The organism is Pseudomonas sp. BF-B-30, assembly GCF_019956305.1.
Taxonomy (GTDB): domain Bacteria; phylum Pseudomonadota; class Gammaproteobacteria; order Pseudomonadales; family Pseudomonadaceae; genus Aquipseudomonas; species Aquipseudomonas jessenii.
In genome coordinates this window covers 1-57120 of sequence record NZ_JAHBDG010000012.1, presented here as the reverse complement: position 1 = coordinate 57120, position 57120 = coordinate 1, and the positions used below count along the sequence as shown (strand labels likewise).

The following is a 57120-nucleotide window of genomic DNA, read 5'->3' as shown; positions in this document are numbered from 1 at the left end:
ATGTTTCGAGTGTAGACGGCTACAGGGCGGAGGGGGGAAGCAGGGGGATTTAATCTGTACAAAGCAAAACCCCCGGCCTGGGCCGGGGGTTCTGTGATCACTCGTCGAGGAAGGAGCGCAGATGCTCGCTTCTCGTCGGGTGGCGCAGCTTGCGCAGCGCCTTGGCTTCGATCTGACGAATCCGCTCACGGGTCACGTCGAACTGCTTACCAACCTCCTCAAGGGTGTGGTCGGTATTCATGTCGATACCGAAACGCATGCGCAATACCTTGGCTTCACGGGCAGTGAGGCCGGACAGTACTTCGCGAGTCGCTTCTTTAAGGCTCTCAACGGTTGCAACATCGATTGGCGACTGCATGGTCGAGTCTTCGATGAAGTCACCCAGATGGGAGTCTTCGTCATCACCGATCGGGGTTTCCATGGAGATCGGCTCTTTAGCGATCTTCAATACCTTGCGGATCTTGTCCTCAGGCATTTCCATGCGTTCGCCCAGCTCTTCCGGGGTCGGTTCGCGACCCATTTCCTGCAACATCTGGCGGGAAATGCGGTTGAGCTTGTTGATCGTCTCGATCATGTGCACCGGAATACGGATGGTGCGGGCCTGGTCGGCGATCGAGCGAGTGATCGCCTGACGGATCCACCAGGTGGCATAAGTCGAGAATTTGTAGCCGCGACGGTATTCGAACTTGTCTACCGCTTTCATCAAGCCGATGTTGCCTTCCTGGATCAGATCGAGGAATTGCAGGCCACGGTTGGTGTACTTCTTGGCGATGGAGATCACCAGACGCAAGTTGGCTTCAACCATCTCTTTCTTCGCGCGGCGGGCCTTGGCCTCACCGATCGACATGCGACGGTTGATGTCCTTGATCTCGGCGATTGTCAAACCGGTTTCGGTTTCCAGCGCGGTCAGCTTCTGCTGGCAACGGATGATGTCCGGCTGCAGACGACCAATGGCTTCAGCGTATTTGCCTTTGCCTTTGGCCAGGGCATCACTCCAGCTTTCGTCGACTTCGTTGCCCGGGAACTGGCGCAGGAAGTCGGCACGCGGCATGCGCGCATCACGAACGCAGAGCTGCATGATTGCGCGCTCTTGCTGACGCAGGCGATCCAGGGCACTGCGAACACGCTCGACCAGGCCTTCGAATTGCTTCGGCACCAGTTTGATCGGCATGAACAGCTCGGCCAGGGCCAACAGCTCGGCAATCGCTGCCTTGTTGTTGCGACCGTGCTTTTTCAGCGCCTTGCGGGTGATTTCCATCTGATCGGCCACGGCGCCAAAACGCTGTGCAGCGATGATCGGATCCGGACCGCTTTCGGCTTCTTCCTCGTCATCGGAGGCTTCACCCTCTTCGTCGTCGGAATCGTCATCCGCCTTGACGGCTTTCGCGTCAATCGGCGGCGGCACTTCTGCCGCAGGCGGCGCAATGCCGTCGTCCGGGTCGATATAACCGCTCAGAACGTCGGACAGGCGACCACCTTCGGTGGTGACGCGGGTGTACTCGGAGAGAATATGATCAACCGTGCCAGGGAAGTGCGCGATTGCGCTCATCACCTCACGGATGCCCTCTTCAATACGCTTGGCGATTTCGATTTCGCCTTCACGCGTGAGGAGCTCCACCGTACCCATTTCGCGCATGTACATGCGCACCGGGTCGGTAGTGCGACCAATGTCGGTCTCGACCGCAGCCAACGCTGCAGCGGCCTCTTCGGCTGCGGCTTCGTCGGTATCGGCGTCGGCCAGCATAAGGGAATCCTTATCTGGCGCAACCTCGAATACGTTGATCCCCATGTCATTGATCATGCGGATGATGTCTTCCACCTGTTCCGGATCTGAAATATCCTCCGGCAGGTGGTCGTTGACCTCCGCGTAAGTCAGGTAGCCCTGCTCACGACCAAGTGTGATCAACTCTTTGATACGAGACTGCTGTTGCGCTTTTCCGGACATAACACCCTATCCACTGAAGGTCTTGGCGGGCAAAAAACAAGCCGAGGATTATACCTGAGCTATGACCTCACGCGCCAGTTGAGGTCGGGTTTGATGCGGAAACATTGCGACTCAAGAGGTCGCGCAGTTGATTTTTCTCTTCGCTGGTCAATTCGCTTTGACGCGCTTTTCGCAGAAGTTGTTCCAGGTTTCGCTCGCGTTGGCGGGCTGACAAGCTAGTAATGGTGTCGAAAAACTGTTGTTCAAGGTTATCTCCATCAATCAGCCATTCCTTTTCCGCCAAGGCCTTGAGCAAGCGGCCTTGTTCTGTGCCGTGCCAACGCGCAATCAGTTGAATTGAGTTTAGCTTGGGATTCTTCTGTACAGCTTCGAGCAGCGCCACCAGCAATTGCGTGTTGGTGTGATCCTCGGCGGCGAAGTGCCCGGCATCCTCGACTTTTTCGGCCAGTTGCGGGTGATGCAGCAACGTGCGCAAGGCGGCGAGGGTTGGCGGTTCTACGGCGGCGGGCACCCGTGGCGCGCGGGGTTGATCACGATCACCGCCCCGTTTGCCATTCTTGTCCCACGGTTTCTTGTCCCATTTCTTGCCTCCTGCACCGGGTTTCTTCGGCGTCCATTCCTGCTGTGGCACATACATTTCCTGTGCCTGCGGCTGATGATAGTCGCTGTAATCGGGCATCGCGTCGTAATCGATGCCCGGGTCGTAGGCCGGCGGTGCTTCTTGCGGGGCGCTTTGTGCCAGCTGACTCACCGCTTCACCGCTCAGGCCGGTGATTTCGCTCAGGCGCTGACGCATCAGGGTGCGCAGGTTGGCCCCCGGGACTTTGTCGATCAACGGCGCGGCGAGGGTGGCCATATGGGCCTTGCCCTCAAGCGAGCGCGGGTCGGCTTCTTCCGTCAGTTGCTGGAAGAAGTAATCGGCCAGTGGCTGCGCGTGCTGGTTGATCCGTGCGCGAAAGGCGTCGGTGCCTTCGGAGCGGACCAGAGTGTCCGGGTCCTCGCCTTCGGGCAGGAACAAAAAGCGTGCGCGACGACCGTCCTGCAGGCTCGAAAGTGTCGCCTCCAGCGCCCGCCATGCCGCATTGCGGCCGGCCTGGTCGCCGTCGAAGCAGAACAGCACGCTGGGCACGACGCGAAACAGCCGCTTGAGGTGTTCCTCGCTGGTGGCGGTGCCCAGGGTCGCGACGGCATTGCGCAGGCCTTGCTGGGCCAGGGCAATGACGTCCATGTAGCCCTCGACGACGATGATCTCGTCGAGGTTGCGGTTGGTCTTGCGCGCTTCATACAGGCCGTAGAGTTCCTGGCCTTTATGGAAAACCGGGGTTTCCGGGGAGTTCAGGTATTTCGGCTTGTCGTCGCCCAATACCCGGCCGCCGAAGGCGATGACGCGCCCGCGACTGTCGCGGATCGGAAACATCACGCGGTCGCGGAAGCGGTCGTAGCGTTTACCGCTTTCGGCGTTTTCGATCAGCAGGCCGGCATCGATCATGGCTTTTTGTTGCAGGGTATCGCTGCTCAAATGCTTGAACAGGTTGTCCCAGCCAGGCGGAGCAAAGCCCAGGCCGAAGTCCCGGGCGATTTCGCCGGTCAGCCCGCGACCTTTCAGGTATTCCACGGCAGCCTTGCGCGATGGGTGGCTTTTGAGGGCCTGGCGATAAAAGTCGGCAGCGGCGCTCAGTAGCGGATACAGCGGCGAATCGGTCGGCTGTCGCGGTTTGTGCGGCCGGCCGCTTTCTTCGCGGGGGATTTCCATGCCGGCGGCTTTGGCCAGTTCTTCGACAGCCTGGACGAAATCCAGGTTGTCGTGGTCCATGATGAAGCCGAGGGCGTTGCCGCCGGCGCCGCAGCCGAAGCAGTAATAGAACTGCTTGTCGGGGCTGACGCTGAACGACGGAGTCTTTTCCTTGTGGAATGGGCAGCAGGCAGTGTGATTTTTGCCGGCCTTTTTCAATTGCAGGCGCGAGCTGACCACATCGACGATGTCGGTGCGGTTCAGAAGGTCGTCAATGAAGCTCTGGGGAATTAGCCCGGCCATGGCGTTCTCGTCATCTGCGCTGAAAAGGAACCCGAAACGTACGGCGACCGAACGCGGTCATTGTTTGAGGCGCGCAAAGTGTGCGGCTCGACCAGTGTCGTCTGCGTAATCGCTGTCGGGAAGTGTATCTGCCGAAAATCCACTGACGTTAATGCCAATCAGTATTCGACTGTTTGAATGTGTTGCGCTGAATCCGCTGTGGCCAATCATAGGCCCCGGATAGCTCATCATCTGGCACGCAAGCAGGTGCCTTGGGCTGATCGTCGTGAGAGGAATCAGTGGGTGTGCTCGTCAGTAGCCTTGAAAGGCTCGTCAGAAAAGACGTGCACCGCTGGCAAAAGAGCCAGGTCTGACGCGGTGAAGCAGATTTGTCTCGGTCGCGTCTGCGGCTTTGACATTGAAGCATCAAGCGTTTTACGCAAATGCCATAAGCCCGGCTGAGGGCCGGGCTTGGCAGAAGCTTGCTACGATCGTCTGTGTATTAGTACAGACGAACGGCGCGGCGCTGTTCGCGCTGAACTTTCTTGGCGTGACGCTTAACAGCGGCTGCTGCTTTGCGCTTACGCTCAGAAGTTGGCTTCTCGTAAAATTCGCGGCTACGAACTTCAGCCAGTACACCGGCTTTTTCGCAGGAGCGCTTGAAACGACGCAGAGCTACGTCGAAGGGTTCGTTCTCTTTTACTTTGACGGCTGGCATCCAGAGCTACCTTCATTCATTACCGGGGTCAACATCCTCGCGGCAAAAGAGCACTTGAAGACGTCGGTTTTTAAGGGTTGCGGATGTTAACCCCTCATCGCTCGGAATGCAAAGCCTCTGATCGAAAACCGCTGGTCGGGGCATCACGCGACGACTATTATGCGCGCCTTCGAATTCAGCCTAAACAAGGCGCAAACCCATGCTAGTACTGGGATTAGAAACCTCCTGCGACGAAACTGGTGTCGCATTATATGACAGTGAACGCGGCCTGCTGGCCGACGCGTTGTTCAGTCAGATCGACCTGCACCGCGCCTATGGTGGCGTGGTGCCGGAGCTGGCTTCACGCGATCACGTCAAACGCATGCTGCCCTTGATTCGTCAGGTGTTGGCCGAGGCCGACTGCGTGCCGACCGAGATCGATGCGATCGCCTACACCGCGGGTCCTGGCCTGGTGGGTGCCTTGCTGGTAGGGGCTTCCTGTGCTCAGGCGCTGGCCTTTGCCTGGGGCATTCCGGCCCTGGGCGTGCATCACATGGAAGGCCATTTGCTGGCGCCGATGCTGGAGTCGCAACCGCCGGAATTTCCGTTCGTCGCTTTGTTGGTGTCGGGTGGTCACACGCAACTGGTTCAGGTCGACGGAATCGGTCAGTACACGCTTCTGGGCGAGACCCTGGATGACGCCGCCGGCGAGGCCTTCGACAAGACGGCCAAGATGATGGGGCTCAATTATCCGGGCGGACCGGAGATCGCTCGCCTTGCAGAACAAGGCGTTGCAGGGCGTTTCGTCTTCCCGCGGCCGATGTGCGACCGTCCGGGCCTGGATTTCAGCTTCAGTGGCCTGAAAACCTTTGCGCTGAACACCTGGCAACAGTGCGTCAACGCCGGGGACGACGGAGAGCAAGCCCGTTGCGACATCGCGCTGGCATTCCAGCAGGCCGTGGTGGAGACTTTGACCATCAAGTGCAAGCGTGCCCTGAAGGCCGCTGGCATGAAGCGCCTGGTGATTGCAGGGGGCGTCAGTGCCAACAAGGCGTTGCGCACTTCCCTGGAGAAAATGCTCGGCGACATGAAGGGCGATGTGTTTTATGCCCGTGCGCAGTTCTGCACCGATAACGGCGCGATGATTGCCTTTGCCGGCTGCCAGCGCTTGCAGGCCGGTCAGCAGGAAAGCCTGGCGATCAGCGTGCAGGCGCGTTGGCCGATGGAGCAGTTGACCGCATTGTGATGAGCGGTGCTCATGTCCGGCGGCTAGAAATGCCGTTCGCGCCCGGCAAACAGGTCGCGTAGATTGCCGCGATGACGCCAGACGATCAGCCCGGTGAGCGTGCTCATGGGCAGCAGGGCGGCCGGTTCTTGCCAGGCCAGCAACGGCAAGGTCAGCGGTGTGGCGATGAGGGCGGCCAGGGAGCTGGTGCGGGTCAGGTAGAACGTCAAGAGCCAGGTGCAGACCGCCAGAAGGGCAGCGGGCGGGTACAGTCCCAGCAACATGCCGGCAGCGGTGGCGACGCCCTTGCCGCCGCGAAAGCGAAAGTACAACGGAAACAGATGGCCGATGACGGCATAGACGCCAATCCAGGCCTGTTCCTGCTGCGAAAGACCCGCAAGACGCGCAATCAGTACCGGCAGCAGGCCTTTGCAAAGGTCCCCGAGCAAGGTCAGGATGGCGAGCTTCTTGCCGGCCAGGCGCAACATGTTGGTGGCACCGGCATTGCCCGAGCCACTCATTCGCGGATCGGGGTTACCGGTCATGCGGCTGAGCAAAATGGCAAAGGACAGAGAGCCGAGCAGGTAGGCGAGGATCGCCAATAACCAAAACATGCTAACTATTCCGGGCGAGGAAGCCCTGATTCTAACGGCGCATTGCGCCCTTGTCGTGTAGCGGAGAGAAGTGCTTGGACAGAGTGTTTATCGAGGGCCTGGAAGTCGACACGGTGATTGGTGCCTACGACTGGGAGCGAGGCATCCGACAGTGCTTGCGTCTTGACCTGAGCTTCGCCTGGGATAATCGCCCGGCCGCAGCCGGTGATGACCTGACCCTGGCGCTCGACTACGCCAGTGTTTCCTCACGCATCCAGGCGTTTGCCGAGCAGGCGCAATTCCAGTTGGTGGAAACCTTTGCCGAGCGCCTGGTTGAAGTGCTGATGAGCGAATTCAAGATCACCTGGATGCGCCTTAAGCTGACCAAGCCCGGGGCCGTCCCGGCTGCCACCGGCGGTGTTGGCGTGGAGATCGAGCGCGGATGTCGCTGACTCAGGTGTACCTCGGGCTCGGTAGCAATATCGAGCGTGAAACCCATTTGCGGGCGGGGCTCGATGCTCTGGCGGCATTCCTTGTCGATATCCGCTGTTCGGCGGTGTTCGAAAGCCAGCCGGTGGGCATCAAGAGCGGGCCGTTCTTCAATTTCGTGGTGTCGGCGTATACCGATCTGCCGCTGATGGAACTTGATCGTCGATTGAAGTTCATTGAGGCGGATAACGGTCGTTACGCACCGGATCGCCGAGGTTTGCCGCTGGATATCGACGTATTGTTGTTCGGTGACCTGGTGGGCAATTTCGATGGCTTGATCTTGCCGCGGGCAGAAATTCTGAAAAATGCGTTCGTTCTGTGGCCGTTGTCGTTGATAGCGCCGGATCGCGTGCACCCGGGCGCAGGCAAGAGTTTTGCGACTTTGTGGGCTGAAGCGCAGATTGATCAGGTGTTGGCGCCAGTAGCGTTCGAATGGCACGGTGAACAGCTGACACCTTCAGATTTGTTGTGACCTTACTGACGCCTTCGCGAGCAAGCCCGCACCCACAGGTACGATGCAATTTCTGTGGGAGCGGGCTTGCTCGCGAAGCTTTTCAGACAGACGTCGCCTCTTTGTAAGCCTTCAACGCCTTGAGCCGCTCGCGCTTGATCTCCTCCCCCAGCTCCGGCCCCTTGAAACCTTTCTCCAGCAACGGCTGAACCGCCACGCTACGAGCCGCAGTTGCGGCGCCGCGCAAATAATCCGCCTGTGGGTAACTTCTTTCTTCCAGCCCTTTGCGCCCACGCGCGTCCATCTCGCATGCGGCGATGAACTCCTCAAACCGCTGTGGCCGACGGTAAATGTCGAAGCTTTGCAACAATTCCAGCAATGTCGATGGCTTCAGCTCAAGGGCGCGATGCCCATGGGTGTGGTACTCGCCCACCAGCAGCGCCAGTTCCTGGCAGTCCTTCGGCACCTTGAAGCGTTCATTGACCGCCTTGATCAGCTTCAGGCCCTTGAACTCGTGGGCAATGTGTCGCGGCCATTCATCCTCTGGCGTCAGTCCCTTGCCCAGGTCGTGCAGCAGGCACGCCCAGCGCACGGTGAGTGGCTGTTTGTGTAGTGCGGCTTGCTGCAACACGCTCAGGGTATGTGCACCTGTATCGATTTCCGGGTGATGGGCGGGTGGTTGCGGTACGCCAAACAGCGCGTCGACCTCGGGCATCAGAACCTTGAGTGCGCCGCATGCGCGCAGAACCTCAACAAATACCTGTGGCTGATCTTCCATCAGGGCGCGGGAAATTTCCTTCCAGCTGCGCTCAGGGGTCAGTGCTTCAAGTTCACCTGACTCGCTGAGTTGGTGCATCAGCGCCAGGGTTTCCGGGGCAACGGTAAAACCCAGCGTCGCGTAGCGCGCCGCGAAGCGGGCAACACGCAGGACCCGGAGTGGATCTTCGGCAAATGCCGGGGAAACATGGCGAAGCAGGCGCGCTTCAAGATCACGCTGGCCGTGGTACGGGTCGGTCAGGTTCTGCTGATCGTCCTCGGCCATGGCATTGATGGTCAGGTCGCGGCGGATCAGGTCTTCTTCGAGGGTGACTTCAGGGCTGGCGTGAAAAGTGAACCCGCCGTAACCGCGTCCGCTTTTGCGCTCGGTGCGGGCGAGGGCGTATTCCTCGCCGCTTTTGGGATGAAGGAACACCGGGAAGTCCGCGCCCACCGGGCGAAAGCCCTTGGCGAGCATTTCTTCGGTGGTAGCGCCGACCACAACCCAGTCGATATCGGTAACCGGTTTGCCCAGCAGGCGATCACGTACCGCACCGCCGACTTTATAAATACGCATAAAAAACCTCCGTTAGCTCGACAGGATAACCGTTGCATCGAGCTTTCGGAGGCACAAACCGGATCAAAGATGGATGACGGCCAGGTCCAGGCGGCCGTAATCACCTTCGCTGTGCTCGCTTCTGGGCGGCACATGGTGGGTTTTCATGACCTGATCGCCTTGCAGGGTTTCCAGGTGAATGTCGAAGCCCCAGAGGCGGTGCAGGTGTTTGAGCACTTCTTCGGTCGAGTCCCCCAGCGGTTTGCGGTCGTGCTGCTGGTGGCGCAGGGTCAGGGAGCGGTCACCGCGACGGTCGATGCTGTAGATCTGCACGTTTGGCTCGCGATTGCCCAGGTTGTACTGTGCCGCGAGGGTTTCCCGGATGATGCGGTAGCCACCTTCGTCGTGAATGGCGGGCACCAGCAGGTCGTCCTTCTGGTCGTCATCGAGAATGCTGAACAGCTTCAGGTCGCGGATCACCTTGGGCGACAAGTACTGCAGGATGAAGCTCTCATCCTTGAAACTGCTCATGGCGAACTTGATGGCTGCCAGCCAGTCGGTACCGGCAATGTCAGGGAACCAGCGGCGATCTTCTTCCGTAGGCTCTTCGCACATGCGGCGGATGTCGCGGTACATGGCAAACCCCAGGGCGTAAGGGTTGATGCCACTGTAGTAGGGGCTATCGAAGCCAGGCTGGAACACCACGCTGGTGTGGGACGTCAGGAACTCCATCATGAAGCCGTCGGTGACCAGGCCTTCGTCATACAGGTCGTTCATCAGTGTGTAGTGCCAGAACGTGGCCCAACCCTCGTTCATGACCTGGGTCTGACGCTGTGGATAAAAATACTGGGCGATCTTGCGCACGATACGCACGATTTCCCGCTGCCATGGCTCCAGCAGCGGTGCATGTTTTTCGATGAAGTACAGGATGTTTTCCTGGGGTTCGGCGGGGAAGCGTGCGTTGTCCTTGTCGCTGTACTTGTCCGCGCCCTTGGGAATGGTGCGCCACAGATCGTTGATCTGTTTCTGTAAATGTTCTTCCCGGTCCTTTTGCCGGCGACGTTCTTCTTCCGCGGAGATCGGATAAGGGCGTTTGTAACGGTCGACACCATAGTTCATCAGCGCATGGCAGGAGTCGAGCAGATCCTCGACCGCGTCGATACCGTGGCGTTCTTCGCACTGCATGATGTACTGCTTGGCAAACACCAGGTAATCGATGATCGAACTGGCGTCGGTCCAGGTGCGGAACAGGTAATTGCCTTTGAAAAAGCTGTTGTGCCCGTAGCAGGCATGGGCCACCACCAGCGCCTGCATGCAGATGGTGTTTTCCTCCATCAGGTAGGCGATGCATGGGTCGGAGTTGATCACGATCTCGTACGCCAGCCCCATCTGGCCGCGGGTGTAGGACTTTTCGGTGCTGAGGAAGTGCTTGCCATAGGACCAGTGGTGATAACCCAGCGGCATACCGACCGAGGCGTAGGCGTCCATCATCTGTTCGGCGGTGATCACTTCGATCTGGTTGGGATACGTATCGAGTGCGTAACCGGCCGCAATACGACTGATTTCGCGGTCGTAGGCCTGGATCAGCTCGAACGTCCATTCGGAGCCGGTGGAAATGGGTTGGCGTTTCTGCTCTTTGGCGGTCATGTCACTAACCTGCGCTGGAAGAGTTCACGGAAGACCGGATAGATATCCCCGGCCGAGACCAGTTGTTGCTGGGCAAATGTATCGGAAAAGGCTTCGGCGATGCGCTCGTACTCGAACCACAGGGCCTGGTGTTCGCGCGGGGTGATCTCAACGTAAGTGTAGTACTGCACGAATGGCATGATCTGGTTGATCAGGATGTCGCGGCAGATCGGAGAGTCGTCGTTCCAGTTGTCACCGTCTGAGGCCTGGGCTGCGTAGATGTTCCACTCGTTGCTCGGATAACGCTCGGCCATGATCTCCTGCATCAGTTTCAAGGCGCTGGAGACGATGGTGCCGCCGGTTTCCCGGGAGTAGAAAAACTCCTCTTCATCCACTTCGCGGGCGCTGGTGTGGTGGCGGATGAACACGACGTCGATCTTGTCGTAGTTACGTTTGAGAAACAGGTACAGCAGGATGAAGAAGCGCTTGGCGATGTCCTTGGTCGCCTGGGTCATCGAGCCGGACACGTCCATCAGGCAGAACATCACGGCCTTGGAACTGGGGTTGGGCTGTTTGATGAGCAGGTTGTACTTGAGGTCGAAGGTGTCGAGAAACGGTATACGGTGAATGCGCGCGCTGAGTTTTTCGATTTCTGCTTCGATTTCCTGGATATCGCCGAAGTTGTCCGGTTCTTCTTGCTTGAGTCGCAGAAGTTCTTCCTTGGCTTCACGCAGTTTTGCGCGGCTGCTGCCGGACAGGGCGATTCGCCGGGCGTGGGCTGAGCGCAGGGTGCGGATGATGTTGATCCGCGACGGGTTGCCCTCGTTGCTGATCCCGGCGCGCACGGTCTTGAAGGTGTCGGTGCCGGTCAGGTTGCGTTTGACCAGGTTGGGCAGTTCGAGGTCCTCGAACATGAACTCGAGGAACTCTTCCTGGGTAATCTGGAAGACGAATTCGTCCATCCCCTCGCCGGAATTGCCCGCCTTGCCGGGGCCTCGGCCGCCACCGCCTCCCGGTGGCCGGGCGATATGTTCGCCGCTGGTGAATTCCTTGTTGCCCGGGTGCACGACCGTCTGCTTGCCACCGCGACCGTGATGAAGCACCGGCTCGTCGATGTCGCGACCGGGAATGCTGATTTGTTCGCCGTGTTCCATATCGGTAATGGAGCGCCGGCTGACCGCCTCTTCGACAGCCTTCTTGATGTGATCACGGTAGCGCCGCAGAAAACGCTGGCGGTTCACCGTGCTCTTGTTCTTGCCATTGAGACGTCGGTCGATCACATAGCTCATGACTGCTCCTTAGAAGCTGTCCTGAAAGGGGCGAGCGGTTATGCAGCATCGGACCGGTGCCAAGGGATGTTCACGCTCCCCCAAGCGCTTTTGGATGCTGCCTGTACCTCGCTACCGACTTTCGAACACCTTCCAGAGGTCTGTGTAACAGAAAACGCGTACACAGGCCTCTGGCTGACGACAACCGGTCTGACCGGCAGCGGGTTACTGTGATTTTCTGACCCGCAGGTACCACTCGGACAGCAGTCGTACCTGTTTGTCGGTGTAGCCCCGCTCGACCATCCGTGTGACGAAGTCGTTGTGTTTCTGTTGGTCCTCTTTGCTGGCCTTGGCATTGAAGCTGATGACCGGCAGCAGGTCCTCGGTGTTGGAGAACATTTTCTTCTCGATGACCACCCGCAGTTTTTCGTAGCTGAGCCAGGTCGGGTTCTTGCCGTTGTTGTTGGCCCGGGCGCGCAGTACGAAGTTGACGATTTCGTTGCGGAAATCCTTCGGATTGCTGATGCCGGCCGGTTTTTCGATTTTCTCCAGTTCTTCGTTCAACGCTACGCGGTTGAGGATCTCGCCGGTTTCCGGGTCGCGGTATTCCTGGTCCTGGATCCAGAAGTCGGCGTACAGCACATAACGATCGAAGATGTTCTGGCCGTACTCGCTGTAGGACTCGAGGTAGGCGGTCTGGATCTCCTTGCCGATGAATTCGATGTAACGCGGTGCCAGGTACTCCTTGAGGAAGCGCAGATAGCGTTCGCGGGTCTCGGCCTGGAACTGTTCCTGCTCGATCTGTTGTTCCAGCACGTAGAGCAGGTGCACCGGGTTGGCGGCAATTTCGTGCGGGTCGAAGTTGAACACCTTCGACAGGATCTTGAACGCGAAGCGGGTCGACAGACCGTTCATGCCTTCGTCGACGCCCGCATTGTCGCGGTATTCCTGGATCGACTTGGCTTTCGGATCGGTGTCCTTGAGGTTCTCGCCGTCGTACACGCGCATCTTCGAGTAGATGTTTGAGTTTTCCGGCTCCTTGAGGCGCGAGAGCACGGTGAACTGGGCCAGCATCTTCAGGGTGTCCGGCGCGCAATGCGCCTTGGCCAGCGAACTGTTGAACAGCAGCTTGTCGTAGATCTTCACTTCGTCGCTGACCCGCAGGCAGTACGGGACTTTGACGATGTAGATCCGGTCGATGAAGGCTTCGTTGTTCTTGTTGTTGCGGAAGGTGTGCCACTCCGATTCGTTGGAGTGTGCCAGCAGGATCCCGGTGAACGGAATCGCGCCGAGGCCTTCGGTACTGTTGTAGTTGCCTTCCTGGGTGGCGGTCAGCAGTGGGTGCAGCACCTTGATCGGTGCCTTGAACATTTCGACGAATTCCATCAGGCCCTGGTTGGCCCGGCACAGGGCGCCCGAGTAGCTGTAGGCGTCGGCGTCGTTTTGCGGGAACTCCTCCAGTTTGCGGATATCGACCTTGCCCACCAGCGCCGAGATGTCCTGGTTGTTTTCGTCGCCAGGTTCGGTCTTGGCCACAGCGACCTGGTTGAGGATCGACGGGTAGAGTTTGACCACGCGGAACTGACTGATGTCGCCACCGAATTCGGCCAGGCGTTTGGTCGCCCATGGCGACATGATGGTGTTGAGGTAGCGCCGTGGAATGCCAAAGTCTTCCTCGAGGATCGCGCCATCTTCGGTGGCGTTGAAAAGACCCAGGGGCGACTCGAAAACCGGCGAGCCCTTGATTGCATAGAAGGGCACTTTTTCTATCAATTGCTTGAGCTTCTCGGCCAGGGACGATTTACCGCCACCGACAGGGCCGAGCAGGTACAGGATCTGTTTCTTCTCTTCCAGGCCCTGAGCGGCATGGCGGAAATACGACACGATCTGGTCGATGCATTCTTCCATCCCGTGGAAGTCTTCAAAGGCCGGATAGCGGCGAATGACCTTGTTGGAGAAGATGCGCGACAGTCTCGAGTTGGTCGAGGTGTCGAGCAGTTCCGGTTCACCGATGGCCAGCAATAGACGCTCGGCGGCGGAGGCGTAGGCGCTGCGGTCCTGTTTGCACAGCTCAAGATACTCTTGCAGAGAGAGTTCTTCCTGGCGTGTGGACTCGAAGCGTTGTTGGAAGTGGCTAAAGATACTCATGACGTCACCTCGCTCGATACGTGGAGCCGACGCCGGATCACTCAGTCGATGCTGGCAGCAACCGAACAGGCGATTGCTGTTTACCCCCCAGAACTCTCCCGGAGCTGACTACTCCGAAAGCTACTCCCGATGACCCGTGCGCCGGTGTACCGGCTCTCCCCTGTTTTGGATGGCCTGGGCTTAAGGATAGTTGGGAATTCGGGAGGTAAAGGCGAGATACGTAATTAGTTGTGGCAGACCGTTCGTCTGCCACCGCGCTAGCCCGCGGGAGCCGGGGCCTGCAACGTTACAAAAAAATTATTCAGTGGTGCCTTGCGCCGTTTCCGCAGGATACGTCGTACGCCACAACTCGAATCCGCCATCCATGCTGTAGACGTCGGAGAAGCCCTGGCTGACCAGGTAAGCGGCCGCGCCCTGGCTGGAATTGCCGTGATAGCAGACCACCACGGTCGGTGCATCGAGGTCGGCACCCTGGATGAAAGCGTGCAGGGAATGGTTGTCCAGATGCTTGGAGCCTGCGATGTGCAGGGCGGCAAAAGTGGCCGGGTCGCGGACGTCGACCACCACTGCGCCTTGTTCGCGCAGGGCTTGGGCCTGTTCCGGGGGAATACGTTTGAATTCGCTCATGGCGGGCTCCTGTGGCTCGGCTGAATGGGCAGTCTAGCGCGGGGCGCTGGCTGGCGATGTTTGGGGAATGGATGAGGCGACTGGCGGTACGGCATGACCGTGTTCATCGCATTTGCAGGACAGGCGCTCAAAGCTGTCGACGTTCATCAGGGTCAGGGCGCCGCCCCAGACACAGCCTGTATCGAGCGCCGAAATACCCGGCTCTTCGACGTTGCCTTCCAGCGCTGCCCAGTGACCGAAAATGATTTTCAGATTCTTGGTCTTGCGTTCCTTGTGCTGGAACCAGGGTTTGTAGCCAGGTGGTGCGGTATCGAGGCCTTCCTTGCTCTTGAGGTCGAGTTTGCCTTCGGCGGTGCAGAAACGCATGCGGGTGAAATAGTTGGTGATCACCCGCAGGCGCGTCACGCCTTTGAGGTCGTTGTCCCATTTCGCCGGATCGTTGCCGTACATGCCATCGAGGTAGGGCGGCAACAGGTTGTCGTCACGCAAGGCAGCCTCGACTTCGGCGGCACACTTCAAGGCCTTGCGCAGCGACCACTGCGGTGGAATGCCGGCATGGACCAGTACAAGGTTGCGCTGTTCGTCGTAGTGCATGAGTTTTTGCTGACGCAGCCATTCGAGCAGTTCAGCGCTATCGGGCGCTTCAATGATCTCGCGCAGGGTGTCGGCCTTCTTCAGGCGTTCGATATTGCGTCCGGCCGCCAACAAGTGCAGGTCATGGTTGCCGAGCACACACACCAGCGATTCGCGAATGCTGTAGAGGAAGCGCAAGGTTTCCAGCGACTGCGGGCCGCGGTTGACCAGGTCGCCCACCAGCCACAGACGGTCGCGTTTCGGGTCGAACGCCACTTGTTTGAGCAGGCATTGCAGGGCCTGAAGACAGCCTTGCAGGTCACCGACAGCGTACGTTGCCATCAGTGCAGGGCTCCGGGCACCGCCAGGCGGAAGGGCGCGATGATGGCATCGAAATGTTTACCGTCGTCGGACAGCATCTGATAGGTGCCTTGCATGGTGCCGACCTTGGTGGTCATGACCGTGCCGCTACTGTAGGTGTGGCTCTTGCCGGGGTCGATCAACGGTTGCTGGCCGACTACGCCTGCACCGCGCACTTCTTCGACATGCCCGTCGCCATCGGTGATGACCCAGTGTCGTGAAAGCAGTTTGGCGGGCATCAGGCCATTGTTTTGCACGGTGATGGTGTAGGCGAAGGCAAAGCGGTCGTGCTCGGGTTGCGATTGTTCTGCCAGATAGCGGGTGACGACGCTGACGTCGACCTGATAGCGAGGATCGGACATGCAAAGGGCCTTAAAAACGAAGCGGGACGCGGGGCGTAGCTGTTGGGGTTCAGTCTAGGCCAAGTATCGGGTAGTAGACCAGAGTGGCGTCCTACCCGATAGCGCTCATCGCCTGTCAGTCAGCGGCAGGCTTTTGTTCGCTGAGCTTGTCGGCCAGGCGCACGAACGCGGCCAGGTCGAGTTGCTCGGGACGCAGGCTGCCATCGACGCCGGCTGCTTCGATTTCGGCATTGCTCAGCAGCAGCTTGAGAGTGTTGCGCAGGGTTTTGCGGCGCTGGTTGAAAGCTTCGCGCACGACGCGTTCCAGCAGGCGGTGATCCTTGGCCGGGTGTGGCAGTACCGCGTGGGGTACCAGGCGCACGATGGCCGAATCGACTTTCGGCGGCGGGTTGAACGCGCCCGGGCCGACGTTGAACAGGTGCTCGACCCGGCAGTGGTACTGAACCATGATCGACAAGCGACCCCAGTCACCACCACCAGGGCCGGCAGCCAGGCGCTCGACCACTTCCTTTTGCAGCATGAAGTGCATGTCGCGAATCAGGTGCGAGTTGTGCAGCAGGTGAAAAATCAGCGGCGTGGAGATGTTGTACGGCAGGTTGCCGACCACGCGCAGGCTGCCAGGCGCGGCATTCAGGCTGTTGAAGTCGAACTTCAGTGCATCGCCCTGATGCAGGTTGAAGTTGCTCTTGCCGGCAAACTGCTGGTTGAGGATCGGGATCAGGTCCTTGTCCAGCTCCACCACATCGAGTTGCGCGCCGCTGCTGAGCAGGCCTTGGGTCAGTGCGCCCTGGCCCGGGCCGATTTCCAGCAGGCGGTCTTCTGCCTTGGCATGAATGGAGCGCAGGATGCGGTCGATAACGCCGGCATCGTGCAGAAAGTTCTGGCCAAAGCGTTTGCGCGCCTTGTGTTGGTAATGCTCGGTCATAAACGGGTCTCGGCCATCTGGTAGGCGGTTTCCAGGGCGACTTGCAGGCTGCCGGTGTCGATCTTGCCGCTGCCGGCCAGGTCCAGGGCGGTGCCGTGGTCGACCGATGTGCGGATGATCGGCAAGCCAAGGGTCACGTTGACTGCCGCGCCGAAGCCTTTGTACTTCAGCACCGGCAGACCCTGGTCGTGGTACATCGCCAGCACCGCATCGCAGTGCTCCAGATATTTGGGGGTAAACAGAGTGTCGGCGGGCAGGGGGCCACGAAGGTCCATGCCCTCGCCGCGCAGGCGCTCTAATGTGGGTTCGATGATATCGATTTCTTCATGGCCCAGGTGTCCGCCTTCGCCGGCATGGGGGTTGAGCCCGCAAACCAGGATGCGTGGCCGGGCGATGCCGAACTTGTTTTGCAGGTCGGTGTGCAGGATTCGCGTGACACGCTCCAGACGCTCCGGCGTGATTGCATCGGCAATCTCGCGAAGGGGCAGGTGAGTGGTCACCAGGGCTACGCGTAAGCCGCGCGTTGCCAGCATCATCACCACTTGCGCGGTGTGGGTCAGGTCGGCGAGGAATTCCGTGTGCCCGGAAAAGGCGATGCCGGATTCGTTGATTACGCCTTTGTGCACCGGCGCGGTAATCATGCCGGCGAAATCTCCGCTCAGGCAGCCTTGGCCGGCGCGGGTCAGGGTTTCCAGTACGAAGGCAGCGTTGGCCTTGTCCAGTTGCCCGGCGACGACTTTGGCATTGAGCGGTGTATCCCAGACATACAGGCTGTTGGCTGGAGCCGGTGCGTCCGGCCAGCTGTCCGGTGTGACCGACAGCAAATCGACAGCCACGCCCAGTTGCGCGGCCCGCTCAATAAGCAGGTCGCGGCTGGTAATGGCAATCAGGGGGTGAGGCTGGGCTTGCGAGGCGAGCAGCAGGCACAGGTCGGGACCTATGCCGGCCGGTTCGCCGGGTGTCAGCGCGAAACGTTGGGGTTTCACTGCGCTGCCTGGTCGGCGCCAGGGAGTTTGATTTCCACGTACGCTTCGTCACGGATCTGACGCAGCCAGGTTTGCAGCTCTTCGTCGTATTTGCGGTTACGCAAAACGGTCATTGCTTGCTGCTCGCGAGCCTGTGTGGTGCTGTCGGTGGCGCGACGGCCAAGGACTTCCAGGACATGCCAGCCGTATTGAGTCTGGAACGGCTTGGACAGCTGACCTTGCGGGGTCCTGGCCATCACTTCGCGGAACTCGGGCACCAGTGCGTTCGGGTCGATCCAGTTCAGATCGCCGCCGTTGAGGGCGGAACCCGGGTCTTCCGAGTAGCTTTTCGCCAGCTCGCCGAAGTCTTCGCCAGCCTCGATACGGCTGTAGAGCGAGTCAGCCAGGGCCTTGGTTTTTGCTTCGTCGCGGATCGGGCTCGGTTTGACCAGGATGTGGCGCACATGCACTTCATCGCGCATCTGGGTCTGGCCGCCACGCTTTTCGAGGATCTTCAGGATGATGAAGCCGCCCGGGGTGCGCATTGGCTGGGTGACATCGCCCACCGGCATGGTGCTCAGCAGGCGATCGAACGGCGGTGGCAATTGAGCGGCTTTACGCCAGCCCATGTCACCACCTTCCAGTGCGGTTTCGCTGGCGGACTTGGCGATCGCCAACTGACTGAAGTCAGCGCCTTGCTTGAGCTGCTGGTAAATCGCATCGGCCTGTTTGGCTGCGCTCTGAATCGCGTCGGAGTTGGCGCTTTCCGGCGTAGGAATCAGGATGTTGGCCAGGTGGAACTCTTCAGACAGCTGCATTTTGCCCAGGTCCGACGCCAGGAAGTTCTTCACTTCCTGCTCGGAGACCTGAATGCGTTCGGCAACCCGACGCTGGCGTACACGGCTGATGACCATTTCGCGGCGAATCTGCTCACGTGCGTCGTCGTAGGACAGGCCGTCGCGAGTCAGGGCGGCGCGGAACTGCTCGACCGACATGTTGTTGCGCTGGGCAATGGTGCCGACAGCCTGGTTCAACTCTTCATCGGTAATGCGGATGCCGGAACGCTCGCCGATCTGCAATTGCAGGTTTTCGACGATCAGGCGCTCAAGTACCTGCTGCTCCAGCACGCTGGCCGGCGGCACGGCAGAGCCACGCTTGGCAATGGTTTGCTGAACTTCATGAACCCGTTGGTCCAGTTGGCTCTGCATGACCACGTCGTTGTCGACGATGGCCACCACTTTATCGATGGACTGTACGGCGGCGTTCGCGGCCGTACTCAGGAACAGCGCGCCGAGCATCAGCGGGCGCAAACAATCAGAAAGCTTGGTCTTCACGTTCACGATAACCTTGAATGCCTTTGTCGAGGAAGCTCTCTGCCTTGGAGCCGGTGAGGCCGCCGAGTCCCTTCAGAACAATTTGGAGGAAGACGCCATGGTCGCCTTTTTCGTTTTGCGGTGCTTCCTGACTGAACTCGTCATAGGAGACCCAGTAACGGTTGATCAGGCGCAGTTTCCAGCAGCAACTGTCGTACTCGAAACCACCGAAGGCTTCCAGGGTACGGTTGCGGTTGTAGTCATACTGCCAACGGCTGATAGCGCTCCATTGCGGCACGATCGGCCAGATTACCGAGAAGTCGTGCTGTTGGATCTTGTAGTAATCCTTCACGTAGCCAGGAGTGCCAGGGGTGCCGTAGTCACCGCCGAACTGCCATTTACCGGTGTTCTGGTTGTAGATCACCTGGTCGTTACGATAGCGATAGCCGAGGTTGACGACCTTGTTCGGGTTGTCTTCAGGCTGGTAATGGAACATCGCGCTGCCCGAGCGAGGGCTGCGGCTGTCCGGGTCCCAGTTGTAATCGGCCGTGGTGCGCCAGTCGCGGTTCCAGCGATACTCATATTCCAGCGCATATGGGGAGACGCTGGCTTTGGCGTCGTCACGGTCGTTGAAGTTCACGCCAGGCAACTGAACCTCGCGGTCCTTGAAGTACAAGGCTTGGCCGACACTGATGCGTTGACGCTCGAAACCGTCGTCTTCGATCCAGCGGTTGGTCACGCCCAGGGACAATTTGTTTTCATCGCCGACACGGTCGGAGCCGGAGAAACGGTTGTCACGGAACAGCGACGCATAGTTGAATGTGTATTCGCTGGTATCGAATACCGGGATGTCTTCCTGATCTACCTCAGGTACGTACAGGTAGAACAGGCGCGGCTCGAGGGTCTGGCGGTAGTTCTTGCCGAACCATTGGGTATTTCGATCGAAGTACAGACCACTGTCGATGCTGGCGATCGGTACGCCGCGATTCTGGTTGCTGTCAAAATCACCATTGAAATTTTTAGTCCCGGCTGCCGCTGCGGCTTGATTTTGCTGCGCGACCTGAGTTTTGCCGAGACCGTCCAGATCCAGTTGGTACTGCGTGTACTGGTACTTAAGCGTTGGCTTCAGGAATCCGTAGGTCCAGTTCAGTGGCAGGCTGACAGCCGGTGCCAGGTTGAGGCGATCGCCATTGGCGCGTGCCAGGCCGACAACGTTGGTATCTAGCCGTGGAGACACATTACCGTCTTCGTCGGTGAAGGTGCCGTTCTTCAGATCCCGGTCAAACCGCACGAGTTCGGTGCTGTACGTGAAGTCCAGGCCTTCCGGATGATAAGGCAGCATACCGTCGAGGGTGAGCTGCGGCAGGCGGTCGTACGGCGTAATGTTCGATACGCTCGCCAGTTGGTATGCCTGGGCGTTCGCGCGAGCGGTATAGCTGTCGCCGCGATAGGTGACAGAGCCCTGCTGGTTCACGTAGTCGTTGCTTTTCACGCCAATCTGGTCGGACTGCAGATCCTGGAAGTAATACGGATCGCTGATCTTGGTGTAGTCGACTTGCGTGAGTACTCGCGAGTCGAGACCACCCTTGTGCTGCCAGTTGTACATGTAGCGGGTTTTTTCGGCGTCGGTCTGCTTGTCGCGCTCGTCGCTTTCGTCGTTGAGGTACGCCGCACCGAACTGGCCTTCGCTGGATTTGGTCAGGTAGCGGAATTCGCCTTCCATCAACAAGCCGTGCTTTTCCATGTAGCGCGGGTACAACGTGGCATCGTAGTTCGGCGCCAGGTTGAAGTAGTACGGGGTGACCAGCATGAAGCCGGTATCGCTGCCGGTGCCGATGGTCGGCGGCAGGAAACCCGACTGGCGACGGTCGTCGATCGGGAAATAGATGTACGGCGTGTACAGGACCGGAATGTCCTTGACCCGCAGCGTCACGTTGGTTGCCGTACCGAAGCCGGTGGCCGGGTTCAGGGTGATGTTGTTGCCCTTGAGCTGCCAGGCGTTGCTGTTCGGTTCGCACGTGGTGTACGTACCATCCTTGAGGCGGATGATCGCGTTCTCGGCACGTTTGGCGTACAGCGCATTACCGCGGATGCGCGATTTGTGCATCACGTATTCGGCGTTGTCGACCTTCGCTTCACCGGTGTCGAGCTGCACGTCGGCGTGGTCGCCAACGATCAGGGCACCGTTGTCGCGAATGCGCACGTTGCCGTTCAGTTCGCCACGGCTTTCGGCCTGATACAGGTTGGCTTCGTCGGCTTCGACCTGCATGCTGCCCTGACGCATGACAACGTCGCCGGCCAGGGTCGCAACTTGCTCATCCTGCTTATAGCGGGAGGCTTTTGCGCCGATAAAGGTTGGAGCGTCACTTTTATCCGTCTTGTCATCCATGCCAGGACGAATCGGTTCGATATAGGAACCGGAGCAATAAGGACCGGTTTCGGCCAATTGTGCGGCGGTAAGCTGCTCGCGGGGAACCCAGTCGAGGTGACTGTAGTCTGCGCTACGCGACTTCAGGCCACGGCCTTCGGATTCGGTGACCAGCACCGGCTTGGCGCCGGTGTCTTCGCTGGAACCGCTCTCGGCCGGGGCTTCGCCGGTAGCGGAGACTGCGCTGCCGTCATGGACGGGACGCGGTGGCAATGCAGCCGCCGGCGTCTTTGGCGCACAGTCCCAGGAACCCGAAGCAGAGACTGAGCAGTCAAACTGTTCCGCGGCGACCACGTAGGAAGTGGCAAGGGGTTGCAGCGCCAGCAAACTGCCGGTAACCAACAACGGAAATTTTTTACGAAACGCGGGGGATTTCAATGCCATCTTATTAGTCCGGGCTTCCTGCGTGCCATCTGCCCGCGGTGTGGGCCGCACGCCTCTCGATGGTCTGAAAAAGATGCTGGATAATAAAGCATGACCCGCTTGACGGCTAGCGCCGTCGGAGACCCTTGCAATGCCTGATCAAGATGTACGCTTGCAACACCTGAAAGTTTGGCTCGATGAACAATTGGCGACCCTTTTTGCCGAGCAGGGCTGGGGCGTCGTACCCCCGGCCACGTTGACTGCGGCCAGTAGCGACGCGAGTTTTCGGCGGTATTTCCGCTGGGAAGGCGGTGACAAAAGTTTCATCGTGATGGACGCGCCGCCGCCCCAGGAAAACTGCAAACCCTTCGTGGATATCGCCTTTTTGCTGGCGAAATCCGGAATAAATGTGCCGAGAATTTATGCCGAAGACCTCGAGCGCGGCTTTCTTTTGCTCAATGACCTGGGCAACAAGACCTACCTGGACGTCATCGAAAGCGAAAACGCCGACGATTTGTTCAAGGATGCCCTGCAAGCGTTGCTGACTTTCCAGCAGCTGCCGATGGTTGCGCCTCTACCGAGCTATGACGTGGCCTTGCTTCGTCGCGAGCTGGAGCTGTTCCCCGAGTGGTACGTGAAGCGCGAATTGGGCATCGAACTGGACGCGGCGCAGCAAGTGCTCTGGCAGCAGGTCAGCGAACTGTTGATCGACAGTGCCCTGGCACAGCCAAAAGTCCTGGTGCATCGCGACTACATGCCGCGCAACCTGATGCTCAGCGAGCCCAATCCCGGCGTGTTGGACTTCCAGGATGCGGTGTATGGCCCGGTGACCTACGACGTGACCTGCCTGTTCAAGGACGCATTCCTCAGCTGGCCCGATGAGCGCGTGCACGGCTGGCTCGAAAGCTACTGGCAGCAAGCGGGTGCCCTCGGGATTCCGGTTCAGCCCGACTTCGAGGACTTCCTGCGTGCCAGCGACTTGATGGGCGTGCAACGTCACCTGAAAGTCATCGGCATTTTCGCGCGCATCTGCCATCGCGACGGCAAACCGCGTTACCTGGGTGATGTGCCACGTTTCTTTGCGTACATAGACGCGGTGATCGCGCGCCGCCCTGAACTGGCCGAGCTGGATGTATTGCTGGCCAGTCTGCGTGCCGGAGTGAAAGCATGAAGGCAATGATTCTGGCCGCGGGCAAAGGCGAGCGCATGCGCCCGCTGACCCTGACTACGCCAAAACCGCTGGTTCGTGCAGGCGGCGTGCCGCTGATCGAGTATCACCTGCGAGCACTGGCCGCCGCCGGCTTCACCGACATTGTGATCAATCACGCCTGGCTCGGTCAGCAGATCGAAGACTATCTGGGTGATGGTTCGCGTTATGGCGTGAGCATTCAGTACTCGGCCGAAGGTGACCCCCTGGAAACCGGCGGCGGAATTTTCCGCGCGTTGCCATTGTTGGGGGATGAAGCGTTTGTCGTGGTCAACGGCGACATCTGGACCGATTACGACTTCAGCGTGCTGCATCAGCCCATCAACGGCCTGGCGCACCTGGTGCTGGTCAGCAACCCGCCCCATCATCCGGCCGGGGACTTCAGCCTGGTAGAAACGCGGGTGCTCGACGGTCAACCAGGGGCTGGCACCTTGACCTACAGCGGTATCGCCGTGTTGCATCCGCAGTTGTTCGACGGTTGCACCGAGGGGGCCTTCAAGCTCGCTCCGCTGTTGCGCAAGGCCATGGCTGACGGGCAGGTGACCGGCGAGCAGCTGAGGGGGCACTGGGTCGATGTCGGCACTCACGAGCGTCTGGCCGAAGTTGAAACATTAATAGAAGCGAGCCGCTGAGATGCTGTGGCCAGGGACTCTGATCGGAGCCGGAGCAGGCTTTGCCATAGCCAGCATTCCGGGGGCCATGCTCGGCGCGTTGTTGGGGCAGGCGCTGGACCGGCGCTTGCACCTGCAGAGTTGGGGGCATTTGCTGGAAAAGCTTGGTGGTCGTCCGGTGCTGCGCAACGATGAATTGCTCTTCGTGCTACTGGGACGTCTGGCGAAGTGCGACGGGCGGGTGGTGGATGGCCACATCCAGCAGGCCCGGGCGGAAATGCGCTCGCTGGAAATGTCCGAGCCGGCCCAGCGTCGGGCGATTGCCGCGTTCAATCGTGGTAAATCGGGCAATGACCGCCTGCGCGGTTATCTGCGTCGCCTGAGTGCCCAGCCCCATGCGGCGGAAGGCGTGTTGCGCGCCTGCTGGCGAATGGTCTGGGCCGATGGTCGTGCCGGCAGCAGTGAACGTCAATTGATCGGCCAATGGGGCAAATGGCTGGGCTGGACGCCCCGTCAGGTGCAGGCGTTGGCCCACGACTATGAGCCGCAGAAGCGGCCATTGGGCAACAGTGTGCCAAGTTATCAGGACGCGTTGAGGCTTTTGGGGGTGTCGGCCACCACTGAACCGGCGCAGATCAAGCGTGCATACCGGCGCCTGCTCAGTCGTCATCATCCGGACAAGATTGCCGGCAGTGGCGCGACGGCGACGCAGGTGCGTGAGGCCACCGAGCGAACGCGTGAACTGCATAACGCCTATACGCTGATTCGGGAGCGGCGGGATTTTCGCTAGCCCGGAAAATTTGCGTCGCCAGTGATACCGCTATCGCGAGCAAGCTCGCTCCCACAGGTTTTATGTCGTCCGCAATTTTGTGATCGGCATAAAACCCGTGGGAGCGTGGCTTGCCCGCGATGACGGCGCCTCGGTCTGTCAGCCCGCCGGGTTCTGCGGATTCAACCAACCCCGCACCCGACGGAACAGTTGCTCCTGTTCGGCTTTGGTATCCGGCAACGCCTTGAGCGCGACCTGGCTGAATGCCGACGTTTTCACCCGTTTGTTGGCCTGCAGACGGGCTAGCGCCGCATTGCGATCCAGCGGCTTGTCCATGTAGAAGATGTCGGCGGTCGGCAGTTTCAGATTCGGCGCCAGCTCATCCAGCTCGGGTTTCGCTTGAGCAGGTGTCTGCGCAGCGACCATGAGGAAGCGCTCGATTTGCGAAGGCTGCTTCTCGCTTAAATAGCGCGCCGCCCAATAAGCGCCGGTGCCATGCCCCAACACCACGATACTGCGGGCGCTTTGCTGTTCGGCGAATGCAATCGCGGCGTCGATCCGGGCGAAGATGCGCTCGGCATCTGCCTTGGACTGTGCTTCGGTGGTTTCGGTGACGGCCTTGTCGGCCACATCGGCCTCGCCTCCGGCCACCTGTTCGATAGGGGCTGCGGTGGTCGAGTCTTTACTGCCGGTTTCGGCGGGCTTGGGAGCCGGCGCTGCTTCCACGATTCGTGGCGCAATGGCGTCGCTTTGCAGGTCCGGCAAGGTGATACTCAGGCTGCTCCACTCGGCATCCGGCAATTTGCGCCGCAAAGGGCCGATCGCTTGCGGCCAGTCAACGGTTTCACCGGCGCCGGGGATGACAATCACCGCGCCTTTAGGTTCGGCGGTATTGGCCGGTTTCCACAAGGCCAGAAAGGTGTCGGGGCCTGCTTGCAATTGTTGCTGTTCCTGAGCCGGGATTTTTCGCTCAAGTGCAGTCGCTTCTTCCTGACTACGCTCAGGCAGCGGCTGACGTTCAAGTGGTTTTCCTTCGGCGGTTTTTTCCTCCGCGGCGGGCGCCGGGTCGGCCGCCTTGACGGAAAAAGCGCAAGGCAGGATCAGCGACAGGCACAATGCTGGCAGTGCCAGGCGGTAGACAGAGGGCATCGGGTATTCCAGGCCAGAAGTTGTTCCGGCAGCCTAATGGGTTGGTCAGTATTTGTCAGTGTGTGAGAGTTCAATGATGCTTTTTCGCTGCCTGTGGGTTATCGGCTGTTTGTGGTTTCCCTTGATGGGCTGGGCGGCCGCCGCGCCCCCGGCGCCCGCTGCCCAACTGTCTCCGGAACAACGGCACTGGCTGGCGCAGCAGGGCGAGTTGCGGGTCGGCGTGGTGTTGCAGGCGCCCTATGCGCAATACGATCGCCGCTTGCAGCGCCTGTCCGGGGTGAACGTCGAGTTGATGAAGTGGCTCGCAAAAAACCTCAATGTCGAACTGAGTTGGCGCAATTTTCCCGATCTTGAGCAATTGGAAGCCGCGGCCCGCGAGGGCGAAATCGACATCGCCCCGGGGGTGACCCAGACCCCTGGCGGGCTGCGCCTCTGGCAGTTTTCCGACCCCTACATGCGGGTGCCGCAATTGGTGGTCAGCGATCAGAAAAGCGCTGGCGCGGTCGAGCTGGAAAAACTCGACAGCCAGACCCGCGTCGCCGTACGCATGCCCAGTGCCATCGCCGATTACCTGCGCAGCAACTACCCGCATCTGAATCTGCAAGGCGTACCGATGGAGCGCCAGGCATTGCAATTATTGGCGGGCCAGCAGGCGGCTTATGCGGTGGTCGATGAGGCGCAGCTGGGACGCTTGTCGGTCGAACCGGAGTTCGCCGGATTGGTGGTGGTGGGGGATGTCGGCCTGCCGCAGTTGCTGCGGGTGGCCACGCTCCGTGACAAACCGGAACTGGCGGGCATTGTCGAAAGTGCATTGCGGGCGATCCCGGCCAAGGATCTGGAGCAACTGCACAATCAATGGCTGCAGCCCAAGTATCCGCGGCTCACCGAGTCGCCGGGGTTTTGGCAGAACCTCTGCCTGCTGCTGGCCGTGCTGGCGATGAGTTGCATGGCCATCGTGGTCTGGCAGCGTCGCCAGCAGCACAACCTGGAGCAGCGCCTGTTGGCCGCGCAGGAAGACATTGCCTTGCGCGCCGCCAGCGAAGAGGCCTTGCGGCTCACCCAGTTTTCCATCGACCAGAGCACCGTCGGCATCCTCTGGGTCAACTGGGACAGCCATGTGCGCTACGCCAACCGCGCGGCGGAAAGCATGCTGGGCTATCCGGCCGGAGGGATCATCGATCGGCCCCTGATCGATTTCGAGCCCGGCCTGCACATGGACCGTTGGCTGAACCTGTGGAAGCGCGCCCGGGCCAGTGAGGAGGGCCCGCAAAGTTTCGAATCCAATTGCGTGCGGGCTGATGGCAGCATCCTGCCGGCCGATGTCTCGTTGAGTTTCCTGCGCTTTCGCGATGGTGAGTACCTGGTGGTTTACCTCAACGATGTCACCGAGCGACGCCGCGCCCTGGCGGCCTTGCAGGAAAGCGAGGCGCGGCTGCAAGGTATCGCCGCCAACGTTCCGGGACTGGTTTTCCGGCTGGAGCGGGCGCCAGTGACCGGTCAGATCGACTTTGCCTACATCAGCGAAGGCAGCGAAAGCCTGGTGGGTTACTCGCCGGCCACGCTGGCGCATCGCGATAAAGGCCTGCGCAGCCTCGTGCATCCGGATGACAAGGTCAGCTATCACCAGACCCAGGATCATGCGCTGGATACCGACAGCGACTGGTCGTGGCAGGGGCGAATCCTGACGCGTCAGGGCGAGCAGCGTTGGGCGGAAATCAAGGCCATCACCCGCCGGCTGGAAGACGGCGCCTATGTTTGGGACGGGATCGTCTGGGACATCAGCGAGAGCAAGCGCATCGAAATTGAACTGGCCAGCTCCCGGGAACAACTGCGTGAGTTGTCCGCGCACCTGGAAAGCGTGCGCGAAGAAGAAAAAGCGCGCATTGCCCGGGAAGTTCACGACGAATTGGGGCAAATGCTCACCGTGTTGAAGCTGGAAACGTCCATGTGCGAACTGGCGTACGCCCAGCTCGACCCTGGTCTTAACGAGCGCTTGAACAGCATGAAACGCTTGATCGCTCAGTTGTTTCAGCTGGTCCGTGATGTGGCCACGGCATTGCGACCGCCGATTCTCGACGCAGGTATCGCCTCGGCCATTGAATGGCAGGCCCGCCGGTTCGAGGCGCGAACGCAGATCCCGTGTCTGGTGCAGGTGCCGGACAATTTGCCAGTGCTCAGCGATGCGAAGGCGATCGGCCTGTTTCGAATCCTTCAGGAGGCGCTGACCAATGTCATGCGGCACGCCCAGGCGCATACTGTTGAACTGACACTGACCCTTGAAGGCGACGAATTGTGTCTGACGGTCAGCGATGATGGCGTAGGATTTGTCGCCGCGCCTGGCAGGCCAACGTCCTTTGGGATCGTCGGCATGCGTGAGCGGGTGTTGATCCTGGGCGGCGAGTTGTCGCTGGAGAGTGAGCCGGGTGAGGGTACGACGTTAGAAGTGCGAGTGCCTCTGGACGAAGCCTGAAGAATTTGTGGTGTCTGTGCTGACGCCTTCGCGAGCAGGCTCCCACAGGGGGACGTATTCCAAATGTGGGAGCCTGCTCGCGAATGATCTTGAACCTGGAGAAGAACGTGATCCGTGTACTGGTAGCCGAAGACCACACCATTGTCCGCGAAGGCATCAAGCAGTTGATCGGCCTGGCCAAGGACTTGCTGGTGGTGGGGGAGGCGAGCAATGGCGAGCAGTTGCTCGACACCTTGCGTCATGTGCCCTGCGAAGTGGTGTTGCTGGACATCTCCATGCCGGGCGTCAACGGCCTGGAAGCGATTCCGCGGATTCGCGCCCTGAACAATCCGCCGGCGATTCTGGTGCTGTCGATGCACGATGAAGCGCAAATGGCCGCCCGGGCGCTGAAGGTCGGGGCTGCCGGTTATGCAACCAAGGACAGCGACCCGGCACTGTTGCTGACGGCCATTCGCAAAGTGGCGTCAGGCGGGCGTTACATCGACCCGGAACTGGCCGACCGCATGGTTTTCGAGGTCGGTCTTACCGACTCGCGTCCATTGCACTCGTTGCTCTCCGAGCGCGAATTCTCCGTGTTCGAACGCCTGGCCCAGGGCGCCAACGTAAACGACATCGCCCAGCAACTGGCGCTGAGCAGCAAGACCATCAGCACCCACAAGGCGCGGCTGATGCAGAAGCTCAACATCACCTCGCTGGCGGAACTGGTGAAGTACGCGATGGAACACAAGCTCCTCTAAAGCACACCGAAATTCAATGTGGGAGCGGGCTTGCTCGCGAAAGCGGTGTGTCAGTCGACATATCTGGTCCTGATAAACCGCTTTCGCGAGCAAGCCCGCTCCCACAGATTCGGTGGTGGCATATCCATTTACGACAGATCCAGATACCGCATGGGCTTGTTCTTGTGGCTTATAGCTGAGCCCTTGCCACTGCGTTTGCCAAAACGCGCCATCCTTGTAGGGAAATCCCTACCCCCAACCTTCCATCCGGCTGAGGCGAATCTCTCTTGCGCCCCGATTTGCGTGGTCCCCAGCGTCCACTAGGCTTAACCCCACAGCAGTCATCAATAACAAAGGTGTGGGTATGAGCCAGGTCGATTCAAGCGCAGGGGTCAATGATGTTCTGGTCAGCTTTCGTGGAGTGCAGAAGAGCTACGACGGCGAGAACCTGATCGTCAAGGACCTCAACCTGGACATTCGCAAGGGCGAATTCCTCACATTGCTCGGGCCGTCCGGCTCCGGCAAGACCACCAGCCTGATGATGCTCGCCGGCTTCGAAACGCCGACCGCGGGCGAAATCCTGTTGGCCGGGCGCGCCATCAACAACGTGCCGCCGCACAAGCGTGACATCGGCATGGTGTTTCAGAACTACGCGCTGTTCCCGCACATGACGGTGGCCGAGAACCTGGCGTTCCCGCTGACCGTGCGTGGCATGAACAAGAGCGACGTCAGTGCACGGGTCAAGCGCGTGCTGAGCATGGTCCAGCTCGATGCCTTCGCCCAGCGCTACCCGGCGCAGCTCTCCGGTGGTCAGCAACAGCGTGTGGCATTGGCCCGCGCGCTGGTGTTCGAGCCGCAACTGGTGCTGATGGACGAACCCCTCGGCGCACTCGACAAGCAGCTGCGTGAACACATGCAGATGGAGATCAAGCACCTGCACCAGCGCCTGGGCGTGACTGTGGTCTACGTGACCCACGATCAGGGCGAAGCCTTGACTATGTCCGACCGCGTGGCGGTGTTCCATCAGGGCGAAATCCAGCAGATCGCTCCGCCGCGCACCCTCTACGAAGAGCCGAAAAACACCTTCGTCGCCAACTTCATCGGCGAGAACAACCGCCTCAATGGCCGCCTGCACAGCCAAACCGGCGACCGTTGCATTGTGGAACTCGGGCGCGGTGAGAAAGTGGAAGCCTTGGCGGTCAACGTTGGCCAGACCGGCGAGCCGGTGACCCTGTCCATTCGTCCGGAGCGAGTGAGCCTCAACGGCTCCAGCGACCAATGCGTCAACCGCTTCTCCGGGCGAGTCGAGGAATTCATCTATCTGGGCGACCACGTCCGGGTTCGCATGGAAGTCTGCGGCAAGACCGACTTCTTCGTGAAACAGCCAATTGCCGAGCTTGATCCCTCGCTCGCCGTCGGCGATGTGGTACCGCTTGGCTGGCAGGTCGAGCACGTTCGCGCGCTCGATCCACTTTTAGAGGCGCATTGATCGCCCCGGCAACACCAACACCAACCCTGCACGTGGAGAGAACAATAAATGTTGAGATCCCTGAAATTCACCGCTTTGGCACTGGGCATGATGGGCGCGGCACACGCAATGGCCGCCGGCCCGGATCTGACCGTGGTGTCCTTTGGCGGTGCTAACAAGGCGGCTCAGGTCAAAGCCTTCTACGCACCTTGGGAAGCGGCAGGCAACGGCAAGATCGTGGCCGGCGAGTACAACGGCGAAATGGCCAAGGTCAAGGCCATGGTCGACACCAAGAGCGTGTCCTGGGATCTGGTAGAGGTTGAATCGCCGGAACTGTCCCGTGGTTGCGACGAAGACATGTTCGAGCAACTGGACCCGGCGCTGTTCGGCAAGACCGAAGACTACGTCAAGGGCGCCATCCAGCCTTGCGGTGTGGGTTTCTTCGTGTGGTCGACCGTGCTGGCCTACAACGCCGACAAACTGAAATCCGCACCGACCAGCTGGGTGGACTTCTGGGACACCAAGCAGTTCCCGGGCAAGCGTGGCCTGCGTAAGGGCGCCAAGTACACCCTGGAATTCGCACTGATGGCCGACGGCGTTGCGCCGAAAGACGTCTACAAAGTGCTGGCTGGCAAGGACGGTCAGGACCGCGCGTTCAAGAAGCTCGATGAGCTCAAGCCGAACATCCAGTGGTGGGAAGCTGGCGCACAACCGCCGCAATACCTCGCTTCCGGTGACGTGGTCATGAGTTCGGCCTACAACGGTCGTATCGCTGCCGTGCAGAAAGAAAGCAACCTGAAAGTCGTGTGGAACGGCGGCATCTACGACTTTGACGCATGGGCCATTCCAAAAGGTCTGGATGCCAAGCGCGCCGAAGCGGCGAAGAAATTCATCGCCTTCTCGGTACAGCCACAGCAGCAGAAGACCTACTCGGAAAACATCGCCTACGGCCCGGCCAACACCCAAGCCGTGCCGCTGCTGGCCAAGGATGTTCTGAAAGACATGCCGACCACCCCGGAAAACATTGCCAACCAGGTGCAGATCGACGTCAGCTTCTGGGCTGACAACGGCGAGCAACTGGAGCAGCGCTTCAATTCCTGGGCTGCGAAATAAGCAGAACCTTGTAATGGTGGGCTTGCCCCACCTGTGGGAGCGGGCTTGCTCGCGAAGACGTCAGCACATTCAGCATCATTGTTGACTGACACTCCGCCTTCGCGAGCAAGCCCGCTCCCACAATAACGATCGAGGTGGCATTCCCATCTCTGTAACGATCAAAGATTCCCGGAGTACGTCATGGCTATCGCCGTTCCCCTGAACGAGGGCACCAGCCCCACCTTGAAGCAGCGGCTCAAGCACGCCGAGCGGGTCAACCGCTGGAAGGCCCAGGCGTTGATCGCGCCGCTGGTGCTGTTTTTGTTGCTGGTGTTCCTGGTGCCGATCGTGGCGCTGCTCTACAAAAGCGTTGGCAACCCGGAAGTGGTCGGCGGCATGCCGCGCACCGTGACTGCCATCGCCAGTTGGGACGGCCGTGGCCTGCCCGCTGAACCGGTTTACAAAGCTGCGGCCGAAGACCTTGCCGAGGCTCGCAAAAATCAGACCCTGGGTGATCTGTCCAAGCGCCTGAACATGGAACTGGCCGGCTATCGCAGCCTGCTGACCAAAACGGCCCGCGCTTTGCCGCTTGCCACTGAACCGGCTTCCTATAAAGAAGCGCTGGAAGGCCTCGATGAGCGTTGGGGCGACCCGGCCTACTGGCAAGCGGTGCGCCGCAACACCAGCAGCATCACCCCGTATTACCTGCTGGCGGCTGTCGATCACCGCATCGACGACCTCGGCGAAATCGCCCCGGCCACCCCGGATCAGGCAATCTACCTCGACATCTTCGCCCGCACCTTCTGGATGGGCCTGATCATCACCGTGATCTGCCTGGTGCTGGCGTATCCTCTGGCTTACCTGCTGGCGAACCTGCCGTCGCGCCAGAGCAACCTGCTGATGATTCTGGTGCTGTTGCCGTTCTGGACTTCGATCCTGGTACGAGTCGCGGCGTGGATCGTGTTGCTGCAATCGGGTGGCCTGATCAACAGCGGCCTGATGGCCATGGGCATCATCGACAAGCCGATCGAGTTGGTGTTCAACCGCGTCGGTGTCTACATCTCCATGGTGCACATCCTGCTGCCGTTCATGATTCTGCCGATCTACAGCGTGATGAAAGGCATCTCGCCGACCTACATGCGCGCCGCGATTTCCCTCGGCTGCCATCCGTTCGCCAGTTTCTGGCGGGTGTACTTCCCGCAGACCTATGCCGGTGTCGGCGCCGGTTGCCTGTTGGTGTTCATCCTCGCCATCGGCTACTACATCACCCCGGCATTGCTGGGCAGCCCGAACGACCAAATGGTCAGTTACTTTGTCGCCTTCTACACCAACACCAGCATCAACTGGGGCATGGCGACCGCACTTGGTGGGCTGCTGTTGCTCGCGACGGTCGTGCTTTATCTGATTTACAGCTGGCTGGTAGGCGCAAGCCGCCTGCGCCTGAGCTAAGGGGAGAACGAAATGCTGAGTCCTTATATGTCGCCCATCGAACGGGTGTGGTTCTACAGCTTGCGGATTCTCTGCGGCTTGATTCTGTTGTTCCTGATCCTGCCGGTGCTGGTGATCATTCCGCTGTCGTTCAACTCCGGCAGTTTCCTGGTGTACCCGCTGCAAGGCTTCTCATTGCAGTGGTATCACGATTTCTTCGCCTCGGCGGAATGGATGCGCGCCCTGAAGAACAGCATCATCGTCGCCCCGGCGGCTACGGTGCTGGCCATGGTCTTCGGTACGCTGGCGGCCATCGGCCTGACCCGTGGCGACTTTCCCGGCAAGGCGCTGGTGATGGCGCTGGTGATTTCACCGATGGTGGTGCCGGTGGTGATCATCGGTGTGGCCAGTTATCTGTTCTTTGCTCCGTTGGGATTGGGTAACAGCTTTTTCTCGCTGATCGTGGTGCATGCGGTGTTGGGTGTGCCGTTCGTGATCATTACCGTGTCGGCGACCTTGCAGGGGTTCAACCACAACCTGGTACGGGCCGCTGCGAGCCTGGGCGCTTCGCCGCTGACCACGTTCCGCCGGGTGACCTTGCCACTGATTGCGCCGGGCGTGATCTCCGGGGCGCTGTTTGCCTTTGCGACTTCGTTCGATGAAGTGGTGGTGACGCTGTTCCTCGCCGGCCCAGAGCAAGCGACCCTGCCACGGCAGATGTTCAGCGGCATCCGCGAAAACCTCAGCCCGACCATCGCCGCGGCCGCGACGCTGTTGATTGCCTTCTCGGTAATCCTGTTGCTGACCCTGGAATGGTTGCGTGGGCGTAGCGAGAAACTGCGTACTGCTCAGGTCTGAAGCCACACACCGATCCACTGCAACTTGTAGGAGCGAGCTTGCTCGCGATGGTCGCCAACGATAACGCGGGCCTTCTGAATGCCCGCGTCGCTCTCAGGTTCATCGCGAGCAAGCTCGCTCCTACAGTGTTATTGGATGTTCCCGGAAACCTTGGTCATTCATGACCTGAATACCAGCCAACTCCAAATCCCCAGCTACTATTGTGCCCAGCTCCCCTATCTATAAGAGGCTGCGCACATGAGTCTTTCCTCTTTCAAAATCGCTCACAAACTGATCACCGGCGCAGGTGCCATCGAGCAGCTGGCCGCTGAGCTGACACGCCTGGACATCGACAATCCGCTGATCGTCACCGACGTCGCCCTGGTCAAGTCCGGCACGGTAGAACTGGCACTGGCGCAGTTGGGTGGCCGCTCCTACGAAATCTTCGACCGTGTGCTGCCGGACCCGGAAATCGCCATCGTCGAAGATTGCATGCAGGTTTACCGCGACGGCGGGCATGATGGGCTGATCGGCCTGGGCGGCGGGAGTGCCATCGATATTGCCAAGAGCGTGGCAGCCTACGCCGGGTACCACGGTGCGCTGGAGGATCTGTTCGGTATCGATCAGGTCCCGCGCAAAGGCCCGCCGCTGATTGCCATCCCGACCACAGCCGGCACCGGCTCGGAAGTGACCAACGTCGCTATCCTTTCCGACAAGGTCGCGCAACTGAAGAAAGGCATTGTCAGCGACTACCTGTTGCCGGACGTGGCGCTTGTCAGCCCGCAAATGACCCTGACCTGTCCACGCAGCGTCACGGCAGCCAGCGGTGTCGATGCACTGGTGCACGCTATCGAGTCTTATCTGTCGGTCAACGCCTCGCCGATTACCGATTCCCTGGCTATCGGCGCCATCAAGCTGATCGCCAAGGCTTTGCCCAAGGCCTACGCCAATCCGTCGAACCTGCAAGCCCGGGAAGACATGGCCACTGCCAGCCTGATGGCCGGCATGGCGTTCGGCAACGCCGGCGTTGGCGCGGTGCATGCGCTGGCGTATCCGCTGGGCGGGCGCTTCAACATTGCCCATGGGGTCAGCAATGCCTTGCTACTGCCCTATGTCATGACCTGGAACAAGATGGCCTGCATCGAACGCATGCAGGATATCGCCGAGGCCATGGGCGTGAAGACCGCTCATTTGAGTCTCAACGAAGCGGCCGACAAAGCCGTGCAAGCCATGACCGAACTGTGTGCCACCGTGGAAATTCCCCAGGGCCTGCGCAGTTTCGGTGTGCCCGAGGACGCCATCCCGTCCATGGCAGTGGAAGCGGCGGGGATCGAGCGCTTGATGCGCAACAATCCACGCAAGTTGAGTGCCGTCGATATTGAAAAGATCTATCGCGCGGCGTACTAGAGCCATTGCCGTTGATGGATGATGGCAAGGTCCAATCATCGCGCTCACGGTGCGCGCGTCAAAGCATGAGGTATACAATGCGCGCCATCGTGATTCTGCTCAGTAAAGGTGCGTCATGCAGCCCTTCGTAATTGCTCCGTCGATTCTCTCCGCCGACTTCGCCCGCCTGGGTGAAGAAGTGGACAACGTCCTCGCCGCCGGCGCCGACTTCGTTCACTTCGATGTCATGGACAATCACTACGTGCCAAACCTGACCATCGGCCCGATGGTTTGCTCGGCACTGCGCAAGTACGGCGTGACCGCGCCGATCGACGCGCACCTGATGGTCAGCCCGGTGGACCGCATCGTGGGCGACTTCATCGAAGCGGGCGCGACCTACATCACCTTCCACCCGGAAGCCACCCAACACGTCGACCGTTCCCTGCAACTGATCCGCGAAGGCGGCTGCAAGTCGGGCCTGGTGTTCAACCCGGCAACCCCGCTGGACGTGCTCAAGTACGTGATGGACAAGGTCGACATGATCCTGCTGATGAGCGTCAACCCGGGCTTCGGCGGGCAGAAGTTCATCCCTGGCACCCTCGACAAATTGCGCGAAGCGCGGGCGCTGATCGATGCTTCGGGCCGTGACATTCGCCTGGAAATCGACGGCGGCGTGAACGTGAACAACATTCGCGAAATCGCTGCGGCTGGCGCTGACACCTTCGTCGCCGGCTCGGCCATCTTCAATGCGCCGAACTATCAGGAAGTCATCGACAAGATGCGTTCCGAACTGGCGCTGGCTCGCCCATGAGTGGTTTTGAGCAGCTGTTCCCGGGGCAACTGCCGCGGCTGGTGATGTTCGATCTGGACGGTACGTTGATCGACTCGGTCCCGGACCTGGCAGTGGCTGTGGACAAGATGCTGCTCAAACTCGGTCGCCAATCCGCCGGTCTGGAAGCGGTGCGCGAATGGGTCGGCAATGGCGCGCCGGTGCTGGTGCGTCGGGCGCTGGCTGGCGGTCTTGATCATGCTGCGGTCGATAACGACGAGGCCGAACGGGCGCTGGAGTATTTCATGCAGGCTTATGGCGAGAGCCATGAGTTGACCGTGGTTTACCCCGGCGTTCGCGACACCCTCAAATGGCTGCAGAAGCAGGGCGTCGAAATGGCGCTGATCACCAACAAGCCGGAGCGCTTCGTCGCGCCGCTGCTGGATCAGATGAAAATCGGCCGTTATTTCCGCTGGATCATCGGCGGTGACACCCTGCCACAGAAAAAACCCGATCCGGCCGCGCTGTTCTTCGTGATGAAAATGGCCAATATTCCGGCTTCGCAATCGTTGTTCGTCGGCGATTCGCGTAGCGACGTGCTGGCAGCGAAGGCGGCGGGAGTCAAGTGCGTAGCCCTGAGCTACGGCTATAACCACGGCAGACCGATCGCGGAAGAATCGCCGGCGCTGGTGATCGACGACCTGCGCAAACTAATTCCCGGTTGCCTGGATCCGGCCGCTGAGATAACGTTGGCCGACGCTGTCAAACCCCCTTCTGGAAACGCCATCGTGGTGGTCACTCGCAAACTCTGGATGAAAGTCATCAAGGCCCTGGCCCGCTGGCGTTGGCGCGCCTGACTTGATCCTGGCCGGTTTCCGGCGCGTTTGCATACCTGACTGTTCGATCCTCAAGCCACGAGGCACCTCATGATCCGCGAAGAATTCCTGCGTTTGGCCGCTGCCGGCTACAACCGCATCCCGCTTGCCTGCGAAACCCTGGCCGACTTCGACACACCGCTGTCGATCTACCTGAAGCTGGCCGACGAGCCCAATTCCTACTTGCTGGAGTCCGTACAGGGCGGCGAGAAGTGGGGCCGTTACTCGATCATCGGCCTGCCGTGCCGTACCGTGCTGCGGGTTCACGATCATCACGTCAGCGTGACCGTCGATGGCGTCGAGACCGAAAGCCACGATGTGGAAGACCCGCTGGCCTTCGTCGAAACCTTCAAGGCTCGCTACAACGTGCCGACCATTGCCGGCCTGCCGCGTTTCAACGGCGGCCTGGTGGGTTACTTCGGCTATGACTGCGTGCGTTATGTGGAAAAGCGCTTGGGCAAATGCCCGAACCCGGACCCGCTGGGCGTACCGGACATTCTGCTGATGGTGTCCGACGCCGTGGTGGTGTTCGACAACCTGGCCGGCAAGATGCACGCCATCGTCCTGGCCGACCCGTCCCAGGATGACGCCTTCGAGCAAGGTCAGGCACGCCTGGAAGAGTTGCTGGAAAGACTCCGTCAACCAATCACCCCACGCCGTGGCCTGGACTTCAGCAAGCAACAATCGGCTGACCCGGTGTTCCGCTCCAGTTTCACCCAGGACGATTACGAAAAAGCCGTCGACACCATCAAGGAATACATCCTGGCCGGTGACTGCATGCAGGTCGTGCCGTCCCAGCGCATGTCGATCGATTTCAAGGCGGCGCCGATCGATCTGTATCGCGCGCTACGCTGCTTCAACCCGACGCCCTACATGTACTTCTTCAACTTCGGCGACTTCCACGTCGTTGGCAGTTCGCCGGAAGTACTGGTGCGGGTCGAAGACAACCTGATCACCGTGCGCCCGATTGCCGGTACCCGTCCGCGGGGAGCCAATGAAGAGGCAGACCTGGCGCTGGAAGAAGACCTGCTGTCGGACGACAAGGAAATCGCCGAACACTTGATGCTGATCGACCTCGGTCGTAACGACACCGGTCGCGTATCGGAAATCGGCTCGGTGAAGCTCACCGAGAAAATGGTCATCGAGCGTTATTCCAACGTGATGCACATTGTGTCCAACGTCACCGGGCAACTGAAAGCCGGGCTGACGGCCATGGACGCACTGCGGGCGATTCTGCCGGCAGGCACCTTGTCCGGTGCGCCGAAGATTCGCGCGATGGAAATCATCGACGAACTGGAGCCGGTCAAGCGTGGCGTCTACGGCGGTGCGGTCGGTTACTTTGCCTGGAACGGCAACATGGACACCGCCATTGCGATCCGCACGGCGGTGATCAAGAACGGCGAGCTGCATGTACAGGCCGGTGGCGGCATCGTCGCCGACTCGGTGCCGGCGCTGGAATGGGAAGAAACCCTGAACAAGCGCCGCGCGATGTTCCGCGCCGTTGCCCTGGCCGAACAGACCCCGGAAAGCTGAACTGACTACAAATCCTGTGGGAGCGAGCTTGCTCGCGATAGCGGTGGGTCAGGCAACATCAATGTTGCCTGTGAAGCCCTCATCGCGAGCAAGCTCGCTCCCACAATGACTTCACCACCATAAAAAACGCGGCGCCTGTGAGGGCGCCGCGTTTTTTATTGCCTGCACATCAGAAGTCCAGCGCAACACCTACGTTGATGCCTTGTTGGGTGAAGTCGTCGTCCTTGCGAATGTTATAGCTGGCGCGCAGTGCCAGGTCCTTGGTGAGGTTGTGGCTCACCCCCAGGTTCACACGTTGCAAGTGACTTTGCGGGGTGTAGCCTTCCAGCGTGAACTGGTTGTTCGGCAGGCTGTTGAGGTTGATGTCCACGTCCTGGGTATCGTCGTTGTACTCACGCTCGATTGCCGCTTCGCCGAACACCTGGGTTTGCGGGGTAATCTGGTATTTGCCCTGCAGGCCAGCGCCCAGGCGCCGGGAAATACGCTCCTGATCGGCAAAGGTCAGCGCCGTGGAATTGTTGCCGTCCTCCGAGTAACCATCGACTTGTACCTTGGAGAAGTCGGCGCTGACAAACGGCGACAGGTGCCAGGGGCTGCTGGCTTGTTGCGCAATGTCGTAACCCACGCGTGCGCTGAAGGCTTCGACGTAGCCGCTGGTATCGCCTTTTTCGCCGCGTTCGTTGACGCCCAGCTGGAATTTACGCTTGAGGCTGTCGTAATCCAGATGCCCGGCCGTCAACGCCGCGTCAGCCCACACACGGTTTTGCTGGTACTGGGCGAATGCCGTGCCCAGGTAGGTGTTGAGCTTGTAGTCGGAGTCGTTGTTGCCGGCTTCGAGTTCCTGGTTATAGAAACCGGCGACCAGACCAACACGCCAGGCATCGTCGAGACGATAGCTGCCACCGATGTTCAGGTTGGCGCCGTTGCCGTCGGCGCTTGCCACGCTGTTCTGACCGTCAAAGTCCTGATGCTGTCCGCCGCCGGAAACAATGGCTCGCCATTGGCCGACACCTTGCCAGTTTTCCCAATCGGCCAGCCACTGGTTGCGCAATTCATCCTGATGCGCGCGCACGGTGCCCTGGGCCATTTCCGGCAACAGGGTCAGCTCCCACGGCGCCGCCAGCAGGGAGTACGCGTAATCGGCGATCAGGCGCTGCCCGGCTTCGGTGGGGTGCACCGAGTCGTTGTAGATCAGCTTGGTCGGGTCCGGCGTGGCGCTGTTGATGCCGTAGCGGGCGTTCTCGGTGCAACCGCTGCCGCTGAAGCAGGTGGTGATGAGGTTCTGGTCGGTGGCCAGGCCAAACTGTGCCGGGTTGGCGAACGTCTCTTTGAGCAATACCGGAATGTTCAGCGGGATGACTTCGGCATTGATGTTTTGCAGTCGGCTTACCAGTTCAGTGTTGAACTGGGCGCTGAGCTGGGACGTGAACGCTTGCAGCGGGGTGCCATTGAATGCGGGGGTAAAGCCGATATCGGGTAGCAACCAGACCATGACGTATCTGGCGCCGGCGGTTTGCAGCGTCTGCACGCTGTCGGCCAGGCGGTCGGCGGCGGCACTGGCCTGTGGCAGGCTGGTGACGCGTCCTTGCAGGAAGTCGTTACCGCCACCTGACAGGTAATACAGTGCGTTCGGGTCGGCACGGAAGTTATTGGATGGAAGATAGCCGGCCCGGGTGCGTTCGCCGGTGGCGGAGGTGCTGGTAATCGAATCAAGAATCTGGTCGGTACGGTAGCCGCCTACAGCCCAGTTGTTACCATCGGGCTGGCCGTTGCTGGCGCGTACCGCCGAAGATGATGAAGCGGTCTGGTCCGCCGAGAACCCCAGTTTTCCGCCCAGAATCTGTGTGGAGTTGAGCGAGCGGACTTCGCCGCTGCCATCCAGGTACACCGGCCCCGTCCGGTTGGTGAAGCGCTGCGTCGCCCCGGCAGGCCCGCCCGTGTCGGCAAAGGTCCCTGCATCGTTGAGGCTGTCCCCGAAGACAACGAAATTTGTATAAGGATTAGGTGCGGCGTTCGCCTGGGCGCATGCGATCGCGAGCAAGCATCCTGCGAGCGGTACAAACAACGTCTGTTTGATCATGAGCAAGTCCGTTTATTTATTGTTTTAGTGAACGAAACGACAGTACCAAAAACTTCCGGCCTTTTGCCATCTGTCGCGAAGCCTTTGATAGTTTCGCGGGCAGCACCCCCGGCGATATTGCGCGCTCTGCCCAGCTAAGTTACTGTGCCGGGACGTACGAACGAGACCTTCCCCGTGTTGATCATCAGTAAACTCCTGGATCAAGTCATCAAGGCACACGCCCGCTGGCGTTGGCGCGCCTGAATTCTTTTGCCGGCTTCGCCGGACCTGTACCGCTTTGCCTTCTTTACCTGTTTGAAATGCCGCTTTGCTGGCGCTACACCGGCACCTGACAAAGTGCAGCGCTCTGCGGGTAAATCATTCGAAGGCCATCTTTAAAGTCAGTGAATTCAAGAGGTTCTTAACGCCATGTTGCTGATGATCGATAACTACGACTCCTTTACCTACAACGTTGTGCAGTACCTGGGCGAGCTCGGCTCCCAGGTTAAAGTCGTGCGCAACGATGAACTGACCATCGCTGAAATCGAAGCCCTCAACCCTGAACGCATCGTTGTGTCCCCCGGTCCTTGCACCCCGACCGAAGCCGGCATCTCGATTGAAGCGATCAAGCATTTCGCCGGCAAGCTACCGATTCTTGGCGTCTGCCTCGGCCACCAATCCATCGGCCAGGCTTTTGGCGGTGATGTGGTGCGCGCCCGCCAAGTGATGCATGGTAAGACTAGCCCGGTATTTCACGAGGACAAGGGTGTATTCGAAGGCCTGAATCGTCCGCTGACGGTGACCCGCTATCATTCATTGATCGTCAAGCGCGAAACCCTGCCCGATTGCCTGGAGCTGACGGCCTGGACCCAGCTCGAAGACGGCTCGGTCGACGAGATCATGGGCCTGCGTCACAAGACTCTGAACATCGAAGGCGTGCAGTTCCACCCTGAGTCGATCCTCACCGAACAGGGCCACGAACTGTTCGCCAACTTCCTCAAACAAACCGGCGGCACGCGCTAAGGACTTTTCATGAACATCAAGACAGCCCTGAGCCGTATCGTCGATCACCTCGACCTCAGCACCGATGAAATGCGCGATGTCATGCGCGAGATCATGACCGGGCAATGCTCGGATGCGCAGATTGGCGCGTTCATGATGGCCATGCGCATGAAGAGCGAAAGCATCGACGAAATCGTTGGTGCCGTGTCGGTGATGCGCGAACTGGCGGACAAGGTCGAACTCAAGACACTCGACGGTGTGGTCGATGTGGTCGGCACCGGCGGTGACGGTGCGAACATCTTCAACGTGTCCACGGCTTCTTCCTTTGTCGTCGCGGCGGCCGGTTGCACCGTGGCCAAGCACGGCAACCGTGCGGTATCGGGCAAGAGCGGCAGTGCCGATCTGCTGGAAGCCGCCGGTATTTATCTGAACCTGACCCCGGTGCAAGTGGCGCGCTGCATCGACAACGTTGGCATCGGTTTCATGTTTGCCCAGACCCACCACAAGGCCATGAAGTACGCCGCCGGTCCGCGCCGCGATCTTGGCCTGCGTACGCTGTTCAACATGCTCGGCCCGCTTACGAATCCGGCCGGTGTGAAACATCAGGTAGTGGGCGTGTTCACTCCGGCGCTGTGCCGGCCATTGGCCGAGGTCTTGCAACGTCTGGGCAGCAAACATGTGCTGGTAGTGCATTCGAAAGATGGTCTGGACGAGTTCAGTCTCGCCGCGCCGACTTTTGTTGCCGAGCTGAAAAACAACGAGATCACCGAATATTGGGTCGAGCCGGAAGATCTGGGCATGAAGAGTCAGAGCCTGCACGGTCTGTCGGTTGATGGCCCGGAAGCTTCGCTGGCGCTGATCCGCGACGCATTGGGCAAACGCAAAACCGAGAACGGCCAGAAAGCCGCCGAAATGATTGTGCTCAATGCCGGTGCCGCACTGTACGCGGCCGACCTTGCCAGCAGCCTGAAAGAAGGCGTTGCCTTGGCGCACGATGCGCTGCACACCGGCCTCGCTCGAGAAAAGCTTGAGGAACTGGGTGCATTTACCGCGGTATTCAAAGTGGAGAATGAGGGATGAGTGTACCGACGGTTCTGGAAAAGATTCTGGCGCGCAAGGTTGAGGAAGTCGCCGAGCGTAGCGCTCGCGTCAGCCTCGCCGAGCTGGAAAATCTGGCCAAGGCGGCCGATGCACCCCGAGGTTTTGCCAAGGCGTTGCTGGCCCAGGCCAAGTTGAAGCAACCGGCAGTCATTGCAGAAATCAAGAAAGCCTCGCCGAGCAAAGGCGTGATCCGCGAGAACTTCGTCCCCGCCGACATCGCCAGAAGCTACGAGAAGGGCGGTGCGACCTGCCTGTCGGTGCTCACCGATATCGATTATTTCCAGGGCGCTGATGCCTACCTGCAGCAGGCCCGTGCGGCATGCAACCTGCCGGTGATCCGCAAGGACTTCATGATCGATCCGTACCAGATCGTCGAAGCTCGTGCACTGGGCGCCGATTGCGTGTTGTTGATTGTCTCCGCACTGGATGACGTGAAAATGGCCGAGCTGGCGGCCGTGGCCAAAAGCGTCAATCTCGATGTGCTGGTTGAAGTGCACGATGGCGATGAGCTGGAGCGCGCGTTGAAAACCCTCGACACGCCGTTGGTCGGGGTCAACAACCGTAACCTGCACACCTTCGACGTCAGTCTGGAAACCACTCTCGACCTGTTGCCGCGTATCCCGCGTGAGCGTCTGGTGATCACCGAGAGCGGCATCCTCAACCGCGCCGATGTCGAGCTGATGGAAATCAGCGACGTCTACGCGTTCCTGGTCGGTGAAGCCTTCATGCGTGCCGAAAGCCCGGGTACCGAATTGCAGCGCTTGTTCTTCCCTGAACGCGGTGTGCCTGTCAGCGGTTCGACCCTCGACTGATTATCCGCAGATCGAGTTGACCTCTTCGCGAGCAAGCCCGCTCCCACACAGGAATTTGCTAATACCAGAAATCCACAGTGGGAGCGGGCTTGCTCGCGAAGGCGGCATAAGATGCACTACAGACTTCATGTCCTACGGAATAGCTTATGACCTCACCTATCCCCCTGACCATCGAAGCTGGCCTGCAAGCCGAGCAGGATCTGTTGGCCTCGGTTTGCGCCGGCGACGCGGAGTTCGGCGTGCTGTTCTGGCAGCCGAGCGATCGGGCGCTGGTCATGCCGCGCCGTTTGAACCGCCTGCCCGATTTCGAGGCTGCATGTGAAGTGTCGGCGGCGGCAGGTTGGCCGGTGTTGTTGCGTGAAACCGGTGGCGAGCCGGTGCCGCAATCTGCCTCGACCATCAACATCGCACTGGTTTACGCGCCGCCGCGCAGCGAAGGGGATCTGAATCGCATCGAAACCGGTTACCACCGTTTGTGCGATCCGATTTGTCAGTTGCTGGATGAGTTGGGTGGTACTTCGTCCCTGGGTGAAATCGAAGGCGCTTTCTGTGACGGTCGCTTCAACGTCAACCTCGATGGACGCAAAATGGTCGGAACCGCCCAGCGCTGGCGCCAGAGTCAGGGTGGGCAGCGTCCGGTAGGACTGGTGCACGGAGCGATGCTGATCGATAACGAGCGAGCGTCGATGGTCGCCGCGGTCAATCGTTTCAACGAGGCCTGCGGTCTGGAGCAACGGGTACGCGCCGAAAGCCACATCGCGCTGCATGAGAAGTTCGCGGCACCCCATGCACTGGCACGTCTGGACGAACTCTACCGGTTGATGCTGGCGCAGATGTTCAGCGGCTAGGTTTTCGAGCTTATCGCGTACCGAAGACCACCATGGTCTTGCCTTTGACGTCCACCAGGTTGCGTTCTTCCAGATCCTTGAGCACGCGACCGACCATCTCCCGCGAACAACCGACAATCCGCCCGATTTCCTGACGGGTCACCTTGATTTGCATGCCATCGGGGTGCGTCATGGCGTCTGGCTGTTTGCACAGCTCCAGCAGACAGCGGGCGACTCGACCGGTTACATCAAAGAATGCCAGGTCACCGACCTTGCGCGTAGTGTTGCGCAGGCGCTGTGCGATTTGTCCGCTGAGGACGTAAAGAATATCCGGATCCTGCAGGGACAACTCGCGGAATTTCGCGTAGCTGATTTCTGCGACTTCGCATTCAACCTTGGCCCGCACCCAGGCGCTGCGCTCCTGCTCCAGGCCGGCCTGCTCAAACAGACCCAACTCGCCGAAAAAGTCCCCGGGGTTCAGGTAGGAAATGATCATTTCCCGGCCGTCGTCATCTTCGATCAGGATGGTGACTGAGCCTTTGATGATGAAAAACAGCGTTTCCGAGCGGTCGCCGGCACAAATGATGTTGCTCTTGGGCTGATAACGGCGGCGCTGGCAATGCATCAACAGCTTGTCGACGTTCTTGATCTTGGGGTTGGGGGCAATAGCAACCATGGTTGTATCCCGAAAAGACTGCACGGAGTGTTTGGATTTTTGTAGGAGCTGGCGAAGTCTGCGATCTTTTTAGTCGCTTCATAGCTGGCCATGCGCCAGCGAATTGGCGTCAGCTTAACAGACACTTCCTGCAATATTCGAGCATTTACCTACAAGGCGGTGGGATATGTCCTAGGACGCCGGGCGCTGTCAATCACGGGGCCTGTGCTAAGCTGGCGACCCTTTTTTATACAGTGGAGTCTTGGCGATGAAGGCACGCATCCAATGGGCTGGCGAAGCCATGTTCCTCGGCGAATCCGGTAGCGGTCATGTCGTGGTCATGGACGGTCCGCCCGATGCCGGCGGACGTAACCTGGGTGTCCGGCCGATGGAAATGTTGCTGCTGGGTGTCGGCGGTTGCAGCAATTTCGATGTGGTCAGCATCCTCAAGAAGTCCCGCCAGGCGGTCGAAAGCTGTGAGGCCTTCCTCGAAGCCGAGCGCGCGACCGAAGATCCAAAGGTGTTCACCAAGATCCACATGCATTTCGTGGTCAAGGGCCGCGGGCTGAAAGAAGCCCAGGTCAAACGTGCCATCGAGCTGTCTGCCGAGAAGTATTGCTCGGCCTCGATCATGCTCGGCGCGGCCGGTGTCGAGATTACCCACGACTACGAAATCATCGAGCTCGGTTGAATCGACATTCAACTATCATAAAAGCAGTGCAGACTCTGGCGATCCCAAGCTGACGTCTGCATAATGCGCCACTTTTTTCAGGGTAGTGGCCCGTCAGCCGACAGGCCTCGCACCCGAACAGACAACCAAAATCGCCATCGCGAAGAGGTGTTAACCGTCCTACGCAGGTGCGTTGTTCGCATCTGACGGGCATGCTTGATCACGCGGCCGGGCCGCAAACACATAGAGAGTTTTTAACGGTGAAAAGCAAACTCAAGCTCCACGGGTTCAATAACCTGACAAAGACCTTGAGCTTCAACATCTATGACATCTGCTACGCGGAAACTCCGCAAGACCAGCAGGCTTACGTCGAGTACATCAATAAAGAGTACAACGCGAAACGCCTGACGCAGATCCTCACGGAAGTTGTCGATATCATTGGTGCCAACATCCTGAACATTGCCAGTCAGGACTATGAGCCACAGGGCGCCAGCGTCACGATTCTGATTTCTGAAGAACCGGTGACCCCGACCGATAGCCAGATCGAAGAGTCCCCGGGCCCGTTGCCCGAAATCATCCTGGCCCACCTCGACAAGAGCCACATCACGGTGCACACGTACCCGGAAATCCATCCGGACGACGGCATTGCAACCTTCCGTGTGGACATCGACGTGTCGACTTGCGGGGTCATTTCACCGCTTAAAGCGCTCAACTTCCTGATTCACCAGTTCGATTCGGACATCGTGACCGTGGATTACCGTGTGCGCGGCTTCACCCGTGACGTTGAAGGCAAAAAACACTTCATCGACCACGAGATCAATTCGATCCAGAACTACCTCTCCGATGACACTTACGACGCGTACCAGATGACCGACGTAAACGTGTATCAGGAAAACCTGTTCCACACCAAGATGCTGCTGAAGAACTTCGAACTGGATAACTACCTGTTCGGCGACGCCACCAGCAACCTGTCCTCTGAGCAGCGCGCCCAGGTGACCGAGCGGGTGAAACACGAAATGCTCGAAATCTTCTACGCGCGCAATATGGCGTAAGATTTTCGGACACAAAAAAGGCGACTCCCTCACGGTAGTCGCCTTTTTTATGTCTTGCCCTTGTAGGAGCAAGCTTGCTCGCGATGGACGTTAACGATAACGCGTGTTTTCTGGATAAACGCGTTGCCCTCAGGTTTATCGCGAGCGAGCTCGCTCCTACAAAAAATCTGAAATCAGATCCGATAAGTACTCTTGGTCATCACCTTGGCCATCAGGCTCATCCCGAACTTCACCGGTGCCGGAAAGCGGAACCCGCCAGCATCCAGCGCACTTTCGGCATGTTGTTCTTCATCGATACGCATCTGTTCAAGAATCGCCCGGGATTTTTCATCCTCGGCCGGCAATTGCTCCAGATGTTCGTTCAGGTGTTTGCACACCTGGTCTTCCGTTGCCGCAACGAACCCCAGGCTGACTTTGTCGCTGATCAGGCCGGCCACTGCGCCAATCCCGAACGACATGCCATAAAACAGCGGATTGAGGATGCTGGTGTGGCTACCCAGTTGATGGATGCGTTGTTCGCACCAGACCAGGTGATCGATTTCTTCTTCGGCGGCATGCTCCATCGCAGCACGCACTTGCGGCAGCTTGGCGGTCAGCGCCTGTCCCTGGTACAGCGCCTGGGCGCAGACTTCGCCGGTGTGGTTGATGCGCATCAGGCCGGCAACGTGGCGCGTGTCTTCGTCGCTCATTTTCGCATCCGGCTGCACGATGGCGGGCGACGGACGGTACGGCTGGCCGCTGAAGGGCAGCAGTGTGCGCATCGCGGCATCGGCTTGCAGCAGAAGGCGGTCAATTGGCGAGTAGTGACGTTGGGTTGTCATGCTGACCTCCGGGGGAATTTCGGCGGCCAGTTTAACCCAATCGGCCGGGGAAGGTTTGCGCTGGGTCATTGTGATGCAGAGACTGTGACAGTGTCGTGATGCCTTTTGTGGGAGCGGGCTTGCTCGCGAAGAGGGTCTGACATTCAGCATCCATGCTGGCTGATACTCCGTCTTCGCGATCAAGTCGGATCGCCGCACCGCCGCTCCCACAGGGGGAGGCAGTAATCAGCCCGGTGGCCAGTGCATCTGGCGCTGACCCAGTACGTGCATATGTATGTGATAGACAGTTTGCCCACCCAGTTCATTGCAGTTCATGACGACGCGGAAGCCGTCTTCGCAACCCAGTTCCTTTGCAAGGCGCTGGGCGGTGAACAGGATGTGCCCCGCCAATGTCTTGTCGTCCTCGGTCAGGTCGTTCAGGGTGCGAACGGGTTTCTTCGGGACCACCAGGAAATGTACCGGTGCCTGTGGGGCAATGTCGTGGAAGGCCAGTACCTGGTCGTCCTCGTAAATGATCTTCGCCGGGATTTCCCGGTTGATGATCTTGGTGAACAGAGTATCCACAGCTGTTTTCTCCGTTGTTTGGGCTGGCCTGAGTGTACTCATGGCGTATGCCTGCGCCCAGCCTTTTACCTTGGGTTGGATCAGCGCGGGCAGTAGGCCTTGTTGACCATGCCGGCGATTGTGCGAGTCAGCCACCGCGAGCCAAGCCGCGGCAGGAAGGCGAACCAGCGGTTGCGCCGCCCGGGAATGATGATCGCCTTGTTCTTTTCCAGTGCGCGCACGGTGTAGAGCGCCACTTCCTCGGGGCTCATCAGCAGTTTGCTGTTGGTCAGCTTTTCGCTGTCGAGTTGCGCGGTACGGAAAAACGCCGTGCGGGTCGGCCCGGGGCAGAGCACCGAAACCTTGATCGCACATTTTTTCAGCTCGACGCGCAATCCTTCGGAAAAGTGCAGCACATACGCCTTGCTGGCGTAATAGGTGCTCATCCACGGCCCCGGCTGAAACGCCGCCACAGAGGCCACATTCAGAATCTGCCCGCCGCCTTGCAGGGCCATGCTGTTGCCGATGGCATGGCACAGGCGGGTGAGGGCGAGGATGTTCACTTCGATCAGGTCTTGCTCGGTCATCCAGTCCTGGGCCAGAAACGGGCCGCATGTGCCGATACCGGCGCAGTTCACCAGCAGATCGATTTGCCGGTCGCCTTCTTCCAGCTCCAGCAGGAATCCGGACAGACGCAGCGGTTCGCCCAGGTCGCAGGCACGGAACAGCACTTCCACGCCGAACCGTTGGGTCAGTTCAATCGCAATACTTTCCAGCTGATCACGTTGTCGGGCCACCAGAATCAGGCTGCGGCCGCGCCGGGCCAGCGCTTCGGCCATTGCCAAGCCGATGCCGCTGGAGGCGCCAGTGATCAGAGCGTAACGGGTCATGCAGTTCTCCATCGCAACAGCTCCGCGCCGCGACGCAGGTGTCAGGGGCCAGGAGCGCTGTTCATTCTTTCGCAGAGTCTACAGGGGGCTGGGCCCCTTCGGCTGCATCGTCGGAGGAATTTGGCACCGGTTCGACCTCGACTTCGATTTCATCGGTGGTGACCGAACTGCTGTCGTAGCTGCTCTGGGCGGCGCTTTTGTATTCTTCCCGTATCGCCGTGAGACCACCGGCCAGCGAGCCGAACAGAACCAGCGCGATAACGATCAGCCACAGCGAAGACAGTACCTTGACTGCGGTACTGTTCGGCGGAGGGGGCGGGCCGTAGCGGTTGGCGGTGTCGTTGCCCGGCACAACCATGATCACGAACGGAAAGAAACTGCCAACGAACGGCACCAGGTTCAGCAGCCACAGCCAGCCGGACCAGCCGACATCGTGCAAACGTTGAACGGTGATCTGGATGCTGACGAATACAAATCCGATGAACAGGATAAAGGCCAGCAAGCTGCCCAATATCAGGCCGGCGGTCGAATCCGCGCCAATGATAGCCAGGGCGACCAAGGCAAACACCCCGCAAACGGCCAGGAGCACAGTTGACAGCACCAGCGTCCAGGCGAGGTAGCGCAAGCGGCCGATACGGCCATCGAAACTGAAGGGTTTGAGCGTGGCGAATTCCGCTACGGCTTCGCCGACGGGCGCGCGCGGCGGCGCGTAAGGGGACTGCGGATCTGCAAAAGGCGCCTGGCTGCTGGCCGGAGCATGGTCATGAACGTCGGCGAGGTTCAGCTCGATCGGCGTTTCGGCTTCGATGCGGGCGTCGATACCGGTTTTGCTCAGCGCCTGGAGATAGGTCTGGGCATCGGCGTGCGACAGGTTGCGTTTGAGCGCTACCGGACGCCCGGTGAACAGGCGCTCAATGGCCGTGACATCGCTTTTGAACAAATCGGCGAGATTGAGCTTTGCCGTGGTGATGTCGACACCGGGCAGCAAGGCGCCCTCGAATACGATTTTGAAATGATTTTCGCCCATGTGCGAAGCATCCTTGTCGCGAGAGGTTGAAAGAACAATGTTGTGCCCGGGCGAGTGTAAGTCCAGCCGGGCAAGACTGGCCAAGGTTTGCTGTCAGCGCGGCCAGCGTTTTGGCAACTGGGCGGCATGCTCCAGGGCCTGGCGGTACTCCGCGTCGAGACGCGCAATCAACTGCTCGACACTCGGCAAGTCTTCGATTTCTCCTACGCCCTGGCCTGCAGACCAAACGGTCTTCCAGGCTTTGGCCTCATCGCTCACGGGTTTGAGCTTGGAACCGAAGTTGATCTCGCCCTTGCCTTGCAAGGCGGCCATGTCGAAACCGGCGGCCTCCAGGCTCTGGCGCATGAAGCTCGCGGGGACACCCGACACGGCTGGAGTATGGATGATGTCTGCCGCTTTGGATGTCAGCAGCATTTCTTTGTAGGCGTCGGGCGCGTGACTTTCGGTCGTGCCGATAAATCGTGTACCAAAGTAGGCCAGATCCGCGCCGAGCAATTGAGCTGCAAGAATTTCGTGGCCGTGGTTCAAACAGCCGGCCAGTAACAGGGTCTTGTCGAAAAACTGGCGGATTTCGGCAATCAGTGAGAACGGGCTCCAGGTCCCCGCGTGTCCACCGGCGCCGGCAGCCACGGCGATCAAGCCATCCACGTCTGCTTCGGCCGCTTTCTCGGCATGACGACGAGTGGTCACATCATGGAACACCAGGCCGCCGTAGCTGTGCACCGCGTCGACCAGTTCTTTCACGGCGCCCAGGCTGGTGATCACGATCGGCACTTTGTGCTCGACGCAGATCTGCAGATCCGCCTGTAAACGAGGATTGCTGTTGTGGACGATCAGGTTCACGGCATAAGGCGCGGGATTCTCCATTGTCGCCAGCCCGGCTTCGATTTCTTCCAGCCAGGCCTTGAAACCGCTGCTTTCGCGCTGGTTCAGCGCCGGGAAGCTGCCGACCACGCCCTGGCGACAACAGGCGAGTACCAATTGCGGATTGGAAATCAGGAACATCGGCGCCGCCACCACGGGCAGACGCAAACGTTCTTCGAGCAGAGCGGGCAGCGACATTGGAAGTACCCCGGTAAGTTGTGCCTGGTGGATTTAGAACGGCCGAACGACGACCAGAATTACGATAGCCAGCAATATCAGAACCGGCACTTCATTGAACCAGCGATAAAAGACATGGCTGCGGGTGTTCTCGCCACGGGCAAAACGTTTTACCTGGGCGCCGCACATGTGGTGGTAGCCGATCAGCAACACGACCAGGGTCAGTTTGGCGTGTATCCAGCCACCCTGGCTGAAGATGCCTGGATTGAGGTAGATGAGCCAGCCGCCGAAGATCAGCGTGGCGATCATCGCCGGGCCCATGATGCCCCGGTACAGTTTGCGCTCCATGACGCTGAAGCGTTCCTTGCTGATCGTGTCCTCACTTTGTGCGTGATAAACGAACAGTCGTGGCAGGTAAAACAGGCCGGCAAACCAGCATACGACGCTGACGATATGAAACGCTTTGAGCCACAGATAGAGCATTTTTGGTTATTCCCCAATTCACGGTAGTGGGAATAGTAGGGGGTTGAGCGTCCGCACGTCACCTTGACGGTTGTCGCAGGGGCGCGCGGCCCCTATTATCGACGGCTTTCCAGTGGGTTCGTTGAGGGCAGGTTTATGGTCAAGGTCGGTATCGTCGGCGGCACGGGTTACACCGGTGTCGAACTGCTGCGTCTGTTGGCGCAACATCCGCAAGCTGAGGTGGTTGTCATCACTTCCCGATCCGAGGCTGGCCTGGCCGTGGCCGACATGTATCCGAACCTGCGAGGCCATTACGACGGCCTGGCGTTCAGCGTTCCGGACATCAAGACCCTGGGTGCCTGCGATGTGGTGTTCTTCGCCACACCGCACGGTGTTGCCCATGCCTTGGCGGGCGAGTTGCTGGCGGCCGGGACCAAGGTCATCGACCTGTCGGCGGACTTCCGTCTGCAAGATGCGGATGAATGGGCCAAGTGGTACGGCCAGCCGCACGGTGCACCGGAGTTGCTGGACGAGGCGGTCTACGGCTTGCCGGAAGTCAATCGCGAACAGATCAAGAAAGCGCGCCTGATTGCCGTGCCGGGCTGCTATCCAACTGCAACGCAATTGGGTTTCCTGCCATTGCTCGAAGCCGGCCTGGCCGATGCCGCGCATCTGATTGCTGACTGCAAGTCCGGCGTCAGCGGTGCCGGTCGTGGCGCTTCCGTAGGTTCGTTGTACTCCGAGACGTCGGAAAGCATGAAGGCTTATGCGGTCAAAGGTCACCGTCACCTGCCGGAGATTCGCCAGGGGCTGCGTCGCGCAGCAGGCAAGGACGTCGGCCTGACCTTCGTTCCGCACCTGACGCCGATGATTCGTGGCATTCACTCCACACTCTACGCAACCGTTGTTGATCGCTCGGTGGACCTGCAGGCGCTGTTTGAAAAGCGCTACGCCAACGAACCGTTCGTCGATGTGATGCCGGCCGGCAGCCATCCGGAGACGCGTAGCGTACGGGGTGCCAACGTCTGCCGCATTGCCGTGCATCGCCCTCAGGACGGTGATCTGGTGGTGGTGCTGTCGGTGATCGACAACCTGGTCAAAGGTGCTTCGGGTCAGGCCGTGCAGAACATGAACATTCTGTTCGGGCTGGATGAGCGTCTGGGTCTGTCCCACGCCGGCATGCTGCCGTAAGCGTTATCGCGTACAGCAAAAGGCCCGTCTGACGGGCCTTTTTGCATTCCGGGCCGGCGACTGGATTGGTTGATATACCATAACAATAGTTGACCGCTTTTCTAGGAGAAGCGGATAATGCGCGTCATCACGCAATATGACGGCGTAACGCCGGGAGATAGTCAGCATGAGCGTCGAATCCTTCACCCCCACGGCTTTGCAATTCACCCACGGTGCCGCGCACAAGGTGAAGAGCCTGGTCGATGAAGAGGGGAATGATCGCTTGAAGCTGCGCGTATTCGTTACGGGCGGCGGTTGTTCAGGTTTTCAGTATGGCTTCACCTTCGATGAAGAAGTGGCCGATGATGACACCATCGTCGAGCGCGAAGGTGTGAGTCTGGTTGTCGATCCGATGAGCTTCCAGTATCTGGCAGGTGCCGAGGTGGACTACCAGGAAGGTCTGGAAGGGTCGCGTTTCGTCATCAAGAACCCGAATGCGACCACCACTTGTGGCTGCGGTTCTTCATTCTCGATCTGATCAGCGCACCTGTTTCACAGAACGCCGCACGGCCTCAGGGCCTTGCGGCGTTTTGCTGTCTGGTATTTATGCGGGGTAGATGGCGCCGAGGACCCGTAATCCACGGGCGCCGGTAACGCTTGGGCGATTGGCGGCGATGCCTTCGAGGCAGCAGTGAGCGAGCCAGGCAAACGCCATGGCTTCGACCCAGTCAGGATCGACGCCATATGCTGATGTGCTGCTGACTTTCGCCTTCGGCAGCAGACTGGCCAGGCGATTCATCAGTGCGGCGTTATGCGCGCCACCGCCGCAGACCAGCACTTCTTGAGTCTCTTTCTGGGCGCCTTGCAGCGATTCGATGATGGTCAGTGCGGTCAGCTCAAGCAGCGTTGCCTGTACGTCTTCGGCAGCGAAGGTCGGCAGCTGCGCCAGGTGCTGCATCAACCATGGCAGGTTGAAGACTTCCCGGCCGGTGCTCTTCGGGCCTTGGGTGACGAAGAAGGGGTCGCTGAGCAGTGCCTTCAACAGATCGGGTTCAACCTTGCCGCTGGCGGCCCATTGGCCGTCACGGTCATAGGTGTCGCCGCGCTGCTGATGAATCCAGGCATCCAGCAGCACATTCCCTGGGCCGCAGTCGAAACCGGCCACCGGTTTGCCGGGCTCGATCAGGCTGAGGTTGCTGAAACCGCCGATGTTCAGTACGGCACGGTTGCCGGCCCGCTCTTCGAACAAGGCTTCATGAAAGGCTGGAACCAGCGGAGCGCCTTGACCGCCGGCGGCTACGTCGCGGCTGCGGAAGTCGCTGACCACGGTGATACCCGTCAGCTCGGTCAGCAGCGCCGGGTTGCCGATTTGCACCGTGAAACCGCGCGCTGGTTCATGGCGAATGGTCTGGCCATGGCTGCCAATCGCGCGGATGTCGTCAGGGATGAGGTGCTGTTGAGCGAGGAGGGTATTGATGCCCTGTGCCGCGAGCTTTACCCAGTTTTGCTGGGCGATGGCGGAACGGGCAATCTCGTCCGGACCGCTGGCGCACAAGCCAAGCAGCTCTGTACGCAGGGAATCGGGCATGGGGATGTAGTGCGTGGCGATCAGCCTGATCGCCGGGGTCTGCTCGATCAGCGCGATGTCCAGGCCATCAAGGCTGGTCCCGGACATCACACCTATATAAAGCGCCATGACTTAACGCTTGGCCGAAGCCAGCTGAGTGGCTTTTTCCTGGTCCATGCGCGCCATCAGCGGTTGGCTCTGTGCCAGGAAGCGTGCGCGCTCGGCTTTGGAGATTGGATCGGCCATCGCGACTTTCTGGCCCAGCGGGTCGACGTGCACGCCATTCACCTGGAACTCGTAATGCAGGTGCGGACCGGTGGAGAGACCGGTGGTGCCGATATAGCCAATCACCTGGCCCTGTTTCACCGTGCCGCCAGTCTTCACGCCTTTGGCGAAGCCTTGCATGTGGCCGTAGAGCGTTGTGTAGGTGTTGCCGTGCTGGAGGATCACGGTATTGCCGTAGCCACCACGGCGGCCGGCCAGCAACACCTTGCCATCACCGGCAGCCTTGATCGGCGTGCCGCGCGGTGCAGCGTAGTCGACGCCTTTGTGGGCGCGGATCTTGTTCAGGATCGGGTGTTTGCGGCCCATGGAAAATTTCGAGCTGATGCGGGCGAAGTCCACCGGTGTGCGGATGAACGCCTTGCGCATGCTGTTGCCGTCAGCAGTGTAGTAACTGCTGTTGCCTTGTTTGTTGGTGTAGCGCACGGCGGTGTAGGTCTTGCCGCGGTTGGTGAAGCGCGCCGACAGGATCGGGCCAGTGCCGACGGCCTTGCCGTTGACCACTTTTTGCTCGTAGATCACATCGAACTCGTCGCCCTGGCGAATATCCTGGGCGAAGTCCACGTCGTAGCCAAACACACTGGCCATGTCCATGGTGAGGCTGTGAGACAGGCCGGCCCGGGCTGCGGACTGCGACAGCGAGCTGTTGATCACGCCATGAACGTACGCCGAGCGCACGGTTGGTTTTGCGGTAATGCGGTTGAAGGTATAGCCCTTGTCGTTCTTGGTCAGGCTGATGCTTTCGAGGTCGTTGAGCTTGCTGTGCAGGTTGGTCAACTGGCCGTCAGGACTCAGTTCGAATTCGAGTTTTTGCCCGTGCTTGAGCTGGCTGAACTGCTTGGCCTGCTTGTCGCTGGCCAGCACGTCGTGCACTGAGGTGGCTGGTAGGCCGACTTTCTCGAACAGCGTAGAGAGGGTGTCACCCTTGGTGACGATCACTTCCCTGTGGCTTGCCGTCTTCTTTTCTTCGACGACCGGCACCGGTGCAGGTTCGGCTTGAGCGGTTTCCTGGGTGTCCTCGGCGCTGTTTTCGATCTGCGCGAAGGGGGAGGTTGCTGGTTCATTTGTGGCTTGAACGGCGTCAGCAGCGTCTTGTTCTTGTGTCAGTTGTTCAGCGGGGCTTTCCAGTTCAAGACTCAGGGTTGTCTTTTTGGCTTCGACATCGCTGGAAGGGAATACCAGGAGCGCCAGACTGAGAAGGGCGGCGATGCCACTTGCAGCAAGCAAGTGGGTCTTCGGGTAAAGCGGCGGCGCTTTAGACGATTCTGTGGTCATAAGTGGTTTTGACTTTGAAAAAGATGAATTGGAAAAGATGAATGACATGATGAAGATGAAATAACTGTATAAAATATAACCAAATCATCTCTGAAGCAAGTCCGCAGGCACTCTGTCTGCGGATTGGCGTCCGTGCGCCGGGCAAACCTTGTATTTGACGCGCGATCTTGTATGGTTGGTTCCCTTTGAATCTGAGCCTTGCGGGTCTGTTATGAAGTCGGTTGAAGAGCAGCTAGCGCTGATCAAACGTGGTGCGGAAGAACTGTTGGTCGAGTCCGAGCTGATTGAAAAGCTCAAGCGTGGCCAGCCGCTACGTATTAAGGCGGGCTTCGATCCAACGGCTCCGGATCTGCACTTGGGTCACACCGTGCTTATTAATAAGCTGCGCCAGTTCCAGGAGCTGGGGCATCAGGTGATCTTCCTGATTGGTGACTTCACCGGGATGATCGGCGACCCGAGTGGCAAGAGTGCCACGCGTCCACCGCTCACTCGCGAGCAAGTCCTCGAGAATGCCGAGACCTACAAGACTCAGGTCTTCAAGATTCTGGATCCGGCAAAAACCGAAGTGGCATTCAACTCCACCTGGATGGATCAGATGGGGCCGGCCGACTTCATTCGCCTGACTTCGCAATACACCGTGGCTCGTATGCTTGAGCGCGATGACTTCGACAAGCGCTACACAACCAATCAGCCAATCGCCATTCATGAGTTCCTTTATCCGCTGGTTCAGGGTTATGACTCTGTGGCTCTGCGCGCAGACGTGGAGCTCGGCGGCACCGATCAGAAGTTCAACTTGCTGATGGGGCGTGAGCTGCAGCGTGGTTATGGTCAGGAAGCCCAGTGCATTTTGACCATGCCGCTGCTTGAGGGTCTGGATGGTGTGAAGAAGATGTCCAAGTCCTTGGGTAACTACGTCGGCATCCAGGAGGCGCCGGGTGTGATGTACGGCAAGCTGGTTTCCATTCCGGATGCGCTGATGTGGCGTTACTTCGAGTTGCTCAGCTTCCGCTCCATGGATGAGATCAATGCGTTCCGCGCTGATGTCGAGGCGGGTGCCAATCCGCGCGATATCAAGATCAAGTTGGCTGAGGAGATCGTTGCGCGCTTCCATGGTGAGGAGGCTGCGGCCAATGCTCATCGTGCCGCCGGTAACCGTATGAAGGATGGCGAGCTGCCGGATGATCTGCCGGAAATCGAATTGACTGCTGCCGAAGACATGCCGATCGCTGCTGTCCTTAATAAAGCGGGGTTGGTTAAGAACTCGGCGGTGGCGCGAGATCTCCTGGGTTCCGGTGGTGTGCGTATAGATGGTGAGGTTGTCGATCGCACCTTTATATACGCATTGGGCGCGACCCATGTTTGCCAGGCCGGGAAGAAGGCATTTGCGCGTATTACGCTCAAATCCGAATAAAGCTGAAATAAGGGGTTGACGGCGAATTCTAGAAGCCTATAATTCGCCCCACTTCCGGCGCAGTCGAAACGGAAAACTCCTTGGTAAACAAAGAGTTACGCAGTTTTCGGCAGCAGGTTGCTTCAGCTCATCGAAGCACAAAGGGAGTTGAAAAAGAGGTGTTGACAGCAGCGTGTAACGCTGTAGAATTCGCCTCCCGCTGATGAGAGATCTGAAGCGCAAGTGGTTGAAGTTGAAAAGGAAACTTGGAAAACTTCTGAAAAATACCACTTGACAGCAAATGAGGCTGCTGTAGAATGCGCGCCTCGGTTGAGACGAAAGATCTTAACCAACCGCTCTTTAACAACTGAATCAAGCAATTCGTGTGGGTGCTTGTGGAGTCAGACTGCTAGTCAACAGATTATCAGCATCACAAGTTACTCCGCGAGAAATCAAAGATGTAACCAACGATTGCTGAGC

At 59.4% G+C, this 57120-nt stretch carries 51 protein-coding genes; 25 read left to right on the top strand and 26 right to left on the bottom strand.

The genetic code is table 11. From position 1 onward, the window contains the following. Positions 1–97 precede the first annotated feature (97 nt). From rpoD to rpsU, 3 genes are all read right to left on the bottom strand, one after another. The gene (gene rpoD / locus KGB29_RS08825; RefSeq protein WP_057713062.1) at positions 98–1945 is read right to left on the bottom strand and encodes an RNA polymerase sigma factor RpoD; all 1848 of its coding nucleotides are present in this window, start codon (positions 1943–1945) and stop codon (positions 98–100) included. Between the two features lie 67 nt (positions 1946–2012). Then, positions 2013–3980, bottom strand: a complete 1968-nt coding sequence (gene dnaG / locus KGB29_RS08820) for a DNA primase (RefSeq protein WP_008051597.1) — start codon at positions 3978–3980, stop codon at positions 2013–2015. A 481-nt stretch (positions 3981–4461) separates the two neighbouring features. After that, positions 4462–4677: a 30S ribosomal protein S21 gene (gene rpsU / locus KGB29_RS08815; RefSeq protein ID WP_002551877.1), complete on the bottom strand. Its 216-nt coding sequence runs from the start codon at positions 4675–4677 to the stop codon at positions 4462–4464. Between the two features lie 199 nt (positions 4678–4876). On the opposite strand from rpsU, the gene tsaD reads away from it, so the two are divergent. Next, on the top strand, positions 4877–5902 hold the full coding sequence (tsaD, locus tag KGB29_RS08810) for a tRNA (adenosine(37)-N6)-threonylcarbamoyltransferase complex transferase subunit TsaD (protein ID WP_057713063.1): 1026 nt from the start codon (positions 4877–4879) through the stop codon (positions 5900–5902). Positions 5903–5925: 23 nt separating this feature from the next. Here the strand turns inward: tsaD and plsY are convergent, their stop codons facing one another. Next, positions 5926–6495 carry a glycerol-3-phosphate 1-O-acyltransferase PlsY gene (gene plsY, locus KGB29_RS08805; protein ID WP_057713064.1) on the bottom strand — a complete coding sequence of 190 codons (570 nt, stop codon included), beginning with the start codon at positions 6493–6495 and terminating at the stop codon, positions 5926–5928. Positions 6496–6569: 74 nt separating this feature from the next. Between plsY and folB the strand changes: the two genes are divergently transcribed. Both folB and folK read left to right on the top strand, forming a co-directional pair. Then, positions 6570–6926, top strand: a complete 357-nt coding sequence (folB, locus tag KGB29_RS08800; RefSeq protein WP_008051601.1) for a dihydroneopterin aldolase — start codon at positions 6570–6572, stop codon at positions 6924–6926. Beyond that, the gene (gene folK / locus KGB29_RS08795) at positions 6917–7435 is read left to right on the top strand and encodes a 2-amino-4-hydroxy-6-hydroxymethyldihydropteridine diphosphokinase (RefSeq protein WP_150813999.1); all 519 of its coding nucleotides are present in this window, start codon (positions 6917–6919) and stop codon (positions 7433–7435) included. The genes folB and folK overlap by 10 nt, the downstream gene beginning before the upstream one ends. Before the next feature lie 82 nt (positions 7436–7517). Here the strand turns inward: folK and KGB29_RS08790 are convergent, their stop codons facing one another. From KGB29_RS08790 to KGB29_RS08740, 11 genes are all read right to left on the bottom strand, one after another. Further along, on the bottom strand, positions 7518–8747 hold the full coding sequence (locus tag KGB29_RS08790) for a multifunctional CCA addition/repair protein (protein WP_150813998.1): 1230 nt from the start codon (positions 8745–8747) through the stop codon (positions 7518–7520). 63 nt (positions 8748–8810) lie between these two features. Beyond that, the gene (locus tag KGB29_RS08785; RefSeq protein WP_057713067.1) at positions 8811–10373 is read right to left on the bottom strand and encodes a SpoVR family protein; all 1563 of its coding nucleotides are present in this window, start codon (positions 10371–10373) and stop codon (positions 8811–8813) included. After that, a complete protein-coding gene (locus KGB29_RS08780) occupies positions 10370–11641 on the bottom strand; it encodes a YeaH/YhbH family protein (protein WP_057713068.1) in 1272 nt (423 codons plus the stop codon). Before KGB29_RS08780 ends, KGB29_RS08785 begins: the two co-directional genes overlap by 4 nt. Before the next feature lie 204 nt (positions 11642–11845). Then, a complete protein-coding gene (locus tag KGB29_RS08775; protein ID WP_057713069.1) occupies positions 11846–13768 on the bottom strand; it encodes a PrkA family serine protein kinase in 1923 nt (640 codons plus the stop codon). 297 nt (positions 13769–14065) lie between these two features. Further along, positions 14066–14395 carry a thiosulfate sulfurtransferase GlpE gene (gene glpE / locus KGB29_RS08770; RefSeq protein WP_057713070.1) on the bottom strand — a complete coding sequence of 110 codons (330 nt, stop codon included), beginning with the start codon at positions 14393–14395 and terminating at the stop codon, positions 14066–14068. Between the two features lie 33 nt (positions 14396–14428). After that, complete coding sequence (locus tag KGB29_RS08765; protein ID WP_150813997.1) at positions 14429–15310, bottom strand: symmetrical bis(5'-nucleosyl)-tetraphosphatase; 882 nt, start codon at positions 15308–15310, stop codon at positions 14429–14431. Beyond that, on the bottom strand, positions 15310–15690 hold the full coding sequence (apaG, locus tag KGB29_RS08760) for a Co2+/Mg2+ efflux protein ApaG (protein ID WP_150813996.1): 381 nt from the start codon (positions 15688–15690) through the stop codon (positions 15310–15312). The genes KGB29_RS08765 and apaG overlap by 1 nt, the downstream gene beginning before the upstream one ends. Before the next feature lie 115 nt (positions 15691–15805). After that, complete coding sequence (gene rsmA, locus KGB29_RS08755) at positions 15806–16615, bottom strand: 16S rRNA (adenine(1518)-N(6)/adenine(1519)-N(6))-dimethyltransferase RsmA (RefSeq protein ID WP_046039480.1); 810 nt, start codon at positions 16613–16615, stop codon at positions 15806–15808. Further along, positions 16612–17601, bottom strand: a complete 990-nt coding sequence (gene pdxA, locus KGB29_RS08750; RefSeq protein ID WP_150813995.1) for a 4-hydroxythreonine-4-phosphate dehydrogenase PdxA — start codon at positions 17599–17601, stop codon at positions 16612–16614. The genes rsmA and pdxA overlap by 4 nt, the downstream gene beginning before the upstream one ends. Further along, positions 17598–18914, bottom strand: coding sequence for a peptidylprolyl isomerase SurA (gene surA, locus KGB29_RS08745; protein WP_150813994.1), 1317 nt, complete (start codon positions 18912–18914; stop codon positions 17598–17600). Before surA ends, pdxA begins: the two co-directional genes overlap by 4 nt. Continuing rightward, positions 18895–21705: an LPS-assembly protein LptD gene (locus KGB29_RS08740; protein ID WP_150813993.1), complete on the bottom strand. Its 2811-nt coding sequence runs from the start codon at positions 21703–21705 to the stop codon at positions 18895–18897. Before KGB29_RS08740 ends, surA begins: the two co-directional genes overlap by 20 nt. A 130-nt stretch (positions 21706–21835) precedes the next feature. Between KGB29_RS08740 and KGB29_RS08735 the strand changes: the two genes are divergently transcribed. The 3 genes from KGB29_RS08735 to KGB29_RS08725 are packed head-to-tail and all read left to right on the top strand — an operon-like array spanning position 21836 to position 24292. Beyond that, positions 21836–22855, top strand: a complete 1020-nt coding sequence (locus KGB29_RS08735) for an aminoglycoside phosphotransferase family protein (protein ID WP_150813992.1) — start codon at positions 21836–21838, stop codon at positions 22853–22855. Further along, complete coding sequence (murU, locus tag KGB29_RS08730; protein ID WP_150813991.1) at positions 22852–23523, top strand: N-acetylmuramate alpha-1-phosphate uridylyltransferase MurU; 672 nt, start codon at positions 22852–22854, stop codon at positions 23521–23523. Before KGB29_RS08735 ends, murU begins: the two co-directional genes overlap by 4 nt. 1 nt (position 23524) lies before the next feature. Continuing rightward, positions 23525–24292: a TerB family tellurite resistance protein gene (locus KGB29_RS08725; protein ID WP_150813990.1), complete on the top strand. Its 768-nt coding sequence runs from the start codon at positions 23525–23527 to the stop codon at positions 24290–24292. A gap of 138 nt (positions 24293–24430) precedes the next feature. On the opposite strand, the gene KGB29_RS08720 is transcribed toward KGB29_RS08725, so the two are convergent. Further along, a complete protein-coding gene (locus KGB29_RS08720; protein WP_150813989.1) occupies positions 24431–25420 on the bottom strand; it encodes an alpha/beta hydrolase family protein in 990 nt (329 codons plus the stop codon). 73 nt (positions 25421–25493) lie between these two features. On the opposite strand from KGB29_RS08720, the gene KGB29_RS08715 reads away from it, so the two are divergent. From KGB29_RS08715 to trpE, 10 genes are all read left to right on the top strand, one after another. Further along, a complete protein-coding gene (locus KGB29_RS08715) occupies positions 25494–27890 on the top strand; it encodes a PAS domain S-box protein (protein WP_150813988.1) in 2397 nt (798 codons plus the stop codon). Positions 27891–27973: 83 nt separating this feature from the next. After that, positions 27974–28627 carry a response regulator transcription factor gene (locus KGB29_RS08710; protein WP_007993216.1) on the top strand — a complete coding sequence of 218 codons (654 nt, stop codon included), beginning with the start codon at positions 27974–27976 and terminating at the stop codon, positions 28625–28627. 343 nt (positions 28628–28970) lie between these two features. Further along, on the top strand, positions 28971–30095 hold the full coding sequence (locus KGB29_RS08705) for an ABC transporter ATP-binding protein (protein ID WP_150813987.1): 1125 nt from the start codon (positions 28971–28973) through the stop codon (positions 30093–30095). Between the two features lie 48 nt (positions 30096–30143). Further along, the gene (locus tag KGB29_RS08700; RefSeq protein WP_057713080.1) at positions 30144–31187 is read left to right on the top strand and encodes an ABC transporter substrate-binding protein; all 1044 of its coding nucleotides are present in this window, start codon (positions 30144–30146) and stop codon (positions 31185–31187) included. Between the two features lie 180 nt (positions 31188–31367). Then, positions 31368–32615 (top strand): ABC transporter permease, encoded by a 1248-nt coding sequence (locus tag KGB29_RS08695; RefSeq protein ID WP_007980201.1) that lies wholly within the window; start codon positions 31368–31370, stop codon positions 32613–32615. A 12-nt stretch (positions 32616–32627) separates the two neighbouring features. Beyond that, complete coding sequence (locus KGB29_RS08690; RefSeq protein ID WP_007980200.1) at positions 32628–33452, top strand: ABC transporter permease; 825 nt, start codon at positions 32628–32630, stop codon at positions 33450–33452. 237 nt (positions 33453–33689) lie between these two features. Beyond that, positions 33690–34838: an iron-containing alcohol dehydrogenase gene (locus KGB29_RS08685; RefSeq protein WP_150813986.1), complete on the top strand. Its 1149-nt coding sequence runs from the start codon at positions 33690–33692 to the stop codon at positions 34836–34838. Between the two features lie 115 nt (positions 34839–34953). Then, the gene (gene rpe, locus KGB29_RS08680; protein ID WP_007980198.1) at positions 34954–35628 is read left to right on the top strand and encodes a ribulose-phosphate 3-epimerase; all 675 of its coding nucleotides are present in this window, start codon (positions 34954–34956) and stop codon (positions 35626–35628) included. After that, on the top strand, positions 35625–36443 hold the full coding sequence (locus tag KGB29_RS08675; RefSeq protein ID WP_057713082.1) for a phosphoglycolate phosphatase: 819 nt from the start codon (positions 35625–35627) through the stop codon (positions 36441–36443). The genes rpe and KGB29_RS08675 overlap by 4 nt, the downstream gene beginning before the upstream one ends. Positions 36444–36512: 69 nt before the next feature. Continuing rightward, a complete protein-coding gene (trpE, locus tag KGB29_RS08670) occupies positions 36513–37994 on the top strand; it encodes an anthranilate synthase component I (protein ID WP_090451734.1) in 1482 nt (493 codons plus the stop codon). Between the two features lie 169 nt (positions 37995–38163). Here trpE and estP read toward each other — a convergent pair whose 3' ends face one another. Then, positions 38164–40074, bottom strand: a complete 1911-nt coding sequence (estP, locus tag KGB29_RS08665; protein WP_150813985.1) for an esterase EstP — start codon at positions 40072–40074, stop codon at positions 38164–38166. Between the two features lie 408 nt (positions 40075–40482). Here estP and KGB29_RS08660 point away from each other — a divergent pair, with 408 nt between their 5' ends. The 4 genes from KGB29_RS08660 to KGB29_RS08645 all read left to right on the top strand — a co-directional run bounded on the left by KGB29_RS08660 (position 40483) and on the right by KGB29_RS08645 (position 43816). After that, entirely contained in the window at positions 40483–41076 is a 594-nt protein-coding gene (locus tag KGB29_RS08660; protein ID WP_007906885.1) for an aminodeoxychorismate/anthranilate synthase component II, read from the top strand. Between the two features lie 9 nt (positions 41077–41085). After that, positions 41086–42135, top strand: coding sequence for an anthranilate phosphoribosyltransferase (gene trpD / locus KGB29_RS08655; RefSeq protein WP_150813984.1), 1050 nt, complete (start codon positions 41086–41088; stop codon positions 42133–42135). Beyond that, positions 42132–42968, top strand: coding sequence for an indole-3-glycerol phosphate synthase TrpC (gene trpC / locus KGB29_RS08650; RefSeq protein WP_150813983.1), 837 nt, complete (start codon positions 42132–42134; stop codon positions 42966–42968). The genes trpD and trpC overlap by 4 nt, the downstream gene beginning before the upstream one ends. A 146-nt stretch (positions 42969–43114) precedes the next feature. After that, positions 43115–43816 (top strand): biotin/lipoate A/B protein ligase family protein, encoded by a 702-nt coding sequence (locus tag KGB29_RS08645; RefSeq protein WP_150813982.1) that lies wholly within the window; start codon positions 43115–43117, stop codon positions 43814–43816. Positions 43817–43826: 10 nt separating this feature from the next. Here KGB29_RS08645 and crp read toward each other — a convergent pair whose 3' ends face one another. After that, positions 43827–44471: a cAMP-activated global transcriptional regulator CRP gene (gene crp, locus KGB29_RS08640; RefSeq protein ID WP_150813981.1), complete on the bottom strand. Its 645-nt coding sequence runs from the start codon at positions 44469–44471 to the stop codon at positions 43827–43829. 247 nt (positions 44472–44718) lie between these two features. Between crp and KGB29_RS08635 the strand changes: the two genes are divergently transcribed. Both KGB29_RS08635 and speD read left to right on the top strand, forming a co-directional pair. Beyond that, positions 44719–45141: an OsmC family protein gene (locus KGB29_RS08635; RefSeq protein ID WP_008061600.1), complete on the top strand. Its 423-nt coding sequence runs from the start codon at positions 44719–44721 to the stop codon at positions 45139–45141. A gap of 239 nt (positions 45142–45380) precedes the next feature. Further along, positions 45381–46172 (top strand): adenosylmethionine decarboxylase, encoded by a 792-nt coding sequence (speD, locus tag KGB29_RS08630; protein ID WP_057713089.1) that lies wholly within the window; start codon positions 45381–45383, stop codon positions 46170–46172. Between the two features lie 173 nt (positions 46173–46345). Here the strand turns inward: speD and coq7 are convergent, their stop codons facing one another. The 6 genes from coq7 to hemJ all read right to left on the bottom strand — a co-directional run bounded on the left by coq7 (position 46346) and on the right by hemJ (position 50977). Continuing rightward, a complete protein-coding gene (gene coq7, locus KGB29_RS08625; RefSeq protein ID WP_008051652.1) occupies positions 46346–46993 on the bottom strand; it encodes a 2-polyprenyl-3-methyl-6-methoxy-1,4-benzoquinone monooxygenase in 648 nt (215 codons plus the stop codon). Positions 46994–47218: 225 nt separating this feature from the next. Further along, complete coding sequence (locus KGB29_RS08620; RefSeq protein ID WP_057713090.1) at positions 47219–47557, bottom strand: histidine triad nucleotide-binding protein; 339 nt, start codon at positions 47555–47557, stop codon at positions 47219–47221. A gap of 80 nt (positions 47558–47637) precedes the next feature. Further along, entirely contained in the window at positions 47638–48426 is a 789-nt protein-coding gene (locus tag KGB29_RS08615; RefSeq protein ID WP_032829767.1) for an SDR family NAD(P)-dependent oxidoreductase, read from the bottom strand. A 61-nt stretch (positions 48427–48487) separates the two neighbouring features. Beyond that, positions 48488–49453 carry a DUF805 domain-containing protein gene (locus tag KGB29_RS08610; protein WP_150814014.1) on the bottom strand — a complete coding sequence of 322 codons (966 nt, stop codon included), beginning with the start codon at positions 49451–49453 and terminating at the stop codon, positions 48488–48490. 93 nt (positions 49454–49546) lie between these two features. Further along, the gene (locus tag KGB29_RS08605) at positions 49547–50515 is read right to left on the bottom strand and encodes an NAD(P)H-dependent flavin oxidoreductase (RefSeq protein ID WP_150813980.1); all 969 of its coding nucleotides are present in this window, start codon (positions 50513–50515) and stop codon (positions 49547–49549) included. A 33-nt stretch (positions 50516–50548) separates the two neighbouring features. Beyond that, positions 50549–50977, bottom strand: coding sequence for a protoporphyrinogen oxidase HemJ (gene hemJ / locus KGB29_RS08600; RefSeq protein ID WP_046039521.1), 429 nt, complete (start codon positions 50975–50977; stop codon positions 50549–50551). A gap of 135 nt (positions 50978–51112) precedes the next feature. On the opposite strand from hemJ, the gene argC reads away from it, so the two are divergent. Further along, positions 51113–52147: an N-acetyl-gamma-glutamyl-phosphate reductase gene (gene argC / locus KGB29_RS08595; RefSeq protein ID WP_007980174.1), complete on the top strand. Its 1035-nt coding sequence runs from the start codon at positions 51113–51115 to the stop codon at positions 52145–52147. Positions 52148–52313: 166 nt separating this feature from the next. After that, a complete protein-coding gene (gene erpA, locus KGB29_RS08590) occupies positions 52314–52664 on the top strand; it encodes an iron-sulfur cluster insertion protein ErpA (protein ID WP_007906865.1) in 351 nt (116 codons plus the stop codon). Positions 52665–52730: 66 nt separating this feature from the next. Here erpA and KGB29_RS08585 read toward each other — a convergent pair whose 3' ends face one another. Then, positions 52731–53822 carry an anhydro-N-acetylmuramic acid kinase gene (locus tag KGB29_RS08585; protein WP_057713093.1) on the bottom strand — a complete coding sequence of 364 codons (1092 nt, stop codon included), beginning with the start codon at positions 53820–53822 and terminating at the stop codon, positions 52731–52733. 3 nt (positions 53823–53825) lie between these two features. Next, complete coding sequence (locus KGB29_RS08580) at positions 53826–55250, bottom strand: peptidoglycan DD-metalloendopeptidase family protein (RefSeq protein ID WP_150813979.1); 1425 nt, start codon at positions 55248–55250, stop codon at positions 53826–53828. Positions 55251–55461: 211 nt separating this feature from the next. On the opposite strand from KGB29_RS08580, the gene tyrS reads away from it, so the two are divergent. Beyond that, entirely contained in the window at positions 55462–56661 is a 1200-nt protein-coding gene (gene tyrS, locus KGB29_RS08575; protein ID WP_008051666.1) for a tyrosine--tRNA ligase, read from the top strand. The last annotated feature ends 459 nt before the right edge of the window (positions 56662–57120 follow it).

What these genes read in the sequence shown, in the direction of transcription:
- rpoD (WP_057713062.1), bottom strand. Translation starts at nt 1,945, where the DNA reads ATGTCCGGAAAAGCGCAACAGCAGTCTCGTATCAAAGAGTTGATCACA.
- dnaG (WP_008051597.1), bottom strand. Translation starts at nt 3,980, where the DNA reads ATGGCCGGGCTAATTCCCCAGAGCTTCATTGACGACCTTCTGAACCGC.
- rpsU (WP_002551877.1), bottom strand. Translation starts at nt 4,677, where the DNA reads ATGCCAGCCGTCAAAGTAAAAGAGAACGAACCCTTCGACGTAGCTCTG.
- tsaD (WP_057713063.1), top strand. Translation starts at nt 4,877, where the DNA reads ATGCTAGTACTGGGATTAGAAACCTCCTGCGACGAAACTGGTGTCGCA.
- plsY (WP_057713064.1), bottom strand. Translation starts at nt 6,495, where the DNA reads ATGTTTTGGTTATTGGCGATCCTCGCCTACCTGCTCGGCTCTCTGTCC.
- folK (WP_150813999.1), top strand. Translation starts at nt 6,917, where the DNA reads ATGTCGCTGACTCAGGTGTACCTCGGGCTCGGTAGCAATATCGAGCGT.
- KGB29_RS08790 (WP_150813998.1), bottom strand. Translation starts at nt 8,747, where the DNA reads ATGCGTATTTATAAAGTCGGCGGTGCGGTACGTGATCGCCTGCTGGGC.
- KGB29_RS08785 (WP_057713067.1), bottom strand. Translation starts at nt 10,373, where the DNA reads ATGACCGCCAAAGAGCAGAAACGCCAACCCATTTCCACCGGCTCCGAA.
- KGB29_RS08780 (WP_057713068.1), bottom strand. Translation starts at nt 11,641, where the DNA reads ATGAGCTATGTGATCGACCGACGTCTCAATGGCAAGAACAAGAGCACG.
- KGB29_RS08775 (WP_057713069.1), bottom strand. Translation starts at nt 13,768, where the DNA reads ATGAGTATCTTTAGCCACTTCCAACAACGCTTCGAGTCCACACGCCAG.
- glpE (WP_057713070.1), bottom strand. Translation starts at nt 14,395, where the DNA reads ATGAGCGAATTCAAACGTATTCCCCCGGAACAGGCCCAAGCCCTGCGC.
- KGB29_RS08765 (WP_150813997.1), bottom strand. Translation starts at nt 15,310, where the DNA reads ATGGCAACGTACGCTGTCGGTGACCTGCAAGGCTGTCTTCAGGCCCTG.
- apaG (WP_150813996.1), bottom strand. Translation starts at nt 15,690, where the DNA reads ATGTCCGATCCTCGCTATCAGGTCGACGTCAGCGTCGTCACCCGCTAT.
- rsmA (WP_046039480.1), bottom strand. Translation starts at nt 16,615, where the DNA reads ATGACCGAGCATTACCAACACAAGGCGCGCAAACGCTTTGGCCAGAAC.
- KGB29_RS08740 (WP_150813993.1), bottom strand. Translation starts at nt 21,705, where the DNA reads ATGGCATTGAAATCCCCCGCGTTTCGTAAAAAATTTCCGTTGTTGGTT.
- KGB29_RS08735 (WP_150813992.1), top strand. Translation starts at nt 21,836, where the DNA reads ATGCCTGATCAAGATGTACGCTTGCAACACCTGAAAGTTTGGCTCGAT.
- murU (WP_150813991.1), top strand. Translation starts at nt 22,852, where the DNA reads ATGAAGGCAATGATTCTGGCCGCGGGCAAAGGCGAGCGCATGCGCCCG.
- KGB29_RS08725 (WP_150813990.1), top strand. Translation starts at nt 23,525, where the DNA reads ATGCTGTGGCCAGGGACTCTGATCGGAGCCGGAGCAGGCTTTGCCATA.
- KGB29_RS08720 (WP_150813989.1), bottom strand. Translation starts at nt 25,420, where the DNA reads ATGCCCTCTGTCTACCGCCTGGCACTGCCAGCATTGTGCCTGTCGCTG.
- KGB29_RS08715 (WP_150813988.1), top strand. Translation starts at nt 25,494, where the DNA reads ATGATGCTTTTTCGCTGCCTGTGGGTTATCGGCTGTTTGTGGTTTCCC.
- KGB29_RS08710 (WP_007993216.1), top strand. Translation starts at nt 27,974, where the DNA reads ATGATCTTGAACCTGGAGAAGAACGTGATCCGTGTACTGGTAGCCGAA.
- KGB29_RS08705 (WP_150813987.1), top strand. Translation starts at nt 28,971, where the DNA reads ATGAGCCAGGTCGATTCAAGCGCAGGGGTCAATGATGTTCTGGTCAGC.
- KGB29_RS08700 (WP_057713080.1), top strand. Translation starts at nt 30,144, where the DNA reads ATGTTGAGATCCCTGAAATTCACCGCTTTGGCACTGGGCATGATGGGC.
- KGB29_RS08695 (WP_007980201.1), top strand. Translation starts at nt 31,368, where the DNA reads ATGGCTATCGCCGTTCCCCTGAACGAGGGCACCAGCCCCACCTTGAAG.
- KGB29_RS08690 (WP_007980200.1), top strand. Translation starts at nt 32,628, where the DNA reads ATGCTGAGTCCTTATATGTCGCCCATCGAACGGGTGTGGTTCTACAGC.
- KGB29_RS08685 (WP_150813986.1), top strand. Translation starts at nt 33,690, where the DNA reads ATGAGTCTTTCCTCTTTCAAAATCGCTCACAAACTGATCACCGGCGCA.
- rpe (WP_007980198.1), top strand. Translation starts at nt 34,954, where the DNA reads ATGCAGCCCTTCGTAATTGCTCCGTCGATTCTCTCCGCCGACTTCGCC.
- KGB29_RS08675 (WP_057713082.1), top strand. Translation starts at nt 35,625, where the DNA reads ATGAGTGGTTTTGAGCAGCTGTTCCCGGGGCAACTGCCGCGGCTGGTG.
- trpE (WP_090451734.1), top strand. Translation starts at nt 36,513, where the DNA reads ATGATCCGCGAAGAATTCCTGCGTTTGGCCGCTGCCGGCTACAACCGC.
- estP (WP_150813985.1), bottom strand. Translation starts at nt 40,074, where the DNA reads ATGATCAAACAGACGTTGTTTGTACCGCTCGCAGGATGCTTGCTCGCG.
- KGB29_RS08660 (WP_007906885.1), top strand. Translation starts at nt 40,483, where the DNA reads ATGTTGCTGATGATCGATAACTACGACTCCTTTACCTACAACGTTGTG.
- trpD (WP_150813984.1), top strand. Translation starts at nt 41,086, where the DNA reads ATGAACATCAAGACAGCCCTGAGCCGTATCGTCGATCACCTCGACCTC.
- trpC (WP_150813983.1), top strand. Translation starts at nt 42,132, where the DNA reads ATGAGTGTACCGACGGTTCTGGAAAAGATTCTGGCGCGCAAGGTTGAG.
- KGB29_RS08645 (WP_150813982.1), top strand. Translation starts at nt 43,115, where the DNA reads ATGACCTCACCTATCCCCCTGACCATCGAAGCTGGCCTGCAAGCCGAG.
- crp (WP_150813981.1), bottom strand. Translation starts at nt 44,471, where the DNA reads ATGGTTGCTATTGCCCCCAACCCCAAGATCAAGAACGTCGACAAGCTG.
- KGB29_RS08635 (WP_008061600.1), top strand. Translation starts at nt 44,719, where the DNA reads ATGAAGGCACGCATCCAATGGGCTGGCGAAGCCATGTTCCTCGGCGAA.
- coq7 (WP_008051652.1), bottom strand. Translation starts at nt 46,993, where the DNA reads ATGACAACCCAACGTCACTACTCGCCAATTGACCGCCTTCTGCTGCAA.
- KGB29_RS08615 (WP_032829767.1), bottom strand. Translation starts at nt 48,426, where the DNA reads ATGACCCGTTACGCTCTGATCACTGGCGCCTCCAGCGGCATCGGCTTG.
- KGB29_RS08610 (WP_150814014.1), bottom strand. Translation starts at nt 49,453, where the DNA reads ATGGGCGAAAATCATTTCAAAATCGTATTCGAGGGCGCCTTGCTGCCC.
- KGB29_RS08605 (WP_150813980.1), bottom strand. Translation starts at nt 50,515, where the DNA reads ATGTCGCTGCCCGCTCTGCTCGAAGAACGTTTGCGTCTGCCCGTGGTG.
- hemJ (WP_046039521.1), bottom strand. Translation starts at nt 50,977, where the DNA reads ATGCTCTATCTGTGGCTCAAAGCGTTTCATATCGTCAGCGTCGTATGC.
- argC (WP_007980174.1), top strand. Translation starts at nt 51,113, where the DNA reads ATGGTCAAGGTCGGTATCGTCGGCGGCACGGGTTACACCGGTGTCGAA.
- erpA (WP_007906865.1), top strand. Translation starts at nt 52,314, where the DNA reads ATGAGCGTCGAATCCTTCACCCCCACGGCTTTGCAATTCACCCACGGT.
- KGB29_RS08585 (WP_057713093.1), bottom strand. Translation starts at nt 53,822, where the DNA reads ATGGCGCTTTATATAGGTGTGATGTCCGGGACCAGCCTTGATGGCCTG.
- KGB29_RS08580 (WP_150813979.1), bottom strand. Translation starts at nt 55,250, where the DNA reads ATGACCACAGAATCGTCTAAAGCGCCGCCGCTTTACCCGAAGACCCAC.
- tyrS (WP_008051666.1), top strand. Translation starts at nt 55,462, where the DNA reads ATGAAGTCGGTTGAAGAGCAGCTAGCGCTGATCAAACGTGGTGCGGAA.